Origin of the sequence: Sphaerotilus sp. FB-3, from assembly GCF_023706025.1 — a bacterium.
In the GTDB taxonomy this organism is placed as follows: Bacteria; Pseudomonadota; Gammaproteobacteria; order Burkholderiales; family Burkholderiaceae_C; genus Sphaerotilus; species Sphaerotilus sulfidivorans.
Map to the genome: position 1 here is coordinate 1 of NZ_BQWE01000037.1, position 54993 is coordinate 54993.

A 54993-nucleotide genomic window follows, 5' to 3' on the forward strand; every position below is an offset into this window, starting at 1 on the left:
GTGGTGTCTTGTTTGTCATGCTCATCCCGGTCTCGGGGGCTACAAGCCCTCATTGAGCTGTCCGATTTCATTGAACCACGACAGTAGCTCTGCCTGGTGCTCAGCTCCGACTCGAGCCGCGCCAGCTGGGCGCGCAGCTCGGCCGCCAGCGCGCCGCTGGCCTGGGCATCGGCCAGCGGGTCGATCACCTGGTGGCGGGCCTGGAAGTCCAGCAGCTCGGCGCGTGCGCTGGCCAGCGCCTGCTCGGCACGCTCGAGCTCGCGCTGCGCGAAGCCCATCTGCTCCGAGGCGATGCGCTGCGAGATCGTGTTGACGAAGCGCTCCGACTCGGCCAGCAGCGCGGCGTTGAGCTGCTGCGCCATCACCGGGTCGAAGGCCTGCACCTGCACCGTCAGCAGGCCGCTGACTTCGTCCAGGCGCACCGAGGTGCGGGCGCGCCAGTAGTCGGCCAGATCCTCGCGCAGGCTGTCGGGCCCGAGCCGGTAGAGCAGGTCGCGTTTCGGGGCACCGTAGTGCGCACGCAGCCCGAAGCGGGCGTCGAGCTGATGCAGCAGGCCTTCCGAGAGCATGTAGTCGCGCAGCAGCCGCACATCCTCCTGGGCCGCACCGCCTGCACCGCCCAGCAGCATCGCCAGACCGCCCGCGCCGGCCGGCTCGTCATGGGCGCGGCGCACCGTCAGCACCGAGGTGCTGACATGGCGGTCCTGCGCCATCAGGCCGAAGTAGACCGAAGCCAGCAGCATCGGCAGGCCGATCAGCAGCAGTGCCAGCCGGGCCGGCGTCAGCAGGCGGCCGAGGCGGGGCGTGGCGCGGGTGGCGCTCATGCCGCTTCTCCGTGGGCGGCGGCAGGCGGGCGGGCGCGTTCGCGCGACAGCTGCTGGTAGGCGGCGATGCCCTCGCGCACGCTGTCGTGCAGCGTCGGCGCCGCGCCGGGGCGCAGCAGCACCACCCGCTGGCACAGCTTCGCGATCTCGTCCATGTTGTGGCTGGTGTAGATGAGCCGGGCGCGACCGAGCCGCGTCTCCAGCAGCTGGCGCGACTTGGCGCGGAAGGCCGCGTCACCGACCGCGGTGACCTCGTCGATCAGGTAGGTGTCGAAGTCGAAGGCCATCGCCAGGCCGAACATCAGCCGCGAGCGCATGCCCGAGGAGTAGCCCTTGACCGGCAGGTCGAAGGCCTCGCCGATGCCGGCGAAGTCCTCGACGAAGGCCTCGCGCTCGCGCAGCTCGGCGCGATCGCTGGCGTGAATGCGGCAGACGAAGCGCACGTTGTCGCGCCCGGTCAGCGAGCCCTGCAGTCCGCCGGCCAGGCCGATCGGCCAGGAGATGCGCTCGTCGGTCAGGATGCGGCCGCGATCGGGCCGCTCCAGGCCGCCGAGCAGGCGCATCAGCGTCGACTTGCCGGCGCCGTTCGGCCCGATCAGGCCGATGCTCAGTCCGTCCGGCACCGACAGGCTGAAGTCGCGGAAGACCGGACGCGGCCCCGACCGTCCGGGATAGCTCTTGCACAGGCCGATGATCTCCAGCATGGTCAGGCCACCTGAAGCCGGTCGCCGCGCAGCTGCAGCAGAGCCAGCGCCAGCAGCGTGGCCAGGCCGGTCCAGACCAGCGGCAGCGTCAGGCCGATGCCCTGGGGCGCGGCATAGACCGGACCGAACAGCGCGATGCGGATCGACTCGATCAGATGCGGCAGCGGGCTGAGCAGCAGCCACTCCCGCAGGCCCTGCGGCAGGTGCGCCAGCGGCACGATCGCGCCGGAGCCGAGGTAGAGCGGCATGAAGGCCATTCTCAGCACCGGCCGCAGCAGCGCCAGCGCGCCATGCGTGCCGACGGCCGCCAGCAGCCCGCCCGCCAGCCCCAGCAGCGTCAGCAGCAGCAGCGCCAGCAGCAGTCCGAGCGGGTCGTGCGGCAGCAGGCCGTGGCCTGCCCAGGCCGCGCCCGGCAGGATCAGCAGCGCCATGCCGCCGAAGATCGCCAGCTCCACCCCGGCGCGGGCCAGCACCGCGTCGACCGGCCGCACCTGCCGGTAGGCGAACAGGCCCAGGTTGGCGTCGATGCTCTCCATCAGCCGCAGCACCAGCGAGCGCAGCAGCATGAACGACAGCTGCCCGCTCAGCAGGAACAGCACCGTGTCGACGCCGGCGATCTCGCGGGTGCGCATCAGCGTGTAGAGCGCCAGCATCAGCAGCGCGCCGGCCAGCGGCTCGCCGATCACCCACAGCGCGGTGGTCCAGCGGCCGTCGAGCCGTGTCTTGAGTTCGCGCAGGAACAGCGCGAACAGCACGTCGCGCATCACGCCCCAGGCGCTGCGGCGCGGGCGGGAGACGGGGTGCGGACGGGTCTGGGACAGCATGGGACCGATGCTAGGCAGCCCCTCGCCGGACTTAAGTGCAAAAAGAGCGCGCATCGCCGGCCAGATCGGCGGTGGTGCGTGCCGGTGGTGGGCGATGCACGGACCCGGCGGGGCAGTCCGCGGTGATGGCCGGTGCAAAAGCCGCTGTTCCGTTTGCTGAATGTTCGCGCTCGAACCGATAAATCCGCGGTGCCGGCCAGGGAGGCGGACGGGGGGTCCGTGCCGCAGGCGTCGGTCATGACCTCACGAGCAGTTCAAGATGAGCAACCTGATCCACCGGCTGCGCCTGTCGCACAAGTTCGGCCTGCTGGCGCTGCTGGGCGCGCTGATGCTGGCCCCACCGATGACCTACTACCTGGTCGATGCCGAGGCAGAGCTGGCGTCCACCCGGCAGGAGGTCGCGGGCCTACAGCCTTCGGCGGCGCTGCTGAAGCTGATCCGGCTGACCCAGCAGCACCGCGGCCTGACCGCCACCGTGCTCGGCGGCAAGGCGGAGGCCGAGGGCCAGCGCGCCGAGCGCCAGCGCGAGGTCGACCAGGCGCTGGGCGAGTTCGCCGCGCTGGCCGCCGGCATCGAGGATCCGAAGTTCGCCGAGGGCTGGCAGCAGGTGCAGCAGCAGTGGAAGACGCTGTCCGCCCAGGTCGCGCAGCGGCAGCTGGCTGCTCCTGCGAGCTTTGCCGGGCATTCCGCGCTGGTCGAGCTGCAGCTGGATCTGCATGGCCGCATCGTCTCGCACTACGGCCTGGATCTGGATCCCGAGCCGGTTTCCTACCATCTGGTGATCGCGACGATGACGCAGCTGCCGCAGCTCACCGAGCAGCTCGGCAAGCTGCGTGGCAGCGGTGCGGGCATCCTGGCGCGCGGGCAGGCCACGGTGGCCGACCGGGCGATGCTCGGCGGCCTGAGCGAGTCGGCGCGTGGCGAGATGCACCGGCTGCTGACCACGCTGGAGCGTGCGCTCGAGCATGATCCGGCGCTGCGCGAGCGCATGGCCGGCCCGATCGAGCAGGCACGCGCCGGGGTGGAGCGCACCTGCGAGATGCTGCGCACCGAGCTGATCGAGGCCGAGGCGCTGACCCTGTCCTCGGCCGAGTATTTCCAGGCGACCACGAAGGCGATCGACCAGGTCTTTGCGGTGCATGGCCTGGCGTCGGAGGCGCTGGCCGGTGCGCTGCAGGCCCGCACCGCGCGGCTGCAGCGCACCGAGTGGCTGGTGATCGGTCTGTCGGTGCTGATGGTGGGCCTGTGCGGTCTGCTGGCGCGCTCGATCGTGCGCACGATCCTGCAGGCCACCGACGATGCGCGCCGCATGGCCGAGCGCATCGCCGCCGGTGACCTCTCGCCGGAGCCCTTGCGTGCCGGCGAGGACGAGCTTGGTCGCATGGTGCAGGCGATGGAGGCGATGCGCCTGTCGCTGACCGAGGTGGTCGGCACGGTGCGCGAGAACGCGGTCAGCGTTGCCGCCGCCAGCGCGCAGATCGCGCAGGGCAACATCGACCTGAGTTCGCGCACCGAGCAGCAGGCCGCGGCGCTGCAGCAGACCGCAGCGACGATGGACCAGCTCGGCTCGACCGTCAGCCACAACGCCGACCATGCCCGCGAGGCCGACGGCCTGGCCCGGGAGGCCTCCACGCTGGCCTCGCGCGGCGGCGAGATGGTGTCGCAGGTGGTCGGCACGATGGGCGGCATCAGCGAGGCCTCGCGCAAGATCGGCGACATCATCGGCGTGATCGACTCGATCGCCTTCCAGACCAACATCCTGGCGCTGAACGCGGCGGTCGAGGCCGCACGCGCCGGCGAGCAGGGCCGCGGCTTCGCGGTGGTCGCCACCGAGGTGCGCAACCTGGCGCAGCGCTCGGCCGAGGCCGCGCGCGAGATCAAGGCGCTGATCTCGACCAGCGTCGAGCGCGTCGAGCAGGGCGTCTCGCTGGTCGACCAGACCGGCCGCTCGGTCGGCGAGGTGGTGGCGTCGATCCGCCGCGTCAGCGACATCGTCGCGCAGATCAGCGCCGCCAGCGCCGAGCAGAGCACCGGCGTGGCCCAGGTCGGTCAGGCCGTCACCCAGATGGACCGCGCCACGCAGCAGAACGCCGCGCTGGTCGAGCAGTCGGCGGCGGCCGCCGGCACGCTCAAGTCCCAGGCCGAGCAGCTGGTGGACGCGGTGGCGCGCTTTCGCGTCGCCGCCTGACGGGTTCAGCCCGCTTGAGCCAGCAGCGTGCGGATGTCGGCGGCCAGGTCCGCCGGCGGCGTGTTGTGGCGCACATAGAGCCGCACCTTGCCCTGGGTGTCGAAGACATAGGAGGCGGCGGTGTGGTCGATGGTGTAGCTGCTTTCGGTCTTGCCCGGCACCTCGCGGTAGAAGATCTTGAACTCCTTGGCCGCCGCGGCGGTCTCGTCGGCCGAGCCGCGCAGCGGCACCCAGTCCGGGCTGAAGCTGCCGACATAGGCCTTCATCAGCGCCGCGGTGTCGCGCTTCGGGTCGACGGTGACGAAGACGCCGACCAGCCGGGCGCCGTCGGGCCCGAGCAGCTGGCGGGTCTCGGCCAGCGCGCTCAGCGTGGTCGGGCAGACATCCGGGCACTGGGTGAAGCCGAAGAAGACCACCACGATCTTGCCCTTCAGGTTCGACAGCAGGAAGGGCTGCTCGGTGCGGGCGTCGGTCAGCGCCAGCTGGCGCGCGTAGTCGGCGCCGGTGATGTCGAGCGACTTGAAGGCGATGGGCGGGGCGCTGCGCTCGCAGCCGGCCAGCAGGGCGGCGCCGCTGGCGCCCAGCAGCGCCAGCGCGGCCGGCGCGCGACGCAGCAGCCGGCGTCGCGAGGAAGATGATGGGGCGCAGGCAAGGGCGTGTCGTCGTTCAGAGGTCTCGGTCACAGCCAGGGTCTCAGGTAATGGTCGATCAGCAAGGCGCCGAACAGCAGCGAAAGATGCCAGATCGAGAAGCGGAAGGTCTTGCGGGCCAGCAATTCGCTGTAGCCGCGCCAGAGTTTCCAGGCCCGGGCGATGAACAGCGCGCCCAGCACCAGCGCCGCGAACAGATAGGGCAGGCCGCTGAGGCCCTGGATGAAGGGCAGCAGCGTCGCCGGCACCAGCACGATGGTGTAGAGCAGGATCTGCAGCCGGGTGAACTCGCTGCCGTGCGTGACCGGCAGCATCGGCAGGCCGGCGCGTGCGTAGTCCTCGGCACGGTACAGCGCCAGCGCCCAGAAGTGCGGCGGCGTCCACAGGAAGATGATCAGGAAGAGGCCGACCGCCTCGGGGCTGACCTCGCCGGTCATCGCGGTCCAGCCCAGCAGCGGCGGCATCGCGCCGGAGGCGCCGCCGATGACGATGTTCTGCGGCGTCAGCGGCTTGAGGATCACGGTGTAGACCACCGCGTAGCCGACGAAGGTGCCGAAGGTCAGCCAGGCGGTCAGCGGGTTGACCGCCTGATGCAGCAGCACCATGCCGGCGCCGCCGAGCACGGCCGAGAACAGCAGGGCCTGGCCACGGCTCAGGTCGCCGCGTGCGGTCGGGCGCCAGGCGGTGCGCTTCATGCGGGCGTCGATGTGCTGCTCGATCAGGCAGTTGAAGGCGGCCGCCGCGCTGGCCACCAGCCCGATGCCGACCGAGGCGGCCAGCGCCAGGCCCAGCTCATGCGGACCCGGCACGCCCGGCACCGCCAGCAGCATGCCGATCAGCGCGCAGAACACGATCAGCTGGATCACCCGCGGCTTGGTCAGCGCGGTGTACTGGCGCCAGCGGGTCAGGGGGGCGGCGCTCGGGGGCAGCGTGGTCGAGCTCATGGCGGGTCTCCCGGGAAACGGCAATGCGGTGCGGATCAGGCGCAGATCAGGTGCGGATCAGCTGGGGGTCGAGAACGGCGCGTGGTGCGCTGCGATGCTGCCGAGCATGGCTGCGCGCGACCAGCGCCGCCATCAGGGTTGTCAGCAGCGCCGCACCGCCGGTGTGCAGCAGCGCCGCCAGCAGCGGCCAGTCCAGCACCACGTTCGACAGGCCGGTCAGCAGCTGCAGCGCGGCCAGGCCGAGCAGCGCGCGTGCCGGCCCCGCGGCGCCGGACTGACGGCGCAGCGCCAGCCCGAAGGCCAGCAGCGCCGTCAGCACGACCACCGCGCCGAGCCGGTGCGCCATGTGGATGGCGGTCAGCGCCTCGAAGGGCAGCACGCTGCCGTCGGGCAGATGGCCCAGCGGCCGGCGCAGCGTGAAGCCGGCGTCGAAGTCCATCGGCGGCCACCACCGGCCCTGGCAGGTCGGAATGTCCTGACAGGCCAGCACCGCATAGTTGGTGCTGACCCAGCCGCCCAGCGCGACCTGCAGCACCAGCAGGGCCAGCACGCCCCAGGCGGCACGGCGCAGAGTGGCCGGCAGCTGCAGCGGCTGCGGATCGTGGCGCTGCATCTGCACCGCCAGCAGCACCAGCAGGCCGATGCCGCCGAGCAGATGCGCGGTGACGATGGCCGGATAGAGCTTCATCGTGACGGTGAGCGCGCCGAAGGCGCCCTGCAGGCAGACCCAGACGAAGCCCAGCGCCGCCCAGCCCGGCGCGATGTGCGCGGCCGCGGCCGGATCGCTGCGGCGCAGCCGCCGCACCGCCAGTGCGCTCCAGATCATCAGCACCGTCATCAGCGCGCCGACGCCGGTGGCCAGATAGCGGTGGATCATCTCGATCCAGGCCTTGCGATGGGTGACCGGGCCGGTGGGCATCGCGGTCTGGGCCTCGGTGATCTCGGCATGTGCGCCCAGCGGGCTGGCGCTGCCGTAGCAGCCGGGCCAGTCCGGGCAGCCCAGGCCGGAGTCGCTCAGCCGGGTGAAGGCGCCGAACAGCACCAGATCGAAGGTCAGCACCAGCGTCAGCAGCGTCAGTGCGCGCAGCCGCTGCGGCGTGCCGGCGCCGCGGTGGCGCCACAGCAGCCAGCCCAGCGCCAGCAGCGCCAGCGCGGCGCCGAAGCCGAGCATCTGCAGCAGCGGATCGAGATCGATGCCGGCCTGGGAAGGGGGAGTCGCCGTGCTCATCGTGCTCACCGTGCCGCGCCGTCGCCGACGATGGCCGGATCGCGGCCGGCCCGGTCCCAGGAGCTGGAGGCGCGCAGCAGCCGGTCGAGATCGCGCTTGGCCTTGGCCGGCTCGAAGTCGGCGGGCAGTCGCATCATCCACATGCCCATCGGGTCGACCAGATAGAGATGGGCCGACAGCGGCTGGCCCTCGTCCGGCCGCAGCCAGCGGCCCAGGGCCTCGCGCGGGGCCGACAGCACCTGCGCGCCGGCCAGAGCCGGCAGCAGATTGGCGCGCGGCCGTGCCTCGCCGGTCACCAGCCAGACCCGGTCGAGCCGGTCCTTCTCGCGGCCGAGCGATTCGCGCAGCTGGCGCTGCGCATACAGCAGCCGCTCGCAGACGGCGTCGCAGGCGCCGTCGGCGACGACCACCAGCAGCCACTGGTCCTTGAGCGCGCGGGGGTCGACCGCACGGCCCTTGAGATCCTGCAGCGGCAGCTCGGCCGCGCCCGGCAGCTCGCGTGGCGGCTGGATCAGCTGGCCGTGGTGGGTACGGGCCTGCGGCCGGATGACGTGGTAGGTGAAGTAGGAGGCGATCACCGGTGCGGCACAGGCCAGCAGCACCAGCAGCATCTTGATTCGGCCCAGGCGAGTGCGGCGGTCGGCGCTCTGCAGCGCGGCCTCCGGGCTGGGCAGGCCGTGGACCGCGAGGGTCAGCGGCTGGGCGCGGGCGTCATCGGTCATGGCGGGGCGTCAGGTCTCGGGATCGTTGCGGGAGGAGAGGCGCGGCCGGAGCCATCCGAACCACAGCAGCAGTCCGGAGCCTAGCGCGCTGAGCGCAAACCACTGCAGCGCATAGCCGTGGTGACGCTCGATGCCGAAGTCCGGCGCCGGCCAGTCGCGGCGCAGGCCGTCGGTGCCGGACGGCTGTCCGGGCGCATCGAGCTGCAGCAGCACCAGCGGGCGCAGCGTCAGGCCGGTCTCGCGGGCGGCGGTGGCGAGGTCGAGGTTCTGGCGGATCGGGCCGGTCAGGGCGGGATCGCCCAGCTCGCGCAGCCGCGAAGGCTCGGCGATCACCCGCGCCAGCAGGCTCACCGGGCCGTCCGGCGTGTGCACCGGCGGCAGCAGATCGCGCTGCAGCCGGTGGCGTGGCACCCAGCCGCGCTGCACCAGCACCGCGCTGCCATCGTCCAGCCGCAGCGGCGTCAGCACATGGAAGCCGACCTGGCCGGCCATCGGCCGGTTGTCGAGAAAGACGGTCGCCTCCGGTGCCCAGCGGCCCTGCAGCCTCACCGTGCGCTGCAGCTGCGCGACGCTCTGCTCGGGCGTGCGGGCCAGCGTCGCGGCATCCAGCGCCGGCAGCTGCCCGCGCTGGGCTTGCTGCGCCTGCAGCGCCTGCTTCTGCGCCGCGCGGTCGAGCTGCCAGAAGCCGAGCCGGGCGGTCAACACGATCATCAGCAGCGCCGCCATCCAGGCCAGTCCCACGATCCGGCCCGACCGGCGCCGGGCACCGGGTTCCTGCGCTGTCGCGCCCGCGGTGGCGCTGGAACAATCGCGGGCCATGAAGATCGTCATCGCGCTTGCCTTGGTCCTGATCCTGCTTGCCCTGGCGGCGGCCGGGCTGTTCATGCTGCGTCGGGGGCCGGACGGAGCGGCGGCGCCGAAGGGGCGGATGGCGCGCGCGCTGGCCATCCGGGTCGGCGTGTCGGTCGCCATCTTCCTGTTCGTGCTGCTGGCCCATGCACTGGGCTGGATCGAGCCCACCGGCATTCCGGCGGGCCGCTGAGGCCTGCGCCTCAGGCCCGCCCCTCAGCGCCAGCTCACATCCAGTAGACGATGAAGTAGAGGCCGAGCCAGACCACGTCGACGAAGTGCCAGTACCAGGCCGCGCCCTCGAAGCCGAAGTGGCGCTCCGGGGTGAAATGGCCCTTCATCAGCCGGATCGTGATCACCAGCAGCATCAGCGTGCCCACCAGCACATGGAAGCCGTGAAAGCCGGTCAGCATGTAGAAGGTCGAGCCGTAGATGCCCGAGGACAGCTTCAGGTTCAGGTCCCGGTAGGCGTGCATGTACTCGTAGGCCTGGCAGCCGAGAAAGACCACGCCCAGCAGCACCGTGATCCACATCCACAGGATGGTCGACGCGCGCCGGCCGGCGATCAGCGCATGGTGCGCGATGGTCAGCGTGACGCCCGAGGTCAGCAGCAGCGCGGTGTTGATCGTCGGCAGCGGCCACGGGCCCATGGTCCGGAAGGGCTCGACGGTGCCGGCCGGCGAGGCGGTGGCACCGGCCACCGCGCTGGGCCAGGCAGCCTTGAAGTCCGGCCACAGCAGCGCGTTCTCCGCACTGCCCAGGCTGGGCACCGAGTGCACTCGGGCCCAGTACAGCGCGCCGAAGAAGGCCGCGAAGAACATCACCTCCGAGAAGATGAACCAGGCCATGCTCCAGCGGTAGGAAATGTCGACCCGGTCGCTGAGCAGGCCGCCCTCGGCCTCCGCGGCGGCCTCGCCGAACCATTGGCGCAGCACGAAGGCGCACCAGAGCATCCCGAACAGCACCGAGTACATGCCCCAGGCATGGGCATTGACCCACTGGCCGGCGCCGAACACGACGAAGAACAGGCCGATCGACATCATCACCGGATGCCGCGAGGGCGCCGGGACATAGTAGTAGGGCGCGTGGCCCGGGGTGCTTGCCGACATCATGGGTCTCCTGGAGCCGGGTGTTCTGGGGGTTGTCGGGAAAGGGGCGGGAGGAAGAGGGGCCGAGCGGGATGTCGCCTCAGCCCGGAGACGAGGCGGCGATCCAGCTCACCAGCAGCACCAGCGCGCCGACGAACAGGGCTGCGCCGATCAGGCCGGCCACGATGACATGCACCGGATTGAGCCGGCTGATGTCCTCCTGCCAGCCGGCGCCGCGGCGGATGCCGAGAAAGGACCAGGCCACCGCCTTGAGCGTCTGCACGAAGGAGCCCTTGCGGGCCACCACCTCGCGCAGCTCGTCGGCCGAGGTCGGGGTGCGGCGAGGATCCTGCGGCGTGCTCACGAGCCACCTCCAGGCGCGGCCGGCACCTTGGCGCCGACCTCGAAGAAGGTGTAGGACAGCGTGATGGTGGTGACGTCCTTCGGCAGCTTCGGGTCGATGACGAAGACCACCGGCCAGGTCTTCGACTCACCTGGCTTGAGCACGTACTCGTTGAAGCAGAAGCATTCGAGCTTGCTGAAGTGCGCGGTGGCCTGCTTCGGGGCGTAGCTCGGGATCGCCTGCGCCGCCATCGTGCGGTCCTGGATGTTGCGGAACTCGTACATCACGGTGGCGACCTCGCCCGGATGCACGGTGACCGAGCGCTGCGCCGGACGGAAGTCCCAGGGGCCGCGTGCGTTGGCGTCGAACTCGATGGTGATGGTGCGGCTGGTGTCGACCTGGGTGTTGGTCCGGTCGGCGCGGGCCGCATGCGCCGAGGTGCGCTGCTCGTTGAGCGTCAGCACGTTGATGCCCAGCGCGGTGCAGATCGCCTCGTACATCGGCACCAGCGCATAGCCGAAGCCGAACATCACGGCCGCGATCAGGCACAGCTTGCCCAGCAGCTGCCGGTTGTCGCGCCGCAGCGCGGGATCGGCTGCGGCGGTGCCGGGCGGGGCGGGACGGGCGCTCATCTCGGGTCCGGGTCCGGGTTCGGGCAGTGCGGGTTCAGGCGCCGCCCAGCAGCGCGATCTTCGCGACGAAGCCGACGAAGAAGACGGTGGCGACCGAGGCCAGGATCAGCGCCAGGCGCACATTGGCGCTGCGGCGATCGGCGGCCCGGTCGTCGTCGGGCGAGCAGGTGGACTGGTCGTTCATGGCGATTCTCCAGGGTCAGCCGATCACGCGGGTGGCGGTGGCATCGAGCTTCGGCGGCGTCTCGAAGGTGTGGAAGGGGGCCGGCGAGGCCACTTCCCACTCCAGGCCTTCTGCGCCTTCCCAGGGCTTCTGCGGCGCCTTCTCGCCCTGGCCGCGCATCATCGGCACGACGATGAACAGGAAGAAGTAGACCTGCATCAGCCCGAAGCCGAAGCCGCCGATCGAGGCGAGCATGTTGAAGTCGGTGAACTGCATCGGGTAGTCGGCATAGCGACGCGGCATGCCGGCCAGACCCAGGAAGTGCATCGGGAAGAAGGTGATGTTGAAGGTGATCAGCGAGCCCCAGAAGTGGATCTTGCCGCGCGTCTCCGAATACATCACGCCCGACCACTTCGGACCCCAGTAGTAGACGCCGGCGAAGAGGGCGAACAGCGAGCCCGCCACCAGCACGTAGTGGAAGTGCGCCACCACGTAGTAGGTGTCCTGCAGGTTGATGTCGATCGGCGCCATCGACAGGATCAGGCCGGTGAAGCCGCCCATCGTGAACACGAAGATGAAGCCCACCGCCCACAGCATCGGGGTCTCGAAGGTCATCGAGCCGCGCCACATCGTCGCGATCCAGTTGAACACCTTCACGCCGGTCGGCACCGAGATCAGCATCGTCGCGTACATGAAGAACAGCTGGCCGGTCAGCGGCATGCCGGTCGTGTACATGTGGTGCGCCCAGACGATGAACGACAGGATCGCGATCGAGGCGGTCGCGTAGACCATCGAGGCATAGCCGAACAGCTTCTTGCGGGCGAAGGCCGGGATGATCTGGCTGACGATGCCGAAGGCCGGCAGGATCATGATGTAGACCTCGGGGTGCCCGAAGAACCAGAAGATGTGCTGGTACATGACGGGGTCGCCGCCGCCGGCCGGGTTGAAGAAGCTGGTGCCGAAGTGGCGGTCGGTCAGCGTCATCGTGATCGCGCCGGCCAGCACCGGCATCACCGCGATCAGCAGATAGGCGGTGATCAGCCAGGTCCAGGCGAACATCGGCATCTTCATCAGCGTCATGCCGGGCGCGCGCATGTTGAGGATGGTCACGATGATGTTGATCGAGCCCATGATCGACGATGCGCCCATGATGTGCATCGCGAAGATGGCGGCATCCATCGACGGGCCCATCTGCAGCGTCAGCGGCGCGTAGAGCGTCCAGCCGGCGGCCGGCGCGCCGCCCGGCATGAAGAAGGACATCACCAGCACCAGCGCCGCCGGGATCATCAGCCAGAAGCTGAAGTTGTTCATCCGCGCGAAGGCCATGTCGGAGGCGCCGATCTGCAGCGGCAGCATCCAGTTCGCGAAGCCGACGAAGGCCGGCATGATCGCGCCGAACACCATGATCAGGCCATGCATCGTCGTGAGCTGGTTGAACAGCTCCGGGTTGACGAACTGCAGACCCGGCTGGAACAGCTCGGCGCGGATCAGCAGCGCGAGCACGCCGCCGACCATCAGCATCGCGAAGCTGAACAGCATGTACAGCGTGCCGATGTCCTTGTGGTTGGTCGCGAAGACCCAGCGCCGCCAGCCGTGCGGCGCGTGGTGGTGATCGTCGTGGGCAGCGTCGTGGCCGTGACCGCCCGGGTGGAGAACTGCGCTCATGCTGGGTCGTCCTTCTTACTTGCGGGCGGCGACGATGTCGGCCGGCTGCACGATCTGCTCGGTGCGGTTGGACCAGGCGTTCTTCGTGTAGGTGATGACAGCGGCGATCTCGGTGTCGGAGAGCTGCTTCCAGGCCGGCATCGCGCCGTTGTTCTGGCCGTTGAGCAGCACCGCGATCTGGCGGCCCTTGTCGGCATCGAGCACGACGGCCGAGGCGTCGAGCGCCTTGATCGGGCCGGCGCCCTTGCCGTTGGCCTGGTGGCAGACGGCGCAGTTGGCCGCATAGACCTTCTCGCCGCGTGCGACCAGGTCGGCCAGCTTCCATTCCTTCTTCGGATCGTCGGCCCGCGCGGCGATCTTCTTCTTCTCGGCATCGACCCAGGCGGTGTACTCGGCGGCGCTCACCACCTTCACATGGATCGGCATGTAGGCGTGCTCCTTGCCGCAGAGTTCGGCGCACTGGCCGTAGAAGTCGCCGGTCTTGTCGGCGCGGAACCAGGTGTCGCGCACGAAGCCGGGAATCGCGTCCTGCTTGACGCCGAACTGCGGGATCATCCAGGCGTGGATGACGTCGGTGGCGGTGGTGATGATGCGGATCTTGCTGTCGACCGGCACCACCAGCGGGTTGTCGACCTTCAGCAGGTAGTCGTCGCCGGCGGGCTGGCCGGCGTCCGACATCGCGCGGTGGCTGGTGTCGAGCGTCTGCAGGAAGCTGATGCCCTCGCCCTCGCCCTTCAGGTAGTCGTAGCCCCACTTCCACTGGTAGCCGGTGGCCTTGATGGTGATGTCGGCATTGGTGGTGTCCTTCTGCGCGACCACCGTCTTCGTGGCCATCGCGCCCATGCCGATGACGATGAGGAAGGGCACCACCGTCCAGGCGATCTCGACCTTGACGCTCTCGTGGAAGTCGGCCGGCTTGTGGCCGCGCGACTTGCGGTGCTTCAGGATGGAATAGAACATCACCCCGAACACCGCGATGCAGATCAGCACGCAGATGACCATCATCACCGAGTGCAGCCAGTCCATCTGGGCCGCGATCTGCGTGGCGGGCTTGGCGTAGCTCATCTGGCGCACGGCCGGGCCGCCGGGCAGGTCGTTGACCGCCTGCGCTGCGGTGGCGCCCAGCAGGATCCAGCCAGTCAGACCGGCGCGGCCTGCACCCAGCCAAGGGGAAATGCTCGACATCTCTGCGCTCGCTTTCTCTCCAGCCGGCCATCGCGTCGGCTTGGGCGTTGTCTCGTGTTCTGCTCTTCTTGTCAGGCCATGTGCGGGCCGGACCGGATGGCCGGCCGCGAGGGCTGAGTCAAAGCATGACGCCGAGCGGGTCTTTCGGACATCCCGACAAGTCCCGATGGTCTGCAAGCGATTTCAGTGAATTTTTTCTTGATGTGGATCAGTTGTTTTCATTGAATGAATGATCCAGATCAATGGAATGACGCGATGGAGGGGCCTGACCGTCGGCATGACGGGGGCGGGCCCGTGCCGGGCAGCAGCAGGCCGTGGAGGTCGGAATCGGACCGGTTCAGGGCGAGGCCGGTCGGCGGCGGGTCATCTCGCGCATCGTGTCGAGGGAGATCTCGGTGCGGGCCTCGACACGCGGGCGGGCGACCGGACGGAAGGCGTGGCCGTAGATGATCTCGAAACCCAGATGCAGGCGTCCGTCGGGGCCGCGCAGCCGGTCGGTGAGGGTCGATTCCAGTGTCCGGCGCCACTGCCGGCCCCGCAATCCGGGTTGTCGAGCAGGATGCGTGTTCAGGCCGAGCGTGCGCAGCTCGGCCAGCAGGGCCTGCGGTGAATCCCAGGTCAGCGTCAGCCGCTCCATGTCCATCACCGGATCGGCGAAGCCGGCCTGCACCAGATCGTCGCCGAGGTCGTGCATGTCGACCCAGTCGCTGCCGGGCGCGCCCCAGCCGGCCTCGGCCCAGATCGTGCGCAGCTCGGCCAGGGTGTCCGGGCCGAAGCAGGAGAACATCAGGAAGCCGTCGACCGCGATCAGCTCATGCCAGCGCGCCAGCAGCGCCGGGCGGTCGTCGATCCAGTGCAGCATCATGTTGGCCCACAGCAGCTCGGCGGGCGCCTCGTTCTCGCTGCTCGGGCGGGTGCGGCCGGCGCCCAGCAGGCGCTGCCACCAGCGGCCCTCGCCGCGGGCCTCGTCCTCGAGCGGACGGCCGTCCAGGCCGGTGCGCAGCAGCCGCGCCTGCGGATAGCGTGCCTGCAGCAGCGGCGCGCCGCCCGAGGTCGGGCTCCACCAGTCGATCAGGCGCGCCGGCTGACGCAGGATCAGGCCGAGGCGCTCGTCCATGCGGCGGGCGATCTCCTCGTGCAGCCACGGCGGCGGATGCTGGGCGGCGCGCGCCAGATGGCGGGCCAGGGCGGCGGGAGCGATGCGCGGCGCGCGCAGTCGCGGGGCATCGGCAGCGGCGGGGGAAGAGGCGTCTTGCATGATGCCGGCGCAGTATAGTGAGCCGGCCATGGCCGCGCGCAGCACCGGATCGGTTTCTCCGCTGGGACGCTGGCCGCGCCTGCTGCGCGGCCTGGGCAGCCGCTGCCGTGTCTGCGCCGCCTGGCAGGACCGGGTGATCTGCGTCCGCTGCCAGTCCGCCTTCGCGGCCGTGCCGCCGGGGTGGCGGTCGGAGACCGGACTGGTCTGCCATGCCGCGCTCGACTACCAGCCGCCCTGGAGCACGCTGATCGCCGATTTCAAGTACGGCGGCGCCTGCGAGCTGGCCACGCCGCTGGCCGCGCTGCTGGCCCAGGCCCTGCAGCAGGCTGCCGACGCGGACCGGCTGCGCTGGCCGGACTGGGTGCTGCCGGTGCCGCTGGCGCTGCCACGCCTGCGCGAGCGCGGCTACAACCAGTCCTGGGAACTGGCGCGCCGGCTGGCGCCGCCGCTGGGCCTGCAGGCACGCGCCGATCTGGTCGAGCGGCTGATCGACACCGCGCACCAGGTCGGACTGGACCGCCAGGCGCGCGGGCGCAATCTGAAGGGCGCCTTCGCGCCCACGCCGGCGGGCCGCCGGCTGCTGGCCGGCGCCTCGGTCGCGCTGGTCGACGATGTGCTGACGACCGGCGCCACCGCCGCCGAGCTGGCCGCGGTGCTGCGCCAGGCCGGTGCGAGCGAGGTGCAGGTCTGGGTGGTGGCGCATGCCGATCGGCGATGATCCGGGCATGTTCCGCATCGTCCTTGTCCACCCCGAAATCCCGCCGAACACCGGCAACGTCATCCGTCTGGCGGCCAATACCGGCTGCGAGCTGCATCTGGTCGAGCCGCTGGGCTTCTCGATGGATGACAAGCTGCTGCGCCGCGCCGGCCTCGACTATCACGAGTACGCGCCGGTGCAGCGCCATGGCTCGTGGGAGGCGCTGCTCGAGACCTGCAGGCCTGATCCTGCACGCATGTTCGCGATGACCACCCGCGGCAGCCGGCCCTTCGCCGAGGTGGCCTGGCAGCCGGGCGACTGGCTGGTCTTCGGCTGCGAGACCAGCGGCCTGCCGCCGGCGCTGCGCGACGGGCATTTTCCGGCCGGGCAGCGGGTGCGCCTGCCGATGCGTCCCGATCAGCGCAGCCTGAACCTGAGCAACGCGGTGGCGGTGACGGTGTTCGAGGCCTGGCGGCAGAACGGCTACGCCGGCGCGGCCTGAAGGCCGCCGGACGCCGCAGGCCGGCGCGTCAGCTCTCGGCCCGCGCCTCGCGCTGCATCAGCGCCTGCACCGCCTCGCGCGGGGTGAGATCGCCCTGCAGCACGCCCACCACCGCGCGGGTGATCGGCATGTCCACGCCGAGCGCGGTGGCGCGCTCCAGCACCGTGCGGGCGCTGTAGACGCCCTCCGACACATGGCCGAGCTCGACCAGGATGCGCTCGAGCGTCTGGCCCTCGGCCAGCTTCAGGCCGACACGGCGGTTGCGCGAGAGATCGCCCGTGGCGGTCAGCACCAGGTCGCCCAGGCCGGACAGGCCCATGAAGGTCTCGGCACGGCCGCCCAGCGCCAGGCCCAGCCGGGTCATCTCGGCCAGGCCGCGGGTGATCAGCGCCGCGCGGGCGTTCAGGCCCAGCGCCATGCCGTCGGCCATGCCGGTGGCGATCGCCAGCACGTTCTTGACCGCGCCGCCGACCTCCACGCCGACCGGATCGCTCGACGAATAGATGCGCAGCGTCGGGCCGTGCAGCGCGGTGATGGCCGACTGGCACAGCGCCGCATCCTGGCTGGCCGCCACCAGCGCGGTGGGCTGGCCGCGCGCGACCTCGAGCGCGAAGCTCGGGCCGCTGAGCACGCCGGCACGCAGCCCCGGGGCCGCCTCGCGGGCGATCTCGTGGCCGAGCCGGCCGCTGCCCGCCTCGAAGCCCTTGCTGAGCCACAGCACCGCCGCGCCGTCGGGCAGGCGCTGCAGCATCTCGCGCAGGCCCGCCATCGGCGTGGCGACGATCAGCAGGCCGTCCGGACCGGCATGCGCCAGCGCCGCGGCCAGATCGTCGGTGATGTCCAGCGCGTCGGGCAGCGCGACATCGGCCAGATAGCGCGCATTGCGCCGGCTGGCGGCGATCGCCGCCGCCTGGGCCGGATCGCGGGCCCAGAGCCGGGTCGGGTGGCGGGTGGCCGCCTGCGCCGCGAGCGCGGTGCCCCACGCTCCGGCGCCGAGCACCGAGATCTGCATCTTCAGGCGTTCAGCGCGCCGTTGCCCTGCTGCTGGGCTTCGTACATCGCCTGGAAGTTGACCTCGGCCAGATGCACCGGCGGGAAGCCGGCGCGGGTGACGGTGTCGGCCACGACCGCACGCAGGTAGGGATAGACGATGCCCGGGCAGGCGATGCCCAGGATCGGCGACATCTGGTCTTCCTCGATGTTGCGGATCTCGAAGATGCCGGCTTCCTTGGCCTCGCACAGGAACAGGGTGCGGTCGCCGAGCTTGGTGGTCACGGTGGCGGTCACCGCGACTTCATAGATGCCCTCGACCACCGGCTGCACCTCGACGGCCAGGTTGATGTCGACGGACGGCTGGCCCTGCTCGACGAGGATCTGCGGCGAGTTCGGCTGCTCCAGCGACAGGTCCTTCAGGTACACGCGCTGGATCTGGAAAACGGGTTGCGCGTCTTGGATGTCGGCCATGATCGGGTCTCGGTGGTGATGGAAGGAATGGAATCGGATCGGATCGAGTCTGCCTGGCCACGGCCGGACGGCGATAGTGCACGCCGGTCGCAGGGCCGGCAGATTATGCAGCGTCGGGCCTGTCGTCCCGGTGTGGCCAGCCCGCATACTGGCCGACCATGATCCACCGCACGCCGCCGACGCTTCTCACGCTGGTCCGCCACGGCGAGACCGACTCGAACCGGGTCCACCGCTTCCAGGGCCAGCTCGATGTGCCGCTCAATGCGACCGGTCTGCTGCAGGCCGAGCGGCTGGCCGAGCGCCTCGCCGACGAGCCCTTCGACCTGATCGTCAGCAGCGACCTGATGCGGGTGCGCCAGACCGCCGCGCCGCTGCTGGCCAGGCGCGCGGCCCTGCCCGAGTTCGATCCGGTCTGGCGCGAGCAGGGCTTCGGCCTGTTCGAGGGGCTGACGGCCGAGGAGGTGATCGCGCGCCATCCCGCGCTGTGGCAGCGGTGGCTGCGCCAGGACGCCGACTTCGCGCTGCCCGGCGGCGAGAGCGTGCGGGCCTTCTCGGCACGGGTGAACGGCGCGCTCGACGCGCTGGCGGCACGCCATGCCGGCGCGCGGGTGCTGGTGGTGACGCACGGCGGCGTGCTCGACATGCTCTGGCGCCGCGTCAGCGGCCAGCCGCTGTCGAGCGCGCGTGCCTGCGCGATCCCGAACGCCGGCCTGAACCGGCTGCGCTGGCAGGCCGGCGCGCTGTCGATCGAGGCCTGGGGCGAGATCGATCATCTGGCCGGTCTGCCGGCCCAGCCCTCGACGGTGTCGCTGAGCGTGCGCTACGCGGCCGCGCCGGTGCCGACGCCGCCGACACCCTGAGCCAGCAGCGCCGCCACCGGCGCGGCCAGCGCCTGGCCATCGGCGTCGACCGCCTGCGTGGCGCCGCCCTCCAGGGCCGACTGCACCAGCCGCGCCAGCGTGCCCGCATGCGGCAGGATCGTGCCGAAGAACAGCGGCCGCGCGCCACGCAGCACCATCACGGTCGGAAAGTTCTCGATGTCGAGCGCCGCGTCGCCGAGCGCATCGCTGTGCTCCTCGATGTCGATCCAGGCGAATCGCGCCTGCGGCCAGTCGCGCGCCAGCTGCGCGAAGGTCGCGCCATAGGCCTGGCAGGTGGTGCACCAGCCGGCGCACAGGCAGACGACGGAGATCGCGGCGGTCGCGGAGCTTGCAGGGATCGGTTCGGCGGGCGTCATGGCGGCAGTTTGCCAGAGCGGTCTGCAGCCGCCTCTGCCGCCCTTATTCGTTCTGCGCATGAAGATCCAAGGAATCGTTGGTTGAGGGCTTCGCGGCGCAGGACCGTGGCACCCTCGTCATCGCCACCGAGGTGCTGGCCGAGACCGCCGGCCTGGTGGCGCTGCCGTGCTATCGCTGGACCCATGTGGTGGTGGTGCCGCCGGACCATGTGCTGGCGCGGGAAGCCGAGCAGGGCCGCACGCTCACGCTGCGCCGGTTGGCCGACTTCCCGCTGATCACCTACGAGGGCGGCTACACCGGCCGATCGCACATCGACCAGGCCTTCGCGCGCCATGGCCTGAAGCCCGATGTCGTGCTGGCGGCGATGGATGCCGATGTCATCAAGACCTATGTCGAGCTGGGCATGGGCGTCGGGCTGGTGGCGTCGATCGCCTATGACGAGAGCCGTGACCTGGACCTGCGCGCGATCGACACCCGTCATCTCTTCGCTGCCAGCATGACCCGGCTGGCGCTGCGCCGCAGCAGCTACCTGCGCCGCTACGCCTACGAGTTCATCCGCTGCTTCGCCTCGCCGCTGACGCCGGAGCTGGTCGAGCGCGCGATGCGCGAGGCCGCCGGCGAGGGCGAGGCGGACGGCGGCGACGAGTTCGAGATCTGAACTCCTGAAGCGCAGGGTGGGGCCTCTCGCGGAAAATAGGCTGCGCGGGAGGAACACCACATGACGCCAGAAGCGCAAGCGCGCCAGATCATCGACAGCAAGCTCGTCCAGGCCGGCTGGATCGTGCAGGACCACAAGGCCATCAACCTCGGCGCCGGGCCGGGCGTGGCTGTGCGAGAGTGTCCGACGGACAGCGGGCCGGCCGACTACCTGCTGTTCGTGCAGCGCCAGGCGGTCGGCGTGATCGAGGCCAAGCGCGACGATGCGGGCGCCACCCTGGTCGCCACGGAACGCCAGACCGCCCGCTACGCCACCGCCCGCCTGAAGTGGCGCCGCGAGGGCACGCCGCTGCGCTTCCTGTTCGAGGCGACGGGGCAGATCATCCGCTTCACCGACACCGCCGACCCGGCGCCGCGCTCGCGCGAGGTGTTCCATTTCTTCCGGCCCGAGACGCTGGCTGACTGGGTGGAGCAGGGCGACACCCTGCGCCGCCGCCTGGTCGAGGCGATGCCCGCGCTGCCGGCCGAGAAGCTGCGCGACTGCCAGATCAGCGCGGTGACGGGGCTGGAGCGCGCGCTGGCGGCCAACCGGCCGCGGGCGCTGATCCACATGGCCACCGGCGCGGGCAAGACCTTCACGGCGATCACGTCGGTGTACCGGCTGCTGAAGTTCGGCGGCGCGAAGCGGGTGCTGTTCCTGGTGGACACGCGCAACCTGGGCCGGCAGGCGCACCAGGAGTTCATGGCCTACACGCCGCCGGATGACGCCCGCCAGTTCACCGAGCTGTACAACGTGCAGCGGCTGTCGTCCCCGAAGATCGACCCGCAGGCGCAGGTCTGCATCAGCACGGTGCAGCGGCTGTATTCGATGCTGTCGGGCCAGCCCATCGACGAATCGGCCGAGGATGTGTCGCTCAACGAGGTGCCGTCGCTGAAGGACCGCACGCCGCCGCCGGTGCGCTACGACGCGGCGGTGCCGGTGGAGACCTTCGACTTCATCGTCATCGACGAGTGCCACCGCAGCATCTACAACCTGTGGAAGCAGGTGCTGGACTACTTCGACGCCTTCCTGATCGGGCTGACCGCGACGCCGGACCGGCGCACCTACGGCTTCTTCAACGAGAACGTGGTGGCGGAGTATCCGTACGAGCAGTCGGTGGTGGACGGGGTGAACGTCGGCTACGACGTGTACGAGATCGCCACCCGGATCACGCAGCAGGGCGCGGTGGTCGAGGCGCAGCAGTGGGTGGACCACCGCGACCGGCAGACGCGCCGCAGGCGCTGGGCCGCGCTGGACGAGGATGTCGCCTATGACGCCAAGGCCCTCGACCGCTCGGTGGTCAACCCGAGCCAGATCCGGCAGGTGATCCAGGCGATGAAGACCGCCGTGGAGACGCAGATCTTCCCCGGGCGCCGGGAGACGCCCAAGACGCTGATCTTCGCCAAGACCGACAGCCACGCCGACGACATCATCCAGACGGTGCGCGAGGTCTACGGGCAGGGCAACGACTTCTGCCGCAAGGTGACGTACAGCGAGAAGGACGCCGACGGGGTGCTGGCGAGCTTTCGCAACGACTTCCATCCGCGCATCGCGGTGACGGTGGACATGATCGCGACGGGGACGGACGTGAAGCCGCTGGAGGTGCTGCTGTTCATGCGCGACGTGCGCAGCCGCGGCTACTACGAGCAGATGAAGGGCCGGGGCGTGCGCAGCCTGAGCGCCGAGGGCCTGCAGCGGGTGAGCGCCAGCGCCGACGGCGCCAAGACGCGCTTCGTGCTGATCGACGCGGTGGGGGTGGAGCAGTCGCTGAAGACGGAGAGCCGGCCGCTGGAGAAGAAGCCGGGCGTGGCGCTGAAGGATCTGCTGCAGGGCGTGGCGATGGGCGTGCGCGACGAGGACACGGTGCTGTCGCTGGCGAACCGGCTGGTGCGGCTGGCCAGGCAGCTCGACGACAAGGCGCAGGCGCGGATCGAGAAGGTGTCGGGCGGCGTGCCGGTGGGCGAGCTGGGGCGGGCGCTGGTGGCGGCGGTGGACCCGGATGCGGTGGTGGCCGCGGCGCTGGAGGCGGCCCGCGCGCGCGGCATCACCCGCGACGAGGACACGCTGCTGCCGGCGGAGATCGAGGCGGCGCGGGCCGAGCGGGCGGCGGCGGCGTGCGCGCCCTTCGACGATCCGGCCCTGCGCGATGCCATCGAGAACGCGCGGCGCGAGCGCGAGCAGGTGATCGACACCGTGAACCTCGATCAGGTGGTGTTCTCCGGCTTCAGCGCGCAGGCCGAGGACCAGGCGCGGGCGGTGATCGCGTCGTTCGCCGAGACGCTGGCGCGCCACCGCGACGAGATCGCGGCGCTGGGGTTCTTCTATCAGCAGCCGTACCAGCGCCGGGCGCTGACCTTCGACATGCTGGAGGAGCTGCATGAGCGCTTGAGCCGGCCGCCGCTGATGCTGACGACCGATCGGCTGTGGGCGGCGTATGCGCGGGTGCAGGCCGGGCAGGTGAAGGGCGCGGACCGGCGGCGGCAGTTGACCGATCTGGTGTCGCTGGTGCGCTTCGCGCTGGGGCTGGAGACGGAGCTGCGGCCCTTCGCCGACGAGGTGGACCGGCGCTTCCAGGCCTGGATCTTCCGCCACAACGCGCAGCGCGCCACCGCCTTCACGCCCGAGCAGACCGACTGGCTGCGGCTGATGAAGGACCACATCGCCAGCAGTTGCAGCATCGGGCGGGAGGATTTCGATTATGCGGAGCTGGCGGGCAAGGGTGGATTGCAGCGGGCTTGGAAACTGTTTGGGGCGGATTTGGATGTGTTGATGGATGAGATGAATCTGGAGTTGGTGGCGTGAAAAAAGAACAACTGCCAAAAAATTGGTCGACGGTAAAACTCGAAGAAACCGGCGAGTACATCAACGGCTTCGCATTCAAGCCAAATCATCGAGAGTCGACCGGACTTCCGATCATTCGCATCCAGAATTTGACTGACGAGACAAAACCACTCAACAGAACCAACATAGCTGTTCCATCGGCATATGAAGTATTTCGTGGCGACATGCTGGTAAGTTGGTCTGCCACCCTGGATGTTTTCATCTGGAGGCGCGAAAAGGCACTGGTCAATCAGCACATTTTTAAAGTAAATCCTGAGGAAAACCTCATAAAAAAGAACCTGCTTTTCTACTGGCTCAAAATTGCAATCGAAGATCTTCAAGAAACGGAACATCTTCACGGCAGCACAATGAAACACATCAATCGTGGCCCATTCTTGGCTCACGAGGTTCCATTGCCGCCTGCTGCAGAACAACCCCGCATCGTCGAAAAACTCGAAGAACTCCTGTCCGACCTCGACGCCGGCGTGGCTGAGCTGAAGGCCGCGCAGCGCAAGCTCGGCCAGTACCGCCAGTCGCTGCTGAAAGCCGCCGTCGAAGGCGCGCTCACGGCGTCATGGCGCGCGCAGCACACGCCCACCGAGACCGGCGCGCAACTGCTGGAGCGCATCCTGACCGAACGCCGCGCCCGCTGGGAAGCCAGGCAGCTCGCCAAGTTCGAGGCCCAGGGCAAGGCGCCGCCGAAGGATTGGCGGAAGAAATACCCGGAGCCGGTGAGGCCGGATATTTCAGATTTACCGAAGTTGCCCCCAAACTGGGTATGGGCCAGCGGTGAACAACTGTGTGAGTTCATCACCAAAGGCACCACTCCCCCCAAAGATCTGGACACAGACGGGGAAAAGACAGTTCCATTCCTCAGAGTGACCAACCTGACAGACAGAGGCGAACTGGACCTCTCAGACAAGGTTTTTGTCTCTGCAAAGACCCATCAAGGTTTTCTTGCCCGCTCGGCGGTCTATCCAGACGATGTACTGATGAACATCGTTGGCCCGCCACTCGGCCAAGTCGCCGTCGTTCCAAAAACCTTCCCAGAGTGGAACATCAATCAGGCGATCGCGATTTTCAGGGCAGTGGACGGCGTATTGCCTGCGTTTATTTGTTGCCACCTGCTGTCACCGGTCGCTCAAAAGTGGCTCAAAGCACGCTCCAAGACAACGGCGGGACAAACCAATCTGACGCTTGAGGTTTGCCGCGAGCTTCCATTTCCGCTTCCCCCGGTTGACGAGCAACAAGCACTCGTTCTGCATTTGACCGCGGCAATTGAGGGCACCGCACGCCAGAATCAAACCATCGACCACGCCCTGAAACAATCCGCCGCCCAGCGCAAGAACATCCTCAAGGCCGCCTTCTCCGGCCAACTGGTCCCGCAAGACCCGGACGATGAGCCGGCGGCGGTGCTGCTGGAGCGGATTCGGGCGGAGCGGGCGGCGACAGCACCGGCTGCTCGGCGGGGGCGGCAGACCAAGGTGACAGCATGAGCATCTGGGACGATGACAGCCTCGACCTCCCCACGCTCGCCGAGTCGGTCGAGCTGGAGTGCAAGGCCGCACAGGGTCGTGACGGGCGGGGCGAGCTGCCCGACGACTTCTGGAAAACCTACAGTGCCATGGCCAACACCGAGGGCGGTGTGATCCTCCTCGGCGTACAGGAAAAGCCGCGCGGGCAGTTCCGCATCCTCGGTCTGGCCGATGTCGAGCGGGTGCGCAAGGCGATCTGGGACAACCTGCACAACCGCAAGCAGATCAGCATCAACCTCCTGTCCGATGCCGATGTGCAACCCGTCGAGATGGACGGTCAACTCGTGCTGCGGATCAGGGTGCCCCGTGCGACCCGGCAGAGCCGGCCCGTCCACCTGGGCGCCAATCCGCTGGGCGGCACCTATCTGCGCCGCCATGAAGGCGACTACCAGGCCGACGATGAGACCGTTCGCCGCCTGCTGGCCGAGCGGGTCGAGAGCAGCCGCGACGAGCGCGTGCTGAAAGGCTTCGACTTCGCCGACCTCGACATGGGCACCATCGCGGCCTACCGCAACCGATTCACCGCCGTGAAGCCCGGCCATGTCTGGGCCGACCTGCCGGTGCCCGAATTCCTCGAACGCATCGGCGCCTATGGCCGCGACCGCGAGCAGGGCCACAGCGGCCTGCGACTGGCCGGACTGCTGATGTTCGGGCGCGCCGAGGTCATCCGCGACGAGCTGCCTCACTACATGGTGGACTACCAGGAGCGCCCGGAGGCCCGCGCCGAAAAACGCTGGATCGACCGCCTGGTGCCGGACGGCACCTGGTCCGGCAATGTCTATGACTTCTTCCGCCTTGTGTACCGGAAGCTGACGGCCGATCTGAAAGTCCCGTTCCAGCTCCAGGACGGCCAGCGCATCGAGGACACCCCCGTTCACGAAGCCCTGCGCGAAGCGCTGGTCAACACCCTGATCCACGCCGATTTTTCGGGGCGCGCCTCGGTGCTGGTGGTCAAGCGGCCGGACATGTTCGGCTTCCGCAATCCCGGCCTGATGCGCATACCGCCCGAACAGGCCGTGCGCGGCGGCACCAGCGATTGCCGCAATCGGCGCCTGCAGGTGATGTTCCAGCTCGTCGGCTTCGGCGATCACGCCGGCTCGGGGCTGCCGAAGATCTACCGCAACTGGGCCGAGCAACACTGGCGCAGCCCCATGCTGCAAGAGAACACGGAACTGGAGCAGACGCTGATCGGTCTGCACATGAGCAGCCTGTTGCCAGCGGAAGCCGTGACCGAACTGGAAGCGCGATTGGGCACGGCCCGTTGCGCTGAACTCTCGGCACTTGAACGGCTGGCGCTGGTCACGGCGGTGGCGGAGCACATGATCAACCACACCCGGTTGAAGGAAATCACGACCGAGCACCCGTCCGATCTGACGAAGACCTTGAGCGCACTGGTCCGGCGTGGTCACTTGATCTCTGAAGGTACCGGACGCGGAACGGTCTATTACCCGGCTTGGCAGCGCATGGGCGCTGCGTTAACACCGGAGCTGTCCGCGTTAACACCGGAGCTGTCCGCGTTAACACCGGAGCTGCCCGCCTTAGCACCGGAGCTTGTGTCGCCAGCACCGGAGGTTGTCGCTGCCTCGGACCTGCGGGTGATCGTGGACCTGAACATGCTGTCGCCAGAAGAACTCGCCCAACTGCGGGTGTTGGCAGCTCCAGTAGCGATGCGTGGTCGATCCTCTCCCGAACCACTCAAACAGATCGTTCTGGCGCTGTGCCGCCACCATTGCATGAGTCTGCGCGCACTGGCTGAACTGCTCGGACGCCATCCCGATGGCGTGGACCTGCGCAAACGCATCCTGAATCCCCTCGTGTCCAGTGGCCAACTGCTGCGCATCTACCCCAATCCCAACGATCCTCGCCAAGCCTATCGCAGCGCCCCGACTCCATGAACACCTCCACCCTCGTCCAGAAAGTCTGGAACTTCTGCCACACCCTGCGCGACGACGGCGTGGGCTACGGCGACTACCTGGAGCAGCTCACCTACCTGCTGTTCCTCAAGATGGCGCACGAGTACGCGCAGGAGCCCTACAAGCGCGACACCCGCGTGCCGCCGAGCCACGACTGGGCCAGCCTGCGCGCCCGCACCGGCGAGCCGCTGGAGGCGCACTACCTCGCCACGCTGCATGTCCTGGGCCAGCAGCCCGGCATGCTGGGCGCCATCTTCTTCAAGGCGCAGAACAAGATCCAGGACCCTGCCAAGCTCTCGCGGCTGGTGCAGCTGATCGACGCGGAAAACTGGGTCGGTCTCGATGCCGACACCAAGGGCGACCTCTACGAAGGTCTGCTGCAGAAGAACGCCGAGGACACCAAGAGCGGCGCGGGCCAGTACTTCACGCCGCGCCCGCTGATCGAGGCCATCGTCGCCTGCGTGCGTCCGCAGCCGATGAAGACCATCGCCGACCCGGCCTGCGGCACCGGCGGCTTCTTCCTCGGCGCCCACCAGTGGCTCACCCGACCCGGTGCCGCCACGCTGGACAAGCGGCAGAAGGCCTTCCTGCGCGACAAGACCTTCTTCGGCAACGAGATCGTGCCGAACACGCGCCGCCTGTGCCTGATGAACCTGTTCCTGCATGGCATCAGTGCGGTCGACGGCGAGCCGGCCATCGACCGCGCCGACGCGCTGGTGAGCGAGCCCAAGACCCGGTTCGACTACGTGCTGGCCAACCCGCCCTTCGGCAAGAAGAGCAGCATGACCATCACCAACGAGGAAGGCGAGGCGGACCGCGAGGCGCTGACCTACGAGCGCCAGGACTTCTGGGAGACCACGTCCAACAAGCAGCTCAACTTCCTGCAGCACATCGTCAGCATGCTCAAGGACACCGGCCAGGCGGCGGTGGTGCTGCCCGACAACGTGCTGTTCGAGGGCGGCGCGGGCGAGAGGATCCGCCGCAAGCTGCTGGCCACCTGCGACGTGCACACCATCCTGCGCCTGCCCACGGGCATCTTCTACGCGCAAGGCGTCAAGGCCAACGTGGTGTTCTTCGACGCGAAACCGAAGGCCGAGCAGCCCCAGACCCAGGGCATCTGGTTCTACGACCTGCGCACCAACCGGCACTTCACCCTCAAGACCCGGCCGCTCCGGACGGACGACCTGCAGGACTTCATCGCCTGCTACAACCCGGAGAACCGCCACCTGCGCCAGGCCAGCGAGCGCTTCCGGTTCTATCCGTACGAGGAGCTGATCGGCCGCGACAAGGCCAGCCTGGACCTGTTCTGGCTCAAGGACGACAGCCTGGACAACCTCGATGAACTGCCCCCGCCGGACGTGCTGCAGCAGGAGATCATCGAGCACCTGGAGGCGGCGCTGTCGGCCTTTCGGGACGTGGCGGCGGCGCTGCCGACCTCGGCGGTCGAGGTCGTGAAGTCGGCCTGAGGCGCAGCCCTCAGCCCGCCCGCGTCTCCACCTCGAAGCCGATCAGATTGCGCTCGGCGCGGCCGAAGGTGATGCCGATCAGGTGGACCGGCTCGCCGCGGCCGAGGTACTTGTCGGCGTAGCCGCGCGCGCGGATCTGCGCCAGCGCCTCGCCGCCGGCCTGGCGCTCGACCACCTTGAACTCGAACAGGAAGACCTGGCCGGCGTGGCGCACCGTCATGTCGATGCGGCCGTGGCTGGTGGCGTCCTCGACCTGCACGTCCAGCCCCATCGCGGCGAAGTGGCTGTAGAAGACGCTGGCGTAGTGACCCTCGAAGCCGGCCAGCGCATTGCGGCGGTACCAGTCGCTGGGAATGCTGGCGAACAGCGCCTTCAGCTGCGTCTGCAGCCCGGCCCAGTCGGCCGTGCGCAGCAGGTCGCGCGCACGGGCGCGGGCGGCGACCTGCTGGCGCGCCGGCACGCCGTAGACCGGCAGCAGCGCGCGGTTCAGCGCCGTCTCGACCTCGTGGTTCGGATAGCCGAGCGTGTAGATCGGCTCCTCCTCGGGCGTGGCCGGGGTGGCCGAGCGGATCGTCAGGTAGCCGGTCTGGAACAGCAGCGCCTCGGGCTCGATGTGCTCGACATCGAAGCTCGACAGCAGCGAGGCGTCGCTCTGCAGCCGCGCCAGGTCCGGGGTGAAGAAGCGCCGCTCGGCCAGCAGGTCGAGCAGGAAGGTCGGCGTGCCGGTCTCGAACCAGTAGGCCGCGAACTGCCGGTTCGCGAACAGCAGCAGCACGTCGAAGGGGTTGTAGACGCTGGTGCCGCCCCAGTTGTAGCCGTTGTACCAGCGCCGGATCTGCGCGCGGTCCAGCCCGGGCAGCTCGGGCGCGAACACCGTGTCGATGTCGGCGTCGGTGTAGCCGCACAGCGCGCTCCAGCGCGCCTCCAGCGTGATGTCGCGCAGGTTGTTCAGCCCGGAGAACAGGCTCACCTTGCTGAACTTCGACACCCCCGTCAGCAGCACGAACTTCAGGTGCGCGTCGGCGCCCTTGAGCACCGAGTAGAAGTCGCGCAGGCCCTCGCGCATCGCCGCCGCGACTGGCGCGTCGGTCAGGTTGTCGAGAATGGGCTTGTCGTACTCGTCGACCAGCACCACCACGGCCTGGCCGGTCTGGCGCTGCACCTGCCGGATCAGCTCGCCGAACTGGCCGGCCAGATCGTCGGGGTCCGGGCCGTCGAGCGCCGCGATGCCCAGGTCCTCGCGGTTCAGGCGCAGCTGGTCGCGGATGCGCCGGTCCAGCTCGGCGCGGTCGCGCAGCACCCCGTCGGCGAAGCTGATGCGGATGACCGCATGGCGCGTCGACCAGTCCCAGCGCGACTCGGCCGCCAGGCCCTCGAACAGCGCCTGCTGGCCTTCGAACAGCGCCTTGATCGTGTCGACCAGCAGGCTCTTGCCGAAGCGGCGCGGGCGGCTGAGGAAGTAGTGCTTGCCGGCCTCGATCAGGTCGACGATCAGGCCGCTCTTGTCGACGTAGTAGTGGCCGCCCTGGCGGATCTCGCGCAGGTTCTGGATGCCGATGGGCAGCTTGCGCCGCGGCAGCGGCAGCGCGGGCGACAGAGGCGAAGGTGCGTCCATGGGCGACGAGTGTACGCACGGGCGGCCGCCGCGGGGCAGGCCGTCCGGCGCCTCAGATCGCCGCGGCCGGATCGTCCGCCACGCTCGTGCCGCTGGCGTCGAAGCGGGTGATGCGGCGCGGCTTCAGGTACACCGTGCTGCCCGGGCGCAGGCCCAGGCGCTCGCGCAGGCCGTTCCAGGCTTCGCGCGAGAGCTCGACGTCGACCGGCGCCTCGTCGCCCTGGCGGCGCAGCTCCAGGCGGGTGTTCGGGCCCACCGTCAGCACATGGGCCAGCGTGGCGGTCCAGCTGCCGGGCTCGGGCGCGGCCACCAGGTCGATCTCGTGCGGGCGCACGTAGCTGACCTCGCCGCCGAGTCCGCCGCCGCCGACGCCGTGCGCCGGCTGACCCGGCGCATGGTCGCGCCGGCCGTGGAAGAGGTTGACGTCGCCGAGGAACTGCAGCACGAAGGGCGTGGCCGGCCGGTCGTAGACCTCGTCCGGGCTGCCGACCTGCTCGACGCGGCCCTCGTTCATCACGACGATGCGGTCGGCGACCTCCATCGCCTCCTCCTGGTCGTGCGTGACGAAGACGCTGGTGACGTGCATCTCGTCGTGCAGACGGCGCAGCCAGCGGCGCAGCTCCTTGCGCACCTTGGCGTCGAGTGCGCCGAAGGGCTCGTCGAGCAGCAGCACCTTGGGCTCGACCGCCAGCGCCCGGGCCAGCGCGATGCGCTGGCGCTGGCCGCCGGAGAGCTGGTGCGGATAGCGCTCGGCCAGCCCCTCGAGCTGCACCAGCTTCAGCAGCTCGCTGACCTTGGCGCGGATGGCCGCCTCGGTGGGGCGCGTGGCCTTCGGGCGCACGCGCAGGCCGAAAGCCACGTTCTCGAAGATGGTCATCTGCGGGAACAGCGCGTAGTGCTGGAAGACGAAACCGACCTGGCGCTCGCGCACGCTGGCGTCGGTGGCGTCCTCGCCGTGGAACAGCACCTGGCCCGCGTCGGGCACCTCCAGGCCGGCGATCATGCGCAGCAGCGTGGTCTTGCCCGAGCCCGACGGGCCCAGCAGCGCCACCAGCTCGCCCGAGCCGATGGTCAGGTTCACGTTGTCGCAGACGGTCAGCGCGCCGAAGCGCTTGTTCAGATCACGGATCTCGATGCTCATGGCGTCTCGCGGTGTCGGTTCAGTGCGTGTCGTCCTGGCGGGCGCTGCTCAGCTGCGCCTTCACCCGCTGTTCGACCAGGTATTTCAGTCCGAGCGTGACCAGCGCCAGCCCGGCCAGCAGCGACGACACCGCAAAGGCCGCCGCGAACTGGTATTCGTTGTAGAGGATCTCGATGTGCAGCGGCATCGTGTTGGTCTGGCCGCGGATGTGGCCCGACACCACCGAGACGGCGCCGAACTCGCCCATCGCGCGGGCATTGCACAGGATCACGCCGTACAGCAGCGCCCACTTGATGTTGGGCAGCGTCACGCGCCGGAACACCTGCCAGCCGCTGGCGCCCAGCACCACGGCGGCTTCTTCCTGCTCGCGGCCCTGCGCCTGCATCAGCGGGATCAGCTCGCGTGCCACGAAGGGGAAGGTGATGAAGACGGTGGCCAGCACGATGCCCGGCACCGCGAAGATCACCTTCAGGTCATGGTCGCGCAAGGCTTCGCCGAACCAGCCCTGCAGGCCGAACACCAGCACGAAGATCAGGCCGGCGATCACCGGGCTGACCGAGAAGGGCAGGTCGATCAGCGTCAGCAGCAGGCTCTTGCCCCGGAACTCGAACTTGGCGATGCACCAGGCCGCGGCCACGCCGAAGACCAGGTTCAGCGGCACCGAGATCGCCGCGGCGATCAGGGTCAGCCAGATGGCCGAGCGCGCGTCGTCCTCGACCAGGGCCGCCAGGTAGACATCCCAGCCCTTCTTCAGGGCCTCGAAGAAGACGGTGGCCAGCGGCACGAACAGGAACAGCGCCAGGAACAGCAGCGCCACCGCGATCAATGTGCGCCGCACCCAGGCCGGTTCGGCGGTGGCGTTGCGCTCTTCAGCGCTGGAAGACATCTGGGGTCCGCTCATGATGTTCTCGTCTCACTGGCCCTGGCGCTTGCGCGTCCAGGCCTGCAGCAGGTTGATGACCAGCAGCATCACGAAGCTCATCAGCAGCATCACGACCGCGATCGCGGTGGCGCCGGGCACGTCGTACTGCTCGAGCTTGCTGATGATCATCAGCGGCGTGATCTCGCTGACCATCGGCAGGTTGCCGGCGATGAAGATCACCGAGCCGTACTCGCCCAGCGCGCGGGCGAAGGCCAGCGCGAAGCCGGTGGTCAGCGCCGGCAGCAGGATCGGCAGGATCACCAGCCGGAAGGTCTGCCAGCGGTCGGCGCCCAGCGTCGCGGCGGCTTCCTCGTATTCCTTCGACAGGTCTTCCAGCACCGGCTGCAGCGTGCGCACCACGAAGGGCAGGCCGATGAACAGCAGCGCGACGAACACGCCGACCGGCGTGAAGCTGACCTTGAACGGCAGCCACTGGCCGATCAGGCCGTTCTCGGCATAGAGCGCGGTCAGCGTGATGCCGGCCACCGCGGTCGGCAGCGCGAAGGGCAGGTCCACCAGCGCGTCGACCAGGCGCTTGAACGGGAAGTCGTAGCGCACCAGCACCCAGGCGATGATCAGCCCGAAGACCGCGTTGATCGCGGCGGCCGCCAGCGAGGCGCCGAAGGTCAGCCGGTAGGACGCGACCACCCGGGGCGAGGAGACCGCGTCCCAGAAGGCCGGCCAAGTCATCGAGGCGGCCTTCAGGAAGGCGGCCGCCAGCGGGATCAGGACGATCAGGCTCAGATAGAGCAGCGTGAAGCCCAGCGCGAGATCGAAGCCGGGCAGCACGCTGTGACGGCGCAGCAGCGCGCGGGAGAACAGCATGGCGAGGAGGGGCGGTGAGACTTACTTGCGGCTGGCGCCGAGGATCTGGTCGTAGACGCCGCCGTCGTTGAAGTGCTCGGCCTGGGCCTTCTTCCAGCTGCCGAAGATCTCGTCGACGGTGAAGGTCGGCACGGCCGGGAAATCCTTGGCGTACTTCGCCACCACCTTCGGGTCGCGCACGCGCAGGTTGTGCTTCGCGGCGATCTCCTGGGCTTCCTCGCTCCAGAGGTATTTCAGGTAGGCCTCGGCCTGCTTGCGGCTGCCCTTGCGGTCGACCACCTTGTCGACCACCGCGACCGGGTTCTCGGCCAGAACGGTGCTCTTCGGATAGACCATGTCGAAGTTCTTTCCGAACTCCTCGACGATGGACTGCACCTCGCTCTCGAAGGTCACCAGCACGTCGCCCATGTTGCGCTGCGCGAAGGTGGTGGTGGCCGCGCGGCCGCCGCCGTCGAAGACCGGCACGTTGGCGAAGATCTTCTGCGTGAGGTCGCGCGCCTGCGCCGGCGTGCCGCCGGCCTTGATCACCGAGCCCCAGGCGGCCAGGTAGCCGTAGCGGCCGTTGCCGGTGACCTTCGGGTTGGGGATGATGACCGAGGTGCCCGGGCGTGCCAGATCGGCCCAGTCCTTCACGCCCTTCGGATTGCCCTTGCGCACCAGGAAGATGGTCATCGAGCTGGTCGGCGCGGCGTTGTTCGGCAGGCGCTTGGCCCAGTCGGCGGCGATCAGGCCCTTGTCGGCGACCACGTCGATGTCCAGCGCCTGGTTCATCGTGATGACATCGGCCTCCAGGCCCTCGATGACGCCGCGGGCCTGCTTGCTCGAGCCGCCATGCGACTGGTTCAGCACGATGTCCTCGCCGGTGGTCTTCTTCCAGTGCGCGGCGAAGGCCTTGTTGTAGTCCTTGTAGAACTCGCGCGAGACGTCGTAGCTGACGTTGAGCAGCGGCGGCGCGGCCAGCGCGGCACCGGCCGGCATCAGGCCGGCGAGGGCGGTCAGGGCGGCGGCAGCGTTGCGCAGAAGTTGGCGACGGGTCGTGTGCTTCATGTCGGGCTCGTGGGCGGAGAGGCTGCGGATCGTAGAACCGGCGCGTTCTGCGTACAACGCATTTTTTGTTGGTTGCTTATGCGGATGGCGAATATCAAGACCATCTGCTGCGTTCATCGCCGGGTGACGACGCGGTCGAAGGTGCCGCCGTCGCTGAAGTGCGTCTTCTGGGCCTCGCGCCAGCTGCCGAACACGTCGTCGAGGCGGAACAGCTCGATCTTCGGGAACTGCGCGGCGTACTTCGCCGCCGCCTTCGGGTCGATCGGGCGGTAGTAGTTCTGGCCGGCCAGATCCTGGCCTTCGGCCGAGTACAGGTACTCCAGATAGCCCTGCGCGACCGCGCGCGTGCCCTTCTTGTCGACCACCTTGTCGACCACCGCCACCGGCGGCTCGGCCAGGATGGACTGCGCGGGGGCGACGATCTCGAACTTGCCCGGGCCCAGCTCCTTGAGCGCCAGCAGCGCCTCGTTCTCCCAGGCCAGCAGCACGTCGCCGATGCCGCGCTCGACGAAGGTGACGGTGGAGGCGCGCGCGCCGGTGTCGAGCACCGGCACGTTGGCGAAGAGCTTCTGCACAAACTCCAGCGCCTTCGCGTCGGAGCCGGAGGTCTTCTTCGCCCAGCCCCAGGCGGCCAGGTAGTTCCAGCGCGCGCCGCCCGAGGTCTTCGGGTTCGGCGTGATCACCGAGACGCCCGGCCGGGCCAGATCCGCCCAGTCCTTGACGCCCTTCGGATTGCCCTTGCGCACCAGGAAGACGATGGTCGAGGTGTAGGGCGAGCTGGCGTGCGGCAGGCGCTTCTGCCAGTCGGCGGGCAGCAGTTTGGCCTTGTCGGCGATCTCGTCGATGTCGTAGGCCAGCGCCAGCGTGACCACGTCGGCCTCCAGCCCGTCGATGACCGAGCGGGCCTGCTTGCCCGAGCCGCCGTGCGAGGCCTTGACCGTCACGGTGTCGCCGGTCTTGGCCTTCCAGTGCGCGGCGAAGGCCTTGTTGAAGTCCTGGTAGAGCTCGCGCGTCGGGTCGTAGGAGACGTTGAGCAGCGTGAAGTCGCGGGCCTGTGCCTGGGGTGCCAGCGTCATCGCACCGGCGCCCAGCGCGAAGGTCAGGGTCAGGGACAGGGCGTGCAGGGTGGGGCGGAGGCGCATCGGTTCGGCTCTTTCGGTGGGGGGTCGAGATGGTGTCGATGCTAGACAGCGCGCCTTCTGCGACCAACGAATCGATTCGAGGATCGACATGCGCCGGACGCATGAGAAATCCGAGTGCACCTCAGGGATATATTGTATTGTCTGGTCAATCATTGATCAGTCAATGAAAATTGCCCCCATGAACGAACACCAGACCGGACACGATGCGATCGGCGCGCTGCCGCCGATCTACGACAGCAGCACCTACAGCCCCGACCGCAGCCTGGGCCTGCTGATGCGCCGGGTGCTGAGTTCGGTGCTGATGGAGGCCGACCGGCGGCTGGCCGAGCACGACCTGACGCATGCGCAGTGGCTGCCGCTGTTCAAGCTGCTCAAGGGCTGCCCGGACAGCGTGACCGCGGCGGCGCTGGCGCGCGATCTCGATGTCGATCCGGCGGCGATCACCCGCCTGTTCGACCGGCTCGAGGCCAAGGGCCTGGTGCGGCGCGAGCGCTCGACCAGCGATCGCCGCGTCGTGCATCTGGTGCTGACCGAGGCGGGCCGCGAGGTGGCCGAGAAGGTGCCGCCGGTGCTGGTCGATGTGTTCAACGCGCACCTCGCCGGCTTCCGGCCCGAGGAGTTCGAGCTGCTGATGTCGCTGCTGCAGCGCATGCTGGCCAATGGCGAGGCGATGCGCGGAGGGCGAGCCTGAGCGGGCTGACGACTGGGTAGCTGATTCAGTCTTCCAGCGCCCGCTGCCAGCGCTGGCGCACGAAGTCGATGTGGCGGCGCGCCGCCTGAGCGGCGCCGGCCGGGTCGCGCGCCTCGATGCGGCGCCACAGCGCCTCGTGCTGCGCGGCCAGCGCGCGCGCCTCGGCCGAGTCCGGCGCCAGATCGGCGATGCTGATGTGCACATGCTCGTGCAGCAGCGCCAGCAGCGTCGCTACCAGGTAGGAGAAGACCGGGTTGCGGGCCGCATCGGCGATCGCGCGGTGGAAGGCGACATCGGCGCGCACCTGCGCCGGGCGGTCGCGTCCGGCATAGGCCGCGGCCACCGCCTCGTGGCAGGCGGCCAGCCGCGCCAGGTCGGTCTCGTCGGCCCGCTCGGCGGCCAGCTCGGCGCAGCGCGCCTCGAGCATGTCGCGGAATTCCAGCAGGTCGGCCTGCATCAGCGGCTGGCGCTGCAGCAGCTGGGTCCAGGCGTCGGCGCGGCGCGCGTCGGGCTGATCGCTGACGAAGGTGCCGGTGCCGTGGCGGCGCAGCACCAGCCCGCGCTCGGCCAGCTGTCCGAGCGCCTCGCGCAGCGCCGCGCGCGACACGCCCAGCCGCATCGCCCAGTCGCGCTCGGGCGGCAGGCGCTCGCCCGGGCGGTGCTCGCCGGCCAGGATCGCACGCTCCAGGCGCGAGGCGAGCTGGTCAGGCAGGCGGGCGGCGAGGGCGTGCTTCATCGGGACAGGCGGCGCGGAAAATTGGTCAGACCACTATAGAGGCATTCCAGGGCACGCGCATCATCGGCTTCCCCAGCGTCCCACCGGATCCGCCACCGCCCGATCGCCATGCCCAAGCCTTCTTCCGTCTATTTCTTCGCCACCTGCGTCGTCGACCTGATGGCGCCGCAGGCCGGCATGGACGCGATCGCGCTGCTGCGCGACGCCGGCCTGCGGGTCGAGTTCCCGCAGGCGCAGAGCTGCTGCGGCCAGCCGGCCTACACCAGCGGCTACACCGACGAGGCGCGCACCGTCGCGGCGGCGCAGCTCGATCTCTTTCCCGAGGCCTGGCCGATCGTCGTGCCCTCGGGCTCGTGCGCCGGGATGATGGTGCACCACTGGCCGCGGCTGTTCGCCGAGGATCCGGCGCGGCTGGCGAAGGCGCGCGACATCGGCGCGCGGGTGGTCGAGTTCAGCACCTTCGCGCGCGACGTGCTGGGGCTGGGCGAGCGGCTGGCCGCGGCGCCATCCAACCGACCGGTGAAGGTGGCGCTGCACACCTCGTGCTCGGCGCGGCGCGAGATGGGCGTGCATGTGCCCAGCCGCGCGCTGCTGGAGGCGCTGCCCGGCGTCGAGGTGGTGGCGCAGGCGCGCGAGGCCGAGTGCTGCGGCTTCGGCGGCACCTTCTCGGCACGTCATCCGGCGATCTCGGGCGCGATGGTCGAGGACAAGCTCGCCAGCGTGCGCGATGCCGGCGCCGAGGTGCTGGTCAGCGCCGACTGCGGCTGCCTGCTCAACCTGCACCACGCCGCCCAGAAGCGCGGCGGCTGCGCCGCCGGCGAGCCGCGCTGCGTGCACCTCGGCAGCTTCCTGCGCGAGCGCCTGGGCCTGCCGGGCGCGGCGCAGCAGGTCACCGACTGACCCTCGACGCATCAACGACGGATCACCGAGCCTTCCGCATGACCTCGTCCACCTCGTCCCCCGACACCGGCGCCGCCCGTGGCGCCATCCTCGCCCGGCTGCGCCAGAGCGCGCCGTCGCAGCCGCTGCCCGCGCCCTCGCTGGCGGCCTATCACGCCGGGCCGTTTGGCCGCGGCCGCCTGGGTGCACGCATCGATCCGGCCGCGCTGATCGGCCCGTTCGAGGCCGCCGCGCGCGGCTGGCGCGCCGACCTGCGCCATGCCACGCCCGCCGACTGGTCGGCGGTGGTGCGCACGGTGCTGGCCGAGCACGGCGCGCGCCGCGTGGCCGTCGGTCGCGGGCCGGCCGCCGATCCCGGCTTCATGGCCGCGCTGGCCGAGGTCGAGACCTGCCGCTTCGACCGACCGCTGGAGCACTGGAAGACCGAGCTGTTCGACCGCATCGACGCCGGCCTGACCACCGCACGCGCCGGCATCGCCGACACCGGCACGCTGGTGCTGCGCCCCGGGCCGCAGGAGCCGCGCACGCTGTCGCTGGTGCCGCCGCTGCATGTGGCGGTGCTGCGCGCCAGCGACCTGTACGCCAGCCTGCCGGCGGCCATCGCCGCGCAGGACCTGGCCACCACCGGCATGCCGACCAACCTGGTGCTGGTCACCGGCCCGTCCAAGACCGCCGACATCCAGCAGGTGCTGGCCTTCGGCGCGCATGGCCCGAAGGCGCTGGTGATCGTGCTCGTCAATGACCTGGAGGTGTCCCTGTGACTGAAGCCCCGCTGACCTTCGTCGATCCGCGCCAGTTCAAGGCCAACACTCGGGTCGCGGTCGACGACGACCATCTGCGCGCGAGCTTCCGCAGCGCGATGGATTTCCTGCAGACCAAGCGCGCCGGCCATTTCAGCGACCGCGACGGCTTCGAGGCGCTGCGCGGCGTCGGCGAGGCGGTGCGGCAGTACAGCCTCTCCAGGCTGCCCGAGCTGCTGGAGCGGCTGGAGACCAATCTGAAGGCGCGCGGCGTGCACGTCCACTGGGCGCAGACGCCCGAGGACGCCAACGCGATCTTCCTGGCGATCGCGCAGCGCCACGGCGCGCGGGCGATGGTCAAGGGCAAGTCGATGGTGAGCGAGGAGATCGAGCTGAACCACCGCATGCTCGAGCACGGCATCGACTGCCTGGAGAGCGACATGGGCGAGTACATCGTCCAGCTCGCCGGCGAGCGGCCGAGCCACATCATCATGCCGGCGATCCACAAGACCAAGCAGCAGATCGCCGCGCTCTTCGAGGAGAAGATTCCCGACACGCCCTACACCGAGGATGTCGACGCGCTGATCGCGATCGGCCGGCGCGTGCTGCGCGACCAGTTCCGCGACGCGCCGATCGGGGTGTCGGGCGTGAACTTCATGGTCGCCGACACCGGCACGCTGGTGCTGGTCGAGAACGAGGGCAACGGCCGCATGTGCACCACGGTGCCCGACGTGCACATCGCCATCACCGGCATCGAGAAGGTGGTCGAGACCTTCGAGCAGGTGCTGCCGCTCTACAGCCTGCTGACCCGCTCGGCCACCGGTCAGGCGATCACGACCTATCTGAACGTCATCACCGGACCGCGCCGGGAAGGCGAGGGCGAGCTGGACGGCCCGCGCGAGCTGCACCTGGTGCTGCTCGACAACGGCCGCACGCAGGCCTACCGCGATGCCGACTTCCGCCCGACGCTGCAGTGCATCCGCTGCGGCGCGTGCATGAACCACTGCCCGGTCTACGCGCGCATCGGCGGCCTGGCCTACGGCACGACCTATCCGGGGCCGATCGGCTCGATCATCTCGCCGCACCTGCTCGGCCTGGAGCCGACGCAGGATCTGCCCACCGCCAGCAGCCTGTGCGGCGCCTGTGCGGAGGTCTGCCCGGTCGGCATTCCGATCCCCGAGCTGCTGATGCAGCTGCGTCACGCCGCCAAGCACGATGCCGAGCCCGGCCACGCGCCGCTGGCCGGCCAGGCCAGCGCGAAGGACTGGAAGGAGGCGCTGGCCTGGAAGGCCTGGGCGCAGGTCAACGCCAGCCCGGGCCTCTACGGCACGCTGACCGGCATGGCGCACCGGCTGCGCGGCCTCACGCCGCCGTGGCAGGCCGGCTGGACCGCGAACCGCACGCCGCTCAGGCCGGCGGCGCGCGGCCTGCGCGAGCGGCTGAAGGATGAAGGCTGAGGGCTGAGCCGTTCAGCCCTCCGCCGCGCGGGTCGACAGCACGATGCAGGTCGTCGTCGCGTGGGCGTAGAGGCGGCCGTCGGGGCCGAACAGGCGGCCTTCGGCGAAGCCGGCCTGGCGGCCGGCGTGAATCACCCGGCCCTCGGCGCGCACCCGCTCGACCTGCGGCGTGAGCGCGCGTACATAGCTGATCTTCAGCTCGGCGGTGGTGTAGGCGCGTCCGGCCGGCAGCATCGTGTGCACCGCGCAGGCGACGCAGGAGTCCAGCAGCGTCGCGATCCAGCCGCCGTGGATCGTGCCCATCGGGTTGGCGTGGCGCAGGTCCGGCCGGCCCTGGAAGACGAAGCGGCCGGGCTCGAACTCGATCGGCAGGAAGTCCATCGTCGCGCCGATCGGCACCGAGGGCAGCTCGCCGCGACGGATCGCGGCGAACCACTCCATGCCGCTCAGGTGCGCGATCTGTGCCGGCCGCGCCACGCCCGGCGGACCCAGCGTGGCGCGCACCCGCTGCTCGTCATCGAGCCAGCGCGCCAGCGTGGCGGCGGGAGAAGCGGCGGGATCGGTGTGGGCGTCGGTGTCGGTGTGGCTCATCGGGGTCTCCTCGTCGGCATCCGGGCAGGCCGGGAGCCCGCAGAAGACCACGCCGGGCGGGCCGGGCGCTGTCACCCGCGGGTCAGATCCGGGTCAATGCCCGTGGCCGCGGTGCGCGCCGCCGACATGCACGCCCGCATGGAGGCTGCCGTCGCCGGTCGCGCCCTCCGGGCCGGCGGGCTCGCCCGAGGCCAGGCCGGCGAGGATGCCGCAGTGGCCGGCGTCGCTGGCCTGCGCGCAGCGTGCGCGCAGGGCCAGCAGCCGCGCCTCGAGCTGCTGCAGCTCGAGAATGCGCGCGCTGACGTGGCCGATGTGCGCGTCGAGCAGCGCATTGACCGCATCGCACGGCGCCTGCGGCGTGTCGTGCAGCGCCAGCAGCACGCGGATCTCGCCCAGCGACATGTCGAGCGCACGCGCCTGGCGGATCAGTCCGAGCCGTTCGACATCGGCCGGGCCGTAGCGCCGGTAGCCGTTGTCCTGCTGGCGTGGCGGCTCGGGCAGCAGGCCCTCGCGCTCGTAGTGGCGGATGGTGCCCACCGGCGTGCGGGTGGCGCGGGCCAGTTCGCTGATCTTCATGCGTGCATGGTCGCATGCACGAGGGGCGATGTCAGGGCTTGACCCTGAAGCCGCTTCAGGGTTTGCAATGCCGTCATCCCGATCTGACGATGGAGCTGTCCCGATGAGCGATTCCTGCTGCGATCACGGCCATGGCCATGCCTGTTCCCCGCCACCGGCGCCGACCAGCGGGCGCTACCGCCGCGTGCTGTGGGCGGCGCTGCTGATCAACGCGGCGATGTTCGCGGTCGAGATCGGCGCGGGCCTGCGCTCGGGCTCGGTGTCGCTGCTGGCCGACGCGATCGACTTCCTGGGCGATGCGGCCAACTACGGCGTGTCGCTGTGGGTGCTGGGGATGTCGCTGCGCCACCGCGCGGGCGCGGCGCTGCTCAAGGGCGCCAGCATGGGCCTGTTCGGCCTGGTGGTGCTGGGCCGTGCGCTGTGGAGCTTTTCGCAGGGCACGGTGCCCGAGGCGACGACGATGGGCGCGGTCGGCGCGCTGGCGCTGCTGGCCAATGTCGCGGTCGCCGCGATGCTCTACGCCTGGCGCGAGGGCGATGCCAACATGCGCTCGGTCTGGCTGTGCAGCCGCAACGATGCGATCGGCAATGTCGCGGTGATGGTCGCCGCGCTGGGCGTCTTCGGCACCGGCCGCGGCTGGCCGGACCTGATCGTCGCGGGCGTCATGGGCGGGCTGGCGCTGTCGGCGGCGGTGGCGGTGATCCGGCAGGCGTGGCAGGAATGGCGCCTCGGGTCCCGGCTATCGCGGGCATGAATCTATTCAAATGGATTGATTCATAGCCGACATCTAAATTCCCCCTGTCCCGACGGGCACTTCCCGGTGCCTGTCTTTCCCACCCCCAGGCCCCCCAGGAGAGATCAGATGAGCACGGATGCGAACAGCACGACACGCGGCGGGCAGTGCCCGGTGATGCACGGCAGCCCCACGAGCGCCCGCACGGCGCAGGCCCAGGCCGACTGGTGGCCGCGGGCGCTGAACCTGGACATCCTGCATCAGCACGACACCCGCACCGACCCGATGGACGCCGGCTTCAGCTACCGCGACGAGCTGCGCCAGCTCGATGTGGAGGCGCTCAAGCGCGACCTGAAGGCGCTGATGACCGACAGCCAGCCCTGGTGGCCGGCCGACTGGGGCCACTACGGCGGCCTGATGATCCGCATGGCCTGGCACTCGGCCGGCACCTACCGCATCGCCGACGGCCGCGGCGGTGCCGGCAGCGGCAGCCAGCGCTTCGCGCCGCTGAACTCCTGGCCGGACAACGGCAACCTCGACAAGGCGCGCCGCCTGCTGTGGCCGATCAAGAAGAAGTACGGCCGGCGCATCAGCTGGGCCGACCTGATGATCCTGGCCGGCAACATGGCCTACGAGTCGATGGGGCTGAAGACCTACGGCTTCGCCTTCGGCCGCGAGGACATCTGGCATCCCGAGAAGGACATCTACTGGGGCGCCGAGAAGGCCTGGCTGGCGCCCACCGGCAGCGAGGGCAGCCGCTACGCCGGCAGCCGCGACGGCGAGCGCACGCTCGAGAACCCGCTCGCTGCGGTGATGATGGGCCTGATCTATGTGAATCCGGAAGGCGTCGACGGCCAGCCTGACCCGCTGCGCACCGCCCGCGACATGCGCGAGACCTTCGCCCGCATGGCGATGGACGACGAGGAGACGGTGGCGCTGACCGCCGGCGGCCACACCGTCGGCAAGGCGCACGGCAACGGCGATGCCGCGCAGCTCGGCCCCGCGCCGGAAGGCGCCGATCTGCACGAGCAGGGCCTGGGCTGGAATGCCCGCAGCGGCCGCGGCATCGGCCGCGATGCGGTGACCAGCGGCATCGAGGGCGCCTGGACCACCCATCCGACCCGGTGGGACAACGGCTATTTCGACATGCTGTTCGGTCACGAGTGGACGCTGCGCAAGAGCCCGGCCGGCGCCTGGCAGTGGGAGCCGGTCGACATCCGCGACGAGGACCGTCCGGTCGATGTCGAGGACGCCTCGATCCGCTGCAATCCGATCATGACCGACGCCGACATGGCGCTGAAGATGGATCCGCTCTACCGGCCGATCGCCGAGCGCTTCCACCGCGATCCGGCGCATTTCAGCGAGGTCTTCGCCCGCGCCTGGTTCAAGCTCACCCACCGCGACCTGGGCCCGAAGGTGCGCTATCTCGGCCCGGATGTGCCCGCCGAGGACCTGCTCTGGCAGGACCCGGTGCCGGCGGGCCGCAGCGACATCGACCTGGACGCGGTGCGCGCGCAGATCCGCGCCAGCGGCCTGAGCCTGGCCGATCGCATCGCCACCGCCTGGGACAGCGCGCGCACCTTCCGCGGCTCGGACAAGCGCGGCGGCGCCAACGGCGCGCGCATCCGCCTGGCACCGCAGAAGGACTGGGCCGGCAACGAGCCCGAGCGCCTGGCGCGGGTGCTGGCGGTGTACGAGCGCATCGCCGCCGACACCGGCGCCAGCGTGGCCGACGTGATCGTGCTGGCCGGCAGCCTCGGCGTCGAGGAGGCGGCGCAGGCGGCTGGCGTGCCGATCGCGGTGCCTTTCCTGCCCGGCCGCGGCGATGCCACCGACGCGACGACCGATGCGGCCTCCTTCGCGGTGCTGGAGCCGCTGGCCGACGGCTTCCGCAACGGGCTGCGGCAGCACTTTGCGGCCACGCCGGAGGAGCTGCTGCTCGACCGCGCGCAGCTGATGGGGCTGAGCGCCTGCGAGATGACGGTGCTGGTCGGCGGTCTGCGCGTGCTCGGCGTCAATCACGGCGGCAGCCGCGACGGCGTGCTGACCGACCGGGTCGGCGTGCTGTCGAACGACTTCTTCGTCCATCTGACCGACATGGGCCTGAGCTGGACGCCGGTGGGCCGCAACCGCTACGAGCTGCGCGATCGTGCCACCGGCACGCCGCGCTGGACGGCGAGCCGGGTCGATCTGGTCTTCGGCTCGAACTCGGTGCTGCGCTCCTACGCCGAGCTCTATGCCCAGGACGACAGCCGCGAGAAGTTCGTGCGCGACTTCGTCGCCGCCTGGGTCAAGGTGATGAATGCCGACCGCTTCGACGTGCCGGGCGCGGCCTGGTCGGATCGGCGCGCCTCAGCCTGAGATCGGGGTGATCGTCGCGACCGGCTCCGGCGCCAGCAGGGTGCGCTGGCGCAGGCCGCGCACCGTGCCCATCGACAGACCGAGCACGATCACCGATGCGAAGGCCAGCAGCAGCGGGCCGAACACCGGCATCGGGCCGCCGCTGCCTTGGCGGCCCAGCTCCAGCGTCAGCCCGGCAAAGGCCGCCAGCGGGAAGGACACCGCCCAGTGCCCGACCGAGAAGGCCTGCGAGACGATGCGCTGACCCTGCGTCGCCACCCACAGGAAGCAGGCCAGCGCCACGCCCCAGGCCATCCAGCCGACCAGCGCAGGCGCCCCCAGCGCCAGTGCCGACAGGCCGATCACCGCCGGCGGCGCGACCAGGATGAAGAGCGAGGGCATCAGCCGCTCCGGCCACAGGCCCTGCGAGGCGATGCGCACCAGCAGCAGCGCCATCACCAGCGGCCAGAACAGCAGCCCGATGCCGAACTGCGCCGCCGCCCACTCGGCATGACCCAGCTCGACGCCGGCCAGCGGCACCAGCACATTGCCGACCACCGCGATGATCAGCACCGGCGTGACCGTCGCCCACTGCAGGCCGCCGGCGCGGTTGCCGGCCCACCAGCGCGACAGCACCCAGACGGTGACCGCGAGCTGGCCGAGGCTGCCGGCCCACCAGACGGCCTCGGCCAGCGCACCGGGGCCGTCCAGCGCCACGCCCAGCGTGCCCAGCAGGATCAGCGATACCGGCAGGGTCGCGACGAAGGCATGGCGCACCGGATGGCGCAGGTCCTCCGCCCAGGCCTCCGGGTGGCGCTGCAGCCGCAGCACGCTCAGGCCGGCCAGCACCAGGAAGACCGCCGCGGCCAGCCCGCCCAGCGCGATCGACAGCGCCAGCGCCGGCTCGCCCATCAGCGGCACCGCGCGCCGCCAGGCCAGCGCCAGGCCGGACAGGCCCATGACGATCGAGAACCAGGCGGGGGAGAGGAATTTCAGTGCGGGTGCGGCAGCCATGAGGCTGCACTGTAGCGAGTCGTCCGCTCGGGCGAGGCGGACGGGGCATGATCCTGCGCACGTCCGGCGCGCGCCGGCCCGGGTATAACGCCGCTCATGCCGAATCTTCCGATCCGATCCCGCCGGCGGACGCTGGGCCTGCTGGCTGCCGCGCTGCCGCTGTCCTGGCTGGGGGCCTGCTCGCCGGCCGGCGGCCCCGATGCCCCGGTCTCGCTCGAGACCGCCCGCGCCGAGCTCGAGGCCGGTCGTGCGCTGGTGTTCGACATTCGCGAGCCGCACGAACATGCCACCGGTGTCGCTGCCGGCATGCGGCTGCTGCCGATGAGCCAGCTCGAGGCGCGGCTGGCCGAGATCCCGCGTGATCCCGCCCAGCCGGTGCTGCTGATCTGCAATACCCAGAACCGTTCCGCCCGGGTGGCGGCGCTGCTGCACGAGCGCGGCTACGCGAATGTGCGTCATGTCGGTTCGGGCATGAGCGGCTGGGCTGCACGGGGCTGGCCGATGGTGGCGCCCGCGTCCTCGGGCCCGCTCGGGAGCGGCTCATGAGCGCAAGCCAGTTCTGGGACCAGCGCTTCGCGGGCGAGACCTTCAAGTACGGCCTGGAGCCCAACGCCTTCCTGCGTGCCGAGGCGACGCGGCTGGCGCCGGGCTCGCGGGTGCTGGTGCCCGGCGACGGCGAAGGACGCAACGGCGTGTGGCTGGCGCAGCAGGGCCACCGGGTCTGCTCGGTCGATGCCTCGCCGGTCGGGCTGGACAAGGCCCTGCGGCTGGCGCGCCAGCGCGGCGTCGACATCGATGTCGAGCTGGGCGATCTGGAGGTCTGGGCGCCGGTGCCGGGCGCCTGGGACGCGCTGGTGCTGATCTATGTGCACCTGCCCTTGGCCTGGCGGACCCAGGTGCATCGCCGGCTGGCGCAGGGGCTGCGCCCGGGCGGGCGGGTGATCGTCGAGGCCTTTCATCCCGCGCAGCTCGGCCGCGACAGCGGCGGGCCGCGCGACCTCGACATGCTCTGCACGCTGGAGGATCTGCGCGCCGACTTCGGCATGCTCTGCGAGGAGCTCTCGGGCTGGCAGGGCGAGGTGATGCTCGACGAGGGCCCGGGCCACCAGGGTGCGGCGCAGGTGACGCGCTGGAGTGCACGCCGGCGCGGCTGAGGCCCGGCGTCGGCCGCGCCAGGCGGATCAGGCGTGGCTGTCGAGCCGGAAGGCCGACACCGCGCCCACCAGGTCCTGAGCCTGGCGCTTCAGGCCGTCGGCCGCGGCCGCCGACTGCTCGACCAGCGCGGCGTTCTGCTGCGTGGCCTGATCCATCTTCGTCACCGCCTCGCCGATGTGGCTGACGCCGACGCTCTGCTCGGCGCTGGCGTGGCTGATCTGCGCGACGATCTGGCTGACCTGCTCGATCGAGCTGACGATCTCCTGCATGGTCCGGCCGGCCTGATCGACCAGATGCGTGCCCTGCTCGACCTGGTTGACGCTGCCGGTGATCAGCGTCTTGATCTCGCGCGCCGCGGCGGCCGAGCGCTGCGCCAGGTTGCGCACCTCGGTGGCCACCACCGCAAAGCCCCGGCCCTGCTCGCCGGCGCGTGCGGCTTCGACCGCCGCATTCAGCGCCAGGATGTTGGTCTGGAAGGCGATGCCGTCGATCACGCCGATGATGTCGGCGATCTTCTTCGAGCTGCCGTTGATGCCGCGCATCGTCTCGACCACCTCGTCGACCACCCGGCCGCCCTGCGCGGCGATCGAGGCGGCGCTGCTGGCCAGCTCGTTGGCCTTCTGCGCGTTGTCGGCGTTGTGGCTGACGGTCGAGTTGAGCTGAGCTGGTCCATCGTCGAGGCGGTCTGCTGCAGGCCGAAGGCCTGCTCCTCGGTGCGGCGGCTCAGGTCCTGGTTGCCCTGCGCGATCTGCAGGCTGGCGTTGGCCACCTCGTCGGCGTTGGACTTCACATGCTGGACGATGTCGCGCAGGCTGTCGCGCATGCGCGCCATCGCGCCGAGCAGCTGGCGGGTCTCTTCATTGCCCTCGGGCTCGATGGCGCGGCTGAGGTCGCCTTCGGCCAGCCGGTCGGCCGCCTCGACCGCCGAGCGCATCGGCCGGGTCATCTGGCCGCTGAGCCAGAAGGCCGCGCCGGCCAGCAGCGCGCCGGTCACCAGCAGCGTGGCGGCAATCAGCCACTGTGTCTGTGCCACCGCAGCGCTGGCCGCCTCGCTCTGCAGGTGATAGTTGCCGGTGATGCTGTCGGAGAGCTGCTCCATCGCGTCTTCCAGCGCCAGGAAGCTGGCCTGCAGCGCCTGCAGATCCTGCTGCACGCCCGCCGGATTGCTGCGTGCGCCAGCCACCACCCGGCTGGCGGTGTCCAGATAGACCCGCACCTTGGGCTCGACCGCGTCGAGCGCGGCCAGCGTCGTCGCATCCGGCGTCAGCGCGCGCAGCGCCTTGAGCTGCTGCTCGAAGTTCTGGCCGTGCTCGCGCAGATCCTTCTGGGCCTCGTCGATGCGCGCCGGCTCGTTCTGCAGCGCGCCCAGCACCGCCAGCTGGGCATCGCCGCGCACCGCGTCATGCATCATGTCGGCCTCCTGGCTGTGCTGCAGCGCCTGGCTGGTGCCGATCACGTCGCCGATCGTGCCGCCCAGGTGGCGGCCTGACAGCAGGCCGATGCCTCCGTCGCCGCAGCCGCAGCCACGCCGGCCAGGCCAAGCGCGATGATCTGGGAGCGCATCTTCATCTTCGAATCCCGTGCGTGATGAGTCAGATGCGCATCTTGGCGAGTGGCGGCCGCGCCCAGGATCCGAAAAGCGCCAGCGCAGTCGCGTGATTCGCGCTCAGGTTGGCGCCATGCCGGCAACGGTATAGACGGTGCGCGAGGGAAAGGCGAACTGCAGCCCCATCGCGGCGAGCTCCTTCATCAGCGCCAGGTTCAGCGCCTGCTGGCGGTCCATGTAGACGTCGTAGGACGGGTCGCGCACGATGTAGACCACCTCGAAGTCCAGCGAGCTCTCGCCGAAGCTCTTGAAGTGCGCGCGGCGGAACTCGAGCTGCGGGTCGGCCTCGATGAGGCGGCGCAGGCGCTGCGGCACCTCGGCGAGCTGCTCGGGCGTGGCGTCGTAGGTCAGGCCGAAGCCGAAGGCGATGCGCCGGGTCTGCTGGCGCTTGAAGTTCGACACCGTCTGGCGCAGCAGGTCGGTGTTGGACATGACGATCTGCTCGCCGTTGATGCTGCGGATGCGCGTGGTCTTCAGCCCGACGCGCTCGACCGTGCCGGAGACCGCGCCCACCGAGATCGAGTCGCCGACCTCGAAGGGCTTGTCCACCGCGATCGACAGCGAGGCGAACAGGTCGCCCAGGATGTTCTGCGCCGCCAGCGCCACCGCGATGCCGCCGATGCCGAGGCTGGCGACGAAGGCGGTGATGTCGATGCCCAGGTTCGAGAACACCGCCAGCCCCAGCACCGACCACAGCAGCGTGCGCAGCGCCCACGACAGCAGCGTCGTCGACGCGCCGGCCGGCGCGTGGCGTTCGCCGTACAGACGCAGGCTGCCGCGGATCAGCCGCTGGCCCCACAGCCCCGCCTGCAGCGCCAGTGCGATGAACCAGAGCTGGCCGAGGCGCTCGTCCCAGCGCGCGCCGAAGTCGAGCATGTTCAGACCGACCAGGAGCGCGAACAGCGTCAGCATGCCGGGGCGGGTCGCCGAGAGCATGTCGGCGATCAGATCGTCATAGCGGTTGCTGGAGCGCTGCGCGACCCGCTCCATGCGGTGCCCGACCAGTTCCAGGCCCTTGCCCAGCGCGGCGCGCACCGCGATCACCACCAGCAGCGCGGCCAGCATCTGCAGCCAGTCCACCTGGGCGAGAAAGGTGCCGGCGCCGCGCCCCCATTGTTCGAAGACATCCAGGTCCATGTTCAGTGTTCTCCTTGGACCACAGCATCGGCCGGCGCCGGCGCGCCGTCTGCCGGGCGCCGGGCGGTCCGGCTGTCGGTCTTGGCCTACATGCCGAGCCGGCGGCGGCCGATCGGCGCACGTGCGCTCCGGCCCGATGCTGGGGCCATGTTCCGCTCCGCCTCCGATCGCTCCGCCGCCGCCGCGCCTTCCCGCTGCGGGCCCTGCCGCGCTGCCGCGGCGGCGATGCTGCTGGCCGGCGGGCTGCTGTCGGCCTGCGCGGCGGGTCGGCTGACCGATACGCACCAGATCGACCAGGCGCTGCGCCAGGCCGAACTGCAGCCGGCCGCGGTGGCGGCCTCGGCGGTGCAGGTGGTCGGCCCGCAGGGCGCGATGGCGCCGGCGCCGGCGCGGCGGGTGATCGCACAGGTCGCGGCCGAGGGCGAGGCCGGGCTGCTGCGCCACCATCTGGCGGTGATGGGCGCGCAGTCGCGGGTGCGGCTGTACAGCCACAACCGGGTGCGCCTGCTCGAGGACGGCCCGGCCACCTTCGACGCGATGTTCGCGGCGGTCGAGCGCGCCCGCTCCAGCGTGATGGTGCAGAGCTACATCGTCGACGACGCCGAGCTGGCGCAGCGCCTGGCGCGGCTGCTGGCGCGCAAGCGCGCCGAGGGCGTCGAGGTGGCGCTGCTGCGCGACGCGGTCGGCTCCTTCGGCACCGATCCGGCGCTGTTCGAGGCGCTGCGCCAGCAGGGCGTGCCGAGCTGCGAGTTCAACCCGGTCAATCCGCTCCGGCGCCTGGGCCACTGGGGGCTGCTGCACCGCGATCACCGCAAGATCGTCGTCGTCGACCGCGAGACCGCCTTCACCGGCGGCATCAACATCAGCGCGGTCTATGCGTCGGGCTCATGGGCCGGCTCGTCGGGCCGGCGTCCGCCCGAGGGCCGCGATCCGGCGCAGTCGGGCTGGCGCGACACGCAGGTCGAGATCCGCGGCCCGGCGGCGGTGCGGCTCGATGCGCTGGTGCGCACCACCTGGCAGCGCCAGGGCTGCGAGGCGGTGCTGGCGCCGCCGCAGGAGCCCTCGCGCGAGCAGCCGGCCGAGGCCCTCGGCGACGACGTGGTGCGCGTCGTCGCCAGCGGCCCCGACGAGCCCGGCGACAACCGCATCCACGCCACGCTGCTGGGCGCGATCGCCGCCTCGCGCCGCAGCGTGCATCTGACGATGGCCTATTTCGCGCCGGGCGACCGCATCGTCGAGGCGCTGTGCGAGGCCGCCCGCCGCGGCGTCGACGTGCAGCTGGTGCTGCCGTCGATGAGCGACTTCGCGCCGGTGCTGCACGCCGGGCGCGCGCGCTACGAGCAGCTGCTGTCGGCGGGCGTGCGCATCCACGAGCTGCAGCACTCGGTGCTGCATGCCAAGACCTTCGTGGTTGACGGCGTGCTTTCCAGCGTGGGCTCCAGCAACATGGACTGGCGCAGCTTCACCGGCAACGACGAGGTCAACGCCTTCGTGCTCGGGCGCGATTTCGGCGCCGCGATGGAGCGCATGTTCGAGCGCGACGTCGCCGACTCGCGTCCGGTGACGCTGGCCTCCTGGCGCGAGCGGCCCTGGCCGGGCCGGCTGGCCGAGCGCGCCGCGCTGATGTTCGAGCGCCTGTGGTGAGCGGCCCGCCCGGCCCCGGCCACCGGCCCCCGTCCGTCCTTTCTCCCTTCCCGTTCCCGACTTCATCAAGGAGATTTCGATGTCCCAGCACAAGGATCACCCGCTGGCCGCGCAGCGCCAGCTCGCCGACCTGATCGGCAAGGACCGCTTCGCGATGCTGACCGAGCCCGGCACCGGCGAGCTGCTCGAGAGCCGGCCGATGACGCTGCTGGAGTTCGACGCCCAGGGCCTGCTGTGGTTCTTCTGCCGGCGTCAGGCGGACGCCCGGCCGCATCCGGTCAATCTGGCCTTCAGCGACGAGGTGCATTCGACCTTCGTGTCGATCGCCGGCCGCGCCGAGCAGGTCGACGACCGCGAGCGTATCCACGCGCTGTGGACGGCCGCCGCGCGCCCGTGGTTTCCGGACGGTCCGGACTCGCCGGACCTGGCGCTGCTGAAGATCGTGCCGCTGAAGGTGGAGTACTGGGACGCGCCCGACAGCCGGGTGGTGCGTGGCCTGGCGCTGGCCGCCTCGATTCTGAGCGGCTCGCCGGTGGGGCTGGGCGAGCACGGCGTGCTCGGCAGCGTGCGCAGCGAGCCGGCGCCGCGCTGAACGCGGCGGTCAGGGCTGGGTGGCGGCCGGGACGGCGGCGGTCGTCGCGCCGCGCAGCGGCGCCGGATCGCTGCCGGCCTCGCGGGCCTGCAGCATGCGCAGCTGCGCGATGCGTCGGCGGGTGGCCGGATGCGTCGGCGTGTCGCCGGCGGCCGGGCGGCGCATCAGCAGCGACAGCGCCTCGTCCAGCCCGACGCCGAGCTGCTGCGCCAGGCGGAAGCCGAAGGCATCGGCCTCGAACTCCTGGCGGTGCGACAGCTCCGCGCCGTCGCGGCCCAGCGCCTGCGCGACCGGATCCGTGGTGTCGGGCCGGACCTCGCCGGGAATGTGGTGGCGGTACAGGCCGACCAGGCAGTCCCAGTGCCCCAGCACCAGATGGCCGTACTCGTGCGACAGCAGCATCAGCCGCTCGCCTTCGGGCAGATCGCCGACCGCCTCGCCCACGACCAGCAGCCGGCCCAGCATCGCCTCGGCCTGCACGCCGCCCTGCATCACCCGCAGCTCGACCGGATGCGCCGGCGGCACCAGCGCGACCAGGCGCGCGAAGCTGGCGCGCACCCGCGCGGCGCGCTCGCTGTCGGCCGGGGCCGCGACACGGCCGTCCAGCCGCGAGAGCTGCGAGCGCTCGAGCACTTCGGTGATGGTCTCCGCCCGTGCGGTGCTGGCCAGCAGGGCCCCCAGCAGGGCCAGCGTCAGCGTGATCCGGCGCATGTCGTACTCCTTCGGGCCGGATTCGCGTGTCTTGGCGCCCATCGCCGTGCATCGCCGCCGCCGTCCATGGCAGCCCGATGCAGGAAACAGGCCCGGCATCAGGGTTGACCCGGATTGTAGGTCTTGATCCGGATCATGATTTCCGGATCAGCCGGCCTTCGCGTGCATTCCTGTCGGCGGTGCACGCCTCGCGGGCGCCGTAGGGGCAGTGCCCCGGCTTCGGCCCGACCTGCGGGTGCCTGCGGCAGGTGTTGGGGCGCTGCTCGTAGACGGTGCAGCGGCGCGTGGTGGCGTCGAGAAACTGGCAGTCGCCGTTGGCGCGGCGCGCCATCGTGAAGATGCCGTCCTTCTGGTTGTAGCGTTCGACCTGCCTGCTCTTGACCAGCCGGCGGGCGATCAGGCGGGGCTCTTCATGCTCGGCCTCGAAGGCGTCGACCAGGCCGAGGCGCACCAGGTCGGGCAGGCGGATCTCGACCGGCATGGTGCAGCAGTTGGCCGCGCAGCTGTCGCACAGGCCGGCGCGCCAGCGGGTCCAGGTCTCGAGGCGATCGACGTCGACGATGTGGATCGGGGATCTCATGCGGGCACAGGCACAGGAGAAGCGAACAAGCGAGCCGGAAAAGCAAGAAGCCCGCTTGAAATCAAGCGGGCTTCTCTTGTTCTGGTGGCCAAGGGCGGAATCGAACCACCGACACGCGGATTTTCAATCCGCTGCTCTACCAACTGAGCTACTTGGCCGTCGAGAAAGAAATTATGGCACGTATTCTTTTGGATCTGCAAGCGTTTCGGCGAGATTTTTTTCTGACCGTGTTCAGCCGGCGCCGCGCTTGTTGCGGCTGAGGTCGACGCCGAGCTGCTTGAGCTTGCGGTAGAGGTGGGTGCGCTCCAGGCCGGTGCGCTCGGCCACGCGGGTCATGCTGCCGTTCTCGCGCACCAGGTGGAACTCGAAGTAGGCCTTCTCGAAGGCGTCGCGCGCCTCGCGCAGCGGCCGGTCGAGGTTGAAGCTCTGGTCGGCCTGCGGGCCGCTGGCCATGGTGATGCCGGCGGAGGCCGCCTGATGCGCATGGCTGTTCAGGTTCTGGATCGTCGGCACATAGCCGCCGTGAACCGGTGCGGCGCTGATCACCACCGGCTCGCTGCCGGGCAGGTCGATGCGGTCCGGGCGCTGGGGCGGCAGGCTGGCGGCGGCGGTCTCTCCCGGTCCGGTGCGGGCCGGCTGCGGCTTGGCCAGACCCTGCTCGACCGCGCGCAGCAGCTTCTGCAGCGTGATCGGCTTTTCCAGGAAGGCCATCGCGCCGTATTTGGTCGCCTCGACCGCGGTGTCGATGGTGCCGTGGCCGGACATCATGATGACCGGCATCGTCAGCTGGGCGCCGCTGTTCCACTCCTTCAGCAGCGTGATGCCGTCGACGTCGGGCATCCAGATGTCGAGAAGGACAAGATCCGGACGCTGGCGCTCGCGCAGCATGCGCGCCTGCGCGGCGTTCTCCGCCAGTTCGACGGAGTGACCTTCGTCGGTCAGGATCTCTTGCAGCAGGGCTCTGATGCCCATTTCGTCGTCGACGACAAGTATGTTGGCCATGAGTGATCAGGACGCGCTGACGTCGGGAGAGGGTGGGGTTCGGTGGCGTCCGGGCTCGTTGCCCGCAGGCGTTCCCCCGCCTCGGGCCCATCGCGAAAATGATATCGAAACTTGGGCACCGGTCCGCGCCGGTCCCGCGGCCGGGTCCTGCGCCTCGTCGGCGAGGTTGCCCAGGCGGATGCGCGCACCGTGTTCCTCGACGATCTTCTTCACCACGGCCAGCCCCAGGCCGGTGCCGCGGGCCTTCGTGGTGACATAGGGTTCGAATGCACGCTTGAGAACTTTTTCCGAGAAACCGGGGCCATTGTCCATCACCTTGAGGCGAATGGCACGCGTCTGGCCGTCATCCGGTCGGGTGGACTCGGTCGAGACGATGGCCAGGCCGTCCGGAAGATCGGCCACCGCGTCGAGCGCGTTCTGCACCAGGTTGTGGATGACCTGGCGCAGCTGGCTGGCGTCGCCGGCCAGCAGCGGCAGCTCCGGCGCGAGTTCGGCACGCAGCCGGCCGCTTTCCTGCTGGGCCGCGTACAGGCCCAGCACCTCGACGACCAGCGCGTTCAGGTCCAGCGGCTCCAGCCGGGCCGCGGGCAGCCGCGCGTAGTCGCGGAACTCGTTGACCAGCGTCTTCATCGCCTGCACCTGGGTGACGATGGTGCCCACCGAGCGCACCAGCATCTGCTGGTCGGTGCCGGCCAGCTTGGCCTCGAGCTTGTGCTGCAGCCGCTCGGCCGAGAGCTGGATCGGTGTCAGCGGATTCTTGATCTCGTGGGCCAGCCGGCGCGCCACCTCGGCCCAGGCGACGCTGCGCTGCGCGACCACCACGTCGGAGATGTCGTCGAAGACCAGCAGCCGTGCGCCTTCGGGCAGCAGCGCGCCGCGCACCAGCAGCGTCTGCGGCGCCTCGGTGCTGCCGAGCTCGAGCGATTCCTGCCAGTGCGCGTCGCCGGCCGGCTCGTCGCCGGTGTCCTCGAGGTCGCGCAGATGGGTCTCGAAGCGCGCCAGCACCGCGGCGGAGAAGGTCTCCAGGCCGGGCAGGCGGTCGATCGGATGCCGCGCCCAGGCCGAGGGGTCGAGGCTGAGAATGCGTGCGGCGCCGGGGTTGACGGTGTCGATGCGGCCATCGGCCTCGAAGACGATCACGCCCGAGCTGAGGTTGTCCAGGATGGTCTGCAGGTGCGCCTTGGCGCTCTCGGCCTCGGCCAGGCTGCGCTGCACCAGGCCGCGCGCATCGGCGAGCTGCTGGGTCATGTCGGCGAAGGAGCGGGTCAGGCCGCCCAGTTCGTCGCGCGAGGCGAAGACGGCGGTCGGGCGCAGGTCGCCGCGCGCGACCTGGCGCACGCCCTCGGCCAGCATCACCAGCGGGCGGCCGATCTGGTGACCCAGGCCGGCGGCCATCAGCAGCGCGCTGAAGATGCCCAGGATGAGCGTGAGCGTGAGGGTGCCGATGTACATGCGCCTCAGGCCTTCGCGGCCGAGCGCGCGCTCCTGGTACTCGCTGTAGGCCTGCTGCACCCGCAGCGCGTTGCCGACCAGCTCCTGCGGCACCGTCTGGGTGATCTGCAGATAGCGGTCGGCACTGTCCAGGCTCAGCGAGGTGGAAGGCATCCAGGCGATGGCCCGCACCCGCACCGGGCCGCCCGAGGTGATCGCACCGTCGATCGGCGTGTCGGCGTCCAGGCCCTCGAGCTGCGCGAAGACCCGCTGGCTGCGCGCCTGGCGCAGCAGCGAGGGGCTGGGCCGGTCCGGCAGCATCGCCGCGCCGACGGCGCCGCCCGCGCTGGCCAGCACCTGGCCGCTGCCCGAGAGCACCGCCACGCTCTGCGCGGCGAGCTGCTCGCGCAGCCGCTCGAGCATCAGCAGCTGCACCCGGCTGCCCGGGTCGGCGCCGCTCTCGGCGCTGCTCTCCGCGGCCTGCCGGGTCTTGGCGGCCACATCGTTGACCAGCAGCTGCAGCGTGGTGCGGCCGAGGTTCAGGCCCGACTCCAGCGCGCCCTCGACCTCGACGTCGAACCAGCTCTCGATCGAGCGCGCGACGAACTGGTAGGACACGCCGTAGATCAGCATGCCCGGCACCACCCCGACGAAGGCGAAGATCGCCGCGAGCTTGACCAGCAGCCGGCTGCCGAACTTGCCGTGGCGCATGCGCCGCACCAGCTGCGCCAGCGCCGCGACGATGACCAGGCCCAGCGAGGCCGCCACGCCGATGTTGACCCACAGCAGCCAATCGTAGTGGCGCTCGTAGAGCACCCGGTTGTTGGTGGCGATCGACAGCAGGAAGGCCAGCACCAGCACGGTGCCCCCGATCGCCAGCAGCGCGATCAGGACGGTCCAGCGCAGCGAGCTGCGGCTCAAGGGCGCGCTCCGCTGCCCGAGGGCGGCTGCTCATGCACCGGCACCGAGCGGCTGGCGCGCAGGTTCCAGTCGGGCTGGCTGCCGATGCCGATCTGCATCGGGCGCGGCAGCTGCTCGGTGTCGAGGCGGTAGGTGAATTCGAGCT

At 70.1% G+C, this 54993-nt stretch carries 52 protein-coding genes, 1 tRNA gene and 4 pseudogenes (1 of these 57 only partly in view); 20 read left to right on the plus strand and 37 right to left on the minus strand.

The features are described 5' to 3' along the window. From NFT33_RS14170 to NFT33_RS14180, 3 genes are all read right to left on the minus strand, one after another. Nucleotides 1-824 (minus strand): KpsE/RkpR family capsule polysaccharide export protein (locus NFT33_RS14170; protein WP_473964566.1); only part of this gene is annotated, 824 nt, incomplete at its 3' end. Next, nucleotides 821-1528, minus strand: a complete 708-nt coding sequence (locus tag NFT33_RS14175) for an ABC transporter ATP-binding protein (RefSeq protein ID WP_220786559.1) — start codon at nt 1526-1528, stop codon at nt 821-823. The genes NFT33_RS14175 and NFT33_RS14170, both read right to left, overlap by 4 nt. Before the next feature lie 2 nt (nt 1529-1530). After that, complete coding sequence (locus NFT33_RS14180; RefSeq protein WP_251676305.1) at nt 1531-2352, minus strand: ABC transporter permease; 822 nt, start codon at nt 2350-2352, stop codon at nt 1531-1533. A gap of 259 nt (nt 2353-2611) precedes the next feature. On the opposite strand from NFT33_RS14180, the gene NFT33_RS19275 reads away from it, so the two are divergent. After that, a complete protein-coding gene (locus NFT33_RS19275) occupies nt 2612-4540 on the plus strand; it encodes a methyl-accepting chemotaxis protein (protein ID WP_309296153.1) in 1929 nt (642 codons plus the stop codon). Between the two features lie 5 nt (nt 4541-4545). On the opposite strand, the gene NFT33_RS14195 is transcribed toward NFT33_RS19275, so the two are convergent. Genes NFT33_RS14195 through NFT33_RS14215 form a run of 5 tightly spaced genes read right to left on the minus strand, consistent with a single transcriptional unit; the run spans nt 4546 to nt 8903 of the window. Next, nucleotides 4546-5223 (minus strand): SCO family protein, encoded by a 678-nt coding sequence (locus tag NFT33_RS14195; RefSeq protein WP_376744166.1) that lies wholly within the window; start codon nt 5221-5223, stop codon nt 4546-4548. Next, the gene (cyoE, locus tag NFT33_RS14200; RefSeq protein WP_220786561.1) at nt 5220-6134 is read right to left on the minus strand and encodes a heme o synthase; all 915 of its coding nucleotides are present in this window, start codon (nt 6132-6134) and stop codon (nt 5220-5222) included. The genes NFT33_RS14195 and cyoE overlap by 4 nt, the downstream gene beginning before the upstream one ends. A gap of 46 nt (nt 6135-6180) precedes the next feature. Then, nucleotides 6181-7362 (minus strand): COX15/CtaA family protein, encoded by a 1182-nt coding sequence (locus NFT33_RS14205; protein WP_251676307.1) that lies wholly within the window; start codon nt 7360-7362, stop codon nt 6181-6183. 5 nt (nt 7363-7367) lie between these two features. Further along, complete coding sequence (locus NFT33_RS14210; protein WP_251676309.1) at nt 7368-8084, minus strand: SCO family protein; 717 nt, start codon at nt 8082-8084, stop codon at nt 7368-7370. Nucleotides 8085-8093: 9 nt separating this feature from the next. Then, nucleotides 8094-8903: an SURF1 family protein gene (locus NFT33_RS14215; RefSeq protein ID WP_251676311.1), complete on the minus strand. Its 810-nt coding sequence runs from the start codon at nt 8901-8903 to the stop codon at nt 8094-8096. On the opposite strand from NFT33_RS14215, the gene NFT33_RS14220 reads away from it, so the two are divergent. Beyond that, nucleotides 8902-9126, plus strand: a complete 225-nt coding sequence (locus tag NFT33_RS14220; RefSeq protein WP_149504640.1) for a DUF2909 domain-containing protein — start codon at nt 8902-8904, stop codon at nt 9124-9126. The genes NFT33_RS14215 and NFT33_RS14220 overlap by 2 nt on opposite strands. A 34-nt stretch (nt 9127-9160) precedes the next feature. Here the strand turns inward: NFT33_RS14220 and NFT33_RS14225 are convergent, their stop codons facing one another. The 7 genes from NFT33_RS14225 to NFT33_RS14255 all read right to left on the minus strand — a co-directional run bounded on the left by NFT33_RS14225 (nt 9161) and on the right by NFT33_RS14255 (nt 15267). Then, nucleotides 9161-10042 carry a cytochrome c oxidase subunit 3 gene (locus NFT33_RS14225; RefSeq protein WP_149504639.1) on the minus strand — a complete coding sequence of 294 codons (882 nt, stop codon included), beginning with the start codon at nt 10040-10042 and terminating at the stop codon, nt 9161-9163. A gap of 79 nt (nt 10043-10121) precedes the next feature. Then, the gene (locus NFT33_RS14230) at nt 10122-10385 is read right to left on the minus strand and encodes a DUF2970 domain-containing protein (protein ID WP_220786565.1); all 264 of its coding nucleotides are present in this window, start codon (nt 10383-10385) and stop codon (nt 10122-10124) included. After that, nucleotides 10382-10996, minus strand: a complete 615-nt coding sequence (locus tag NFT33_RS14235; protein ID WP_251676313.1) for a cytochrome c oxidase assembly protein — start codon at nt 10994-10996, stop codon at nt 10382-10384. The genes NFT33_RS14230 and NFT33_RS14235 overlap by 4 nt, the downstream gene beginning before the upstream one ends. Nucleotides 10997-11030: 34 nt before the next feature. Then, on the minus strand, nt 11031-11117 hold the full coding sequence (locus NFT33_RS19345) for a cytochrome oxidase small assembly protein (protein WP_375131466.1): 87 nt from the start codon (nt 11115-11117) through the stop codon (nt 11031-11033). A 78-nt stretch (nt 11118-11195) separates the two neighbouring features. Next, nucleotides 11196-12824 carry a cytochrome c oxidase subunit I gene (gene ctaD / locus NFT33_RS14245; protein WP_251676317.1) on the minus strand — a complete coding sequence of 543 codons (1629 nt, stop codon included), beginning with the start codon at nt 12822-12824 and terminating at the stop codon, nt 11196-11198. 15 nt (nt 12825-12839) lie between these two features. After that, the gene (gene coxB / locus NFT33_RS14250; RefSeq protein ID WP_251676319.1) at nt 12840-14009 is read right to left on the minus strand and encodes a cytochrome c oxidase subunit II; all 1170 of its coding nucleotides are present in this window, start codon (nt 14007-14009) and stop codon (nt 12840-12842) included. 337 nt (nt 14010-14346) lie between these two features. Further along, entirely contained in the window at nt 14347-15267 is a 921-nt protein-coding gene (locus tag NFT33_RS14255) for a biotin synthase (protein ID WP_251676321.1), read from the minus strand. Nucleotides 15268-15295: 28 nt separating this feature from the next. Here NFT33_RS14255 and NFT33_RS14260 point away from each other — a divergent pair, with 28 nt between their 5' ends. Both NFT33_RS14260 and trmL read left to right on the plus strand, forming a co-directional pair. Beyond that, the gene (locus tag NFT33_RS14260; protein ID WP_251676323.1) at nt 15296-15985 is read left to right on the plus strand and encodes a ComF family protein; all 690 of its coding nucleotides are present in this window, start codon (nt 15296-15298) and stop codon (nt 15983-15985) included. A gap of 7 nt (nt 15986-15992) precedes the next feature. Then, a complete protein-coding gene (gene trmL, locus NFT33_RS14265; protein WP_149504634.1) occupies nt 15993-16466 on the plus strand; it encodes a tRNA (uridine(34)/cytosine(34)/5-carboxymethylaminomethyluridine(34)-2'-O)-methyltransferase TrmL in 474 nt (157 codons plus the stop codon). Between the two features lie 28 nt (nt 16467-16494). Here trmL and NFT33_RS14270 read toward each other — a convergent pair whose 3' ends face one another. Continuing rightward, a complete protein-coding gene (locus NFT33_RS14270; RefSeq protein WP_251676325.1) occupies nt 16495-17478 on the minus strand; it encodes an NAD(P)H-dependent glycerol-3-phosphate dehydrogenase in 984 nt (327 codons plus the stop codon). 2 nt (nt 17479-17480) lie between these two features. Further along, a complete protein-coding gene (gene secB, locus NFT33_RS14275; RefSeq protein ID WP_037481127.1) occupies nt 17481-17930 on the minus strand; it encodes a protein-export chaperone SecB in 450 nt (149 codons plus the stop codon). A 158-nt stretch (nt 17931-18088) separates the two neighbouring features. On the opposite strand from secB, the gene NFT33_RS14280 reads away from it, so the two are divergent. Next, a complete protein-coding gene (locus NFT33_RS14280) occupies nt 18089-18790 on the plus strand; it encodes a histidine phosphatase family protein (protein WP_251676327.1) in 702 nt (233 codons plus the stop codon). Here NFT33_RS14280 and NFT33_RS14285 read toward each other — a convergent pair. Continuing rightward, nucleotides 18751-19167, minus strand: a complete 417-nt coding sequence (locus NFT33_RS14285) for a thioredoxin family protein (RefSeq protein ID WP_220786570.1) — start codon at nt 19165-19167, stop codon at nt 18751-18753. The genes NFT33_RS14280 and NFT33_RS14285 overlap by 40 nt on opposite strands. 119 nt (nt 19168-19286) lie before the next feature. On the opposite strand from NFT33_RS14285, the pseudogene NFT33_RS14290 reads away from it, so the two are divergent. From NFT33_RS14290 to NFT33_RS14310, 5 genes and pseudogenes are all read left to right on the plus strand, one after another. Beyond that, nucleotides 19287-19826: pseudogene (locus NFT33_RS14290) on the plus strand (LysR substrate-binding domain-containing protein); the annotation flags it as partial. A 60-nt stretch (nt 19827-19886) separates the two neighbouring features. Further along, nucleotides 19887-22667 (plus strand): type I restriction endonuclease subunit R, encoded by a 2781-nt coding sequence (locus tag NFT33_RS14295; protein WP_251676329.1) that lies wholly within the window; start codon nt 19887-19889, stop codon nt 22665-22667. Further along, nucleotides 22664-24181 carry a restriction endonuclease subunit S gene (locus NFT33_RS14300; RefSeq protein WP_251676331.1) on the plus strand — a complete coding sequence of 506 codons (1518 nt, stop codon included), beginning with the start codon at nt 22664-22666 and terminating at the stop codon, nt 24179-24181. Before NFT33_RS14295 ends, NFT33_RS14300 begins: the two co-directional genes overlap by 4 nt. Beyond that, nucleotides 24178-26115, plus strand: coding sequence for an RNA-binding domain-containing protein (locus tag NFT33_RS14305; RefSeq protein ID WP_251676333.1), 1938 nt, complete (start codon nt 24178-24180; stop codon nt 26113-26115). Before NFT33_RS14300 ends, NFT33_RS14305 begins: the two co-directional genes overlap by 4 nt. Beyond that, entirely contained in the window at nt 26112-27599 is a 1488-nt protein-coding gene (locus NFT33_RS14310) for a class I SAM-dependent DNA methyltransferase (protein ID WP_309296154.1), read from the plus strand. Before NFT33_RS14305 ends, NFT33_RS14310 begins: the two co-directional genes overlap by 4 nt. A 10-nt stretch (nt 27600-27609) precedes the next feature. Here the strand turns inward: NFT33_RS14310 and NFT33_RS14320 are convergent, their stop codons facing one another. The 6 genes from NFT33_RS14320 to NFT33_RS14345 form a co-directional block, all read right to left on the minus strand. Next, nucleotides 27610-29214 carry an ATP-binding protein gene (locus NFT33_RS14320; RefSeq protein ID WP_251676335.1) on the minus strand — a complete coding sequence of 535 codons (1605 nt, stop codon included), beginning with the start codon at nt 29212-29214 and terminating at the stop codon, nt 27610-27612. A 52-nt stretch (nt 29215-29266) separates the two neighbouring features. Next, entirely contained in the window at nt 29267-30355 is a 1089-nt protein-coding gene (locus NFT33_RS14325) for a sulfate/molybdate ABC transporter ATP-binding protein (RefSeq protein ID WP_251676337.1), read from the minus strand. 19 nt (nt 30356-30374) lie between these two features. Further along, nucleotides 30375-31256, minus strand: coding sequence for a sulfate ABC transporter permease subunit CysW (gene cysW, locus NFT33_RS14330; RefSeq protein ID WP_251676339.1), 882 nt, complete (start codon nt 31254-31256; stop codon nt 30375-30377). Nucleotides 31257-31268: 12 nt separating this feature from the next. After that, a complete protein-coding gene (gene cysT / locus NFT33_RS14335) occupies nt 31269-32102 on the minus strand; it encodes a sulfate ABC transporter permease subunit CysT (RefSeq protein WP_251676341.1) in 834 nt (277 codons plus the stop codon). A 21-nt stretch (nt 32103-32123) separates the two neighbouring features. Continuing rightward, on the minus strand, nt 32124-33149 hold the full coding sequence (locus tag NFT33_RS14340; protein WP_251676343.1) for a sulfate ABC transporter substrate-binding protein: 1026 nt from the start codon (nt 33147-33149) through the stop codon (nt 32124-32126). A 113-nt stretch (nt 33150-33262) separates the two neighbouring features. Continuing rightward, a complete protein-coding gene (locus NFT33_RS14345; protein WP_259373344.1) occupies nt 33263-34291 on the minus strand; it encodes a sulfate ABC transporter substrate-binding protein in 1029 nt (342 codons plus the stop codon). 178 nt (nt 34292-34469) lie between these two features. Here NFT33_RS14345 and NFT33_RS14350 point away from each other — a divergent pair, with 178 nt between their 5' ends. Further along, the gene (locus tag NFT33_RS14350; protein ID WP_251676346.1) at nt 34470-34982 is read left to right on the plus strand and encodes a MarR family winged helix-turn-helix transcriptional regulator; all 513 of its coding nucleotides are present in this window, start codon (nt 34470-34472) and stop codon (nt 34980-34982) included. A 25-nt stretch (nt 34983-35007) separates the two neighbouring features. On the opposite strand, the gene NFT33_RS14355 is transcribed toward NFT33_RS14350, so the two are convergent. Further along, nucleotides 35008-35718 carry a FadR/GntR family transcriptional regulator gene (locus NFT33_RS14355; RefSeq protein ID WP_220786578.1) on the minus strand — a complete coding sequence of 237 codons (711 nt, stop codon included), beginning with the start codon at nt 35716-35718 and terminating at the stop codon, nt 35008-35010. A gap of 108 nt (nt 35719-35826) precedes the next feature. Here NFT33_RS14355 and NFT33_RS14360 point away from each other — a divergent pair, with 108 nt between their 5' ends. Genes NFT33_RS14360 through NFT33_RS14370 form a run of 3 tightly spaced genes read left to right on the plus strand, consistent with a single transcriptional unit; the run spans nt 35827 to nt 38815 of the window. Then, nucleotides 35827-36618: a (Fe-S)-binding protein gene (locus NFT33_RS14360; RefSeq protein WP_251676347.1), complete on the plus strand. Its 792-nt coding sequence runs from the start codon at nt 35827-35829 to the stop codon at nt 36616-36618. A 38-nt stretch (nt 36619-36656) separates the two neighbouring features. Continuing rightward, nucleotides 36657-37379, plus strand: coding sequence for a LutC/YkgG family protein (locus NFT33_RS14365; RefSeq protein ID WP_251676349.1), 723 nt, complete (start codon nt 36657-36659; stop codon nt 37377-37379). Further along, nucleotides 37376-38815 (plus strand): LutB/LldF family L-lactate oxidation iron-sulfur protein, encoded by a 1440-nt coding sequence (locus NFT33_RS14370; RefSeq protein WP_220786581.1) that lies wholly within the window; start codon nt 37376-37378, stop codon nt 38813-38815. The genes NFT33_RS14365 and NFT33_RS14370 overlap by 4 nt, the downstream gene beginning before the upstream one ends. Before the next feature lie 12 nt (nt 38816-38827). Here the strand turns inward: NFT33_RS14370 and NFT33_RS14375 are convergent, their stop codons facing one another. Further along, nucleotides 38828-39406 carry a PaaI family thioesterase gene (locus NFT33_RS14375; RefSeq protein ID WP_251676351.1) on the minus strand — a complete coding sequence of 193 codons (579 nt, stop codon included), beginning with the start codon at nt 39404-39406 and terminating at the stop codon, nt 38828-38830. 93 nt (nt 39407-39499) lie between these two features. Further along, entirely contained in the window at nt 39500-39982 is a 483-nt protein-coding gene (locus NFT33_RS14380; protein WP_251676353.1) for a Cd(II)/Pb(II)-responsive transcriptional regulator, read from the minus strand. A 103-nt stretch (nt 39983-40085) separates the two neighbouring features. Between NFT33_RS14380 and NFT33_RS14385 the strand changes: the two genes are divergently transcribed. Together NFT33_RS14385 and katG are read left to right on the plus strand one after the other, a co-directional pair. Next, complete coding sequence (locus tag NFT33_RS14385) at nt 40086-40736, plus strand: cation efflux transmembrane domain-containing protein (protein ID WP_251676355.1); 651 nt, start codon at nt 40086-40088, stop codon at nt 40734-40736. A gap of 108 nt (nt 40737-40844) precedes the next feature. Next, nucleotides 40845-43076 carry a catalase/peroxidase HPI gene (gene katG, locus NFT33_RS14390; RefSeq protein ID WP_259373345.1) on the plus strand — a complete coding sequence of 744 codons (2232 nt, stop codon included), beginning with the start codon at nt 40845-40847 and terminating at the stop codon, nt 43074-43076. On the opposite strand, the gene NFT33_RS14395 is transcribed toward katG, so the two are convergent. Further along, entirely contained in the window at nt 43068-44069 is a 1002-nt protein-coding gene (locus tag NFT33_RS14395) for an SLAC1 anion channel family protein (protein WP_251676357.1), read from the minus strand. The genes katG and NFT33_RS14395 overlap by 9 nt on opposite strands. Nucleotides 44070-44165: 96 nt before the next feature. On the opposite strand from NFT33_RS14395, the gene NFT33_RS14400 reads away from it, so the two are divergent. Together NFT33_RS14400 and NFT33_RS14405 are read left to right on the plus strand one after the other, a co-directional pair. Next, nucleotides 44166-44615 carry a rhodanese-like domain-containing protein gene (locus NFT33_RS14400; RefSeq protein ID WP_149504622.1) on the plus strand — a complete coding sequence of 150 codons (450 nt, stop codon included), beginning with the start codon at nt 44166-44168 and terminating at the stop codon, nt 44613-44615. After that, nucleotides 44612-45223 carry a class I SAM-dependent methyltransferase gene (locus NFT33_RS14405; RefSeq protein WP_251676359.1) on the plus strand — a complete coding sequence of 204 codons (612 nt, stop codon included), beginning with the start codon at nt 44612-44614 and terminating at the stop codon, nt 45221-45223. The genes NFT33_RS14400 and NFT33_RS14405 overlap by 4 nt, the downstream gene beginning before the upstream one ends. Nucleotides 45224-45250: 27 nt before the next feature. Here the strand turns inward: NFT33_RS14405 and NFT33_RS19420 are convergent. Further along, nucleotides 45251-46221: pseudogene (locus NFT33_RS19420) on the minus strand (methyl-accepting chemotaxis protein); the annotation flags it as partial. Between the two features lie 669 nt (nt 46222-46890). Beyond that, on the minus strand, nt 46891-47967 hold the full coding sequence (locus NFT33_RS14415) for a mechanosensitive ion channel family protein (RefSeq protein ID WP_244954329.1): 1077 nt from the start codon (nt 47965-47967) through the stop codon (nt 46891-46893). Nucleotides 47968-48114: 147 nt separating this feature from the next. Between NFT33_RS14415 and NFT33_RS14420 the strand changes: the two genes are divergently transcribed. Then, nucleotides 48115-49611 (plus strand): phospholipase D-like domain-containing protein, encoded by a 1497-nt coding sequence (locus NFT33_RS14420; protein WP_251676361.1) that lies wholly within the window; start codon nt 48115-48117, stop codon nt 49609-49611. Nucleotides 49612-49690: 79 nt separating this feature from the next. Continuing rightward, complete coding sequence (locus tag NFT33_RS14425) at nt 49691-50203, plus strand: pyridoxamine 5'-phosphate oxidase family protein (protein ID WP_251676363.1); 513 nt, start codon at nt 49691-49693, stop codon at nt 50201-50203. Nucleotides 50204-50212: 9 nt separating this feature from the next. Here the strand turns inward: NFT33_RS14425 and NFT33_RS14430 are convergent, their stop codons facing one another. The 7 genes and pseudogenes from NFT33_RS14430 to NFT33_RS14455 form a co-directional block, all read right to left on the minus strand. After that, nucleotides 50213-50956 carry a M48 family metalloprotease gene (locus NFT33_RS14430; RefSeq protein WP_251676365.1) on the minus strand — a complete coding sequence of 248 codons (744 nt, stop codon included), beginning with the start codon at nt 50954-50956 and terminating at the stop codon, nt 50213-50215. A 91-nt stretch (nt 50957-51047) separates the two neighbouring features. Continuing rightward, the gene (locus tag NFT33_RS14435) at nt 51048-51494 is read right to left on the minus strand and encodes a YkgJ family cysteine cluster protein (RefSeq protein WP_251676367.1); all 447 of its coding nucleotides are present in this window, start codon (nt 51492-51494) and stop codon (nt 51048-51050) included. A gap of 82 nt (nt 51495-51576) precedes the next feature. After that, a tRNA-Phe gene (locus NFT33_RS14440) sits at nt 51577-51652 on the minus strand. Nucleotides 51653-51725: 73 nt separating this feature from the next. Then, nucleotides 51726-51908: pseudogene (locus NFT33_RS19360) on the minus strand (helix-turn-helix domain-containing protein); the annotation flags it as partial. 224 nt (nt 51909-52132) lie between these two features. Further along, a pseudogene (locus NFT33_RS19365) lies at nt 52133-52496 on the minus strand (response regulator); the annotation flags it as partial. A gap of 6 nt (nt 52497-52502) precedes the next feature. Then, entirely contained in the window at nt 52503-54848 is a 2346-nt protein-coding gene (locus NFT33_RS14450) for a sensor histidine kinase (protein ID WP_251676369.1), read from the minus strand. Beyond that, a protein-coding gene (locus NFT33_RS14455) for a DUF4390 domain-containing protein (protein ID WP_251676371.1) crosses the window boundary here: on the minus strand, nt 54845-54993 show its 3' end. The gene runs 463 nt beyond the window's last position; 149 of the gene's 612 nt are visible here — the last part of the coding sequence; its start codon lies beyond the right edge, outside the window; it ends in the stop codon at nt 54845-54847. Before NFT33_RS14455 ends, NFT33_RS14450 begins: the two co-directional genes overlap by 4 nt.

What these genes read in the sequence shown, in the direction of transcription:
- NFT33_RS14175 (WP_220786559.1), bottom strand. Translation starts at nt 1,528, where the DNA reads ATGCTGGAGATCATCGGCCTGTGCAAGAGCTATCCCGGACGGTCGGGG.
- NFT33_RS14180 (WP_251676305.1), bottom strand. Translation starts at nt 2,352, where the DNA reads ATGCTGTCCCAGACCCGTCCGCACCCCGTCTCCCGCCCGCGCCGCAGC.
- NFT33_RS19275 (WP_309296153.1), top strand. Translation starts at nt 2,612, where the DNA reads ATGAGCAACCTGATCCACCGGCTGCGCCTGTCGCACAAGTTCGGCCTG.
- cyoE (WP_220786561.1), bottom strand. Translation starts at nt 6,134, where the DNA reads ATGAGCTCGACCACGCTGCCCCCGAGCGCCGCCCCCCTGACCCGCTGG.
- NFT33_RS14205 (WP_251676307.1), bottom strand. Translation starts at nt 7,362, where the DNA reads ATGAGCACGGCGACTCCCCCTTCCCAGGCCGGCATCGATCTCGATCCG.
- NFT33_RS14210 (WP_251676309.1), bottom strand. Translation starts at nt 8,084, where the DNA reads ATGACCGATGACGCCCGCGCCCAGCCGCTGACCCTCGCGGTCCACGGC.
- NFT33_RS14220 (WP_149504640.1), top strand. Translation starts at nt 8,902, where the DNA reads ATGAAGATCGTCATCGCGCTTGCCTTGGTCCTGATCCTGCTTGCCCTG.
- NFT33_RS14215 (WP_251676311.1), bottom strand. Translation starts at nt 8,903, where the DNA reads ATGGCCCGCGATTGTTCCAGCGCCACCGCGGGCGCGACAGCGCAGGAA.
- NFT33_RS14225 (WP_149504639.1), bottom strand. Translation starts at nt 10,042, where the DNA reads ATGTCGGCAAGCACCCCGGGCCACGCGCCCTACTACTATGTCCCGGCG.
- NFT33_RS14235 (WP_251676313.1), bottom strand. Translation starts at nt 10,996, where the DNA reads ATGAGCGCCCGTCCCGCCCCGCCCGGCACCGCCGCAGCCGATCCCGCG.
- ctaD (WP_251676317.1), bottom strand. Translation starts at nt 12,824, where the DNA reads ATGAGCGCAGTTCTCCACCCGGGCGGTCACGGCCACGACGCTGCCCAC.
- coxB (WP_251676319.1), bottom strand. Translation starts at nt 14,009, where the DNA reads ATGTCGAGCATTTCCCCTTGGCTGGGTGCAGGCCGCGCCGGTCTGACT.
- NFT33_RS14255 (WP_251676321.1), bottom strand. Translation starts at nt 15,267, where the DNA reads ATGCAAGACGCCTCTTCCCCCGCCGCTGCCGATGCCCCGCGACTGCGC.
- NFT33_RS14260 (WP_251676323.1), top strand. Translation starts at nt 15,296, where the DNA reads ATGGCCGCGCGCAGCACCGGATCGGTTTCTCCGCTGGGACGCTGGCCG.
- trmL (WP_149504634.1), top strand. Translation starts at nt 15,993, where the DNA reads ATGTTCCGCATCGTCCTTGTCCACCCCGAAATCCCGCCGAACACCGGC.
- NFT33_RS14270 (WP_251676325.1), bottom strand. Translation starts at nt 17,478, where the DNA reads ATGCAGATCTCGGTGCTCGGCGCCGGAGCGTGGGGCACCGCGCTCGCG.
- secB (WP_037481127.1), bottom strand. Translation starts at nt 17,930, where the DNA reads ATGGCCGACATCCAAGACGCGCAACCCGTTTTCCAGATCCAGCGCGTG.
- NFT33_RS14280 (WP_251676327.1), top strand. Translation starts at nt 18,089, where the DNA reads ATGATCCACCGCACGCCGCCGACGCTTCTCACGCTGGTCCGCCACGGC.
- NFT33_RS14285 (WP_220786570.1), bottom strand. Translation starts at nt 19,167, where the DNA reads ATGACGCCCGCCGAACCGATCCCTGCAAGCTCCGCGACCGCCGCGATC.
- NFT33_RS14295 (WP_251676329.1), top strand. Translation starts at nt 19,887, where the DNA reads ATGACGCCAGAAGCGCAAGCGCGCCAGATCATCGACAGCAAGCTCGTC.
- NFT33_RS14305 (WP_251676333.1), top strand. Translation starts at nt 24,178, where the DNA reads ATGAGCATCTGGGACGATGACAGCCTCGACCTCCCCACGCTCGCCGAG.
- NFT33_RS14310 (WP_309296154.1), top strand. Translation starts at nt 26,112, where the DNA reads ATGAACACCTCCACCCTCGTCCAGAAAGTCTGGAACTTCTGCCACACC.
- NFT33_RS14320 (WP_251676335.1), bottom strand. Translation starts at nt 29,214, where the DNA reads ATGGACGCACCTTCGCCTCTGTCGCCCGCGCTGCCGCTGCCGCGGCGC.
- NFT33_RS14325 (WP_251676337.1), bottom strand. Translation starts at nt 30,355, where the DNA reads ATGAGCATCGAGATCCGTGATCTGAACAAGCGCTTCGGCGCGCTGACC.
- cysW (WP_251676339.1), bottom strand. Translation starts at nt 31,256, where the DNA reads ATGAGCGGACCCCAGATGTCTTCCAGCGCTGAAGAGCGCAACGCCACC.
- cysT (WP_251676341.1), bottom strand. Translation starts at nt 32,102, where the DNA reads ATGCTGTTCTCCCGCGCGCTGCTGCGCCGTCACAGCGTGCTGCCCGGC.
- NFT33_RS14340 (WP_251676343.1), bottom strand. Translation starts at nt 33,149, where the DNA reads ATGAAGCACACGACCCGTCGCCAACTTCTGCGCAACGCTGCCGCCGCC.
- NFT33_RS14345 (WP_259373344.1), bottom strand. Translation starts at nt 34,291, where the DNA reads ATGCGCCTCCGCCCCACCCTGCACGCCCTGTCCCTGACCCTGACCTTC.
- NFT33_RS14350 (WP_251676346.1), top strand. Translation starts at nt 34,470, where the DNA reads ATGAACGAACACCAGACCGGACACGATGCGATCGGCGCGCTGCCGCCG.
- NFT33_RS14355 (WP_220786578.1), bottom strand. Translation starts at nt 35,718, where the DNA reads ATGAAGCACGCCCTCGCCGCCCGCCTGCCTGACCAGCTCGCCTCGCGC.
- NFT33_RS14360 (WP_251676347.1), top strand. Translation starts at nt 35,827, where the DNA reads ATGCCCAAGCCTTCTTCCGTCTATTTCTTCGCCACCTGCGTCGTCGAC.
- NFT33_RS14365 (WP_251676349.1), top strand. Translation starts at nt 36,657, where the DNA reads ATGACCTCGTCCACCTCGTCCCCCGACACCGGCGCCGCCCGTGGCGCC.
- NFT33_RS14375 (WP_251676351.1), bottom strand. Translation starts at nt 39,406, where the DNA reads ATGAGCCACACCGACACCGACGCCCACACCGATCCCGCCGCTTCTCCC.
- NFT33_RS14380 (WP_251676353.1), bottom strand. Translation starts at nt 39,982, where the DNA reads ATGAAGATCAGCGAACTGGCCCGCGCCACCCGCACGCCGGTGGGCACC.
- NFT33_RS14385 (WP_251676355.1), top strand. Translation starts at nt 40,086, where the DNA reads ATGAGCGATTCCTGCTGCGATCACGGCCATGGCCATGCCTGTTCCCCG.
- katG (WP_259373345.1), top strand. Translation starts at nt 40,845, where the DNA reads ATGAGCACGGATGCGAACAGCACGACACGCGGCGGGCAGTGCCCGGTG.
- NFT33_RS14395 (WP_251676357.1), bottom strand. Translation starts at nt 44,069, where the DNA reads ATGGCTGCCGCACCCGCACTGAAATTCCTCTCCCCCGCCTGGTTCTCG.
- NFT33_RS14400 (WP_149504622.1), top strand. Translation starts at nt 44,166, where the DNA reads ATGCCGAATCTTCCGATCCGATCCCGCCGGCGGACGCTGGGCCTGCTG.
- NFT33_RS14405 (WP_251676359.1), top strand. Translation starts at nt 44,612, where the DNA reads ATGAGCGCAAGCCAGTTCTGGGACCAGCGCTTCGCGGGCGAGACCTTC.
- NFT33_RS14415 (WP_244954329.1), bottom strand. Translation starts at nt 47,967, where the DNA reads ATGGACCTGGATGTCTTCGAACAATGGGGGCGCGGCGCCGGCACCTTT.
- NFT33_RS14420 (WP_251676361.1), top strand. Translation starts at nt 48,115, where the DNA reads ATGTTCCGCTCCGCCTCCGATCGCTCCGCCGCCGCCGCGCCTTCCCGC.
- NFT33_RS14425 (WP_251676363.1), top strand. Translation starts at nt 49,691, where the DNA reads ATGTCCCAGCACAAGGATCACCCGCTGGCCGCGCAGCGCCAGCTCGCC.
- NFT33_RS14430 (WP_251676365.1), bottom strand. Translation starts at nt 50,956, where the DNA reads ATGGGCGCCAAGACACGCGAATCCGGCCCGAAGGAGTACGACATGCGC.
- NFT33_RS14435 (WP_251676367.1), bottom strand. Translation starts at nt 51,494, where the DNA reads ATGAGATCCCCGATCCACATCGTCGACGTCGATCGCCTCGAGACCTGG.